General features: G+C 62.3%; 50 protein-coding genes and 1 tRNA gene. 18 read left to right on the top strand and 33 right to left on the bottom strand.

All coding sequences use genetic code 11. The features are described from left to right. Window positions 1-203, top strand: a 203-nt coding sequence (locus EH240_RS38575; RefSeq protein WP_206075348.1) for a hypothetical protein, incomplete at its 5' end; no start/stop codon positions are given. Window positions 204-396: 193 nt separating this feature from the next. Here the strand turns inward: EH240_RS38575 and EH240_RS30830 are convergent. The 5 genes from EH240_RS30830 to EH240_RS30810 all read right to left on the bottom strand — a co-directional run bounded on the left by EH240_RS30830 (window position 397) and on the right by EH240_RS30810 (window position 5,808). Beyond that, window positions 397-972, bottom strand: a complete 576-nt coding sequence (locus EH240_RS30830) for a hypothetical protein (protein ID WP_125005659.1) — start codon at window positions 970-972, stop codon at window positions 397-399. Between the two features lie 281 nt (window positions 973-1,253). Beyond that, on the bottom strand, window positions 1,254-2,675 hold the full coding sequence (locus tag EH240_RS30825) for an SAVED domain-containing protein (protein ID WP_245436530.1): 1,422 nt from the start codon (window positions 2,673-2,675) through the stop codon (window positions 1,254-1,256). Next, complete coding sequence (locus EH240_RS30820) at window positions 2,662-3,132, bottom strand: M67 family metallopeptidase (protein ID WP_125005655.1); 471 nt, start codon at window positions 3,130-3,132, stop codon at window positions 2,662-2,664. The genes EH240_RS30825 and EH240_RS30820 overlap by 14 nt, the downstream gene beginning before the upstream one ends. Then, a complete protein-coding gene (locus EH240_RS30815; RefSeq protein WP_125005653.1) occupies window positions 3,110-4,798 on the bottom strand; it encodes a ThiF family adenylyltransferase in 1,689 nt (562 codons plus the stop codon). Before EH240_RS30815 ends, EH240_RS30820 begins: the two co-directional genes overlap by 23 nt. Next, window positions 4,795-5,808, bottom strand: coding sequence for an SMODS domain-containing nucleotidyltransferase (locus tag EH240_RS30810; protein WP_125005651.1), 1,014 nt, complete (start codon window positions 5,806-5,808; stop codon window positions 4,795-4,797). Before EH240_RS30810 ends, EH240_RS30815 begins: the two co-directional genes overlap by 4 nt. Window positions 5,809-6,204: 396 nt before the next feature. On the opposite strand from EH240_RS30810, the gene EH240_RS30805 reads away from it, so the two are divergent. Both EH240_RS30805 and EH240_RS30800 read left to right on the top strand, forming a co-directional pair. After that, window positions 6,205-7,176 carry a DUF4238 domain-containing protein gene (locus tag EH240_RS30805; RefSeq protein WP_125005649.1) on the top strand — a complete coding sequence of 324 codons (972 nt, stop codon included), beginning with the start codon at window positions 6,205-6,207 and terminating at the stop codon, window positions 7,174-7,176. A gap of 1,525 nt (window positions 7,177-8,701) precedes the next feature. After that, window positions 8,702-10,516: a DUF3363 domain-containing protein gene (locus EH240_RS30800; RefSeq protein ID WP_245436528.1), complete on the top strand. Its 1,815-nt coding sequence runs from the start codon at window positions 8,702-8,704 to the stop codon at window positions 10,514-10,516. Between the two features lie 210 nt (window positions 10,517-10,726). Here EH240_RS30800 and EH240_RS30795 read toward each other — a convergent pair whose 3' ends face one another. The 4 genes from EH240_RS30795 to EH240_RS30775 all read right to left on the bottom strand — a co-directional run bounded on the left by EH240_RS30795 (window position 10,727) and on the right by EH240_RS30775 (window position 13,437). Then, window positions 10,727-11,404: a hypothetical protein gene (locus EH240_RS30795; RefSeq protein WP_125005645.1), complete on the bottom strand. Its 678-nt coding sequence runs from the start codon at window positions 11,402-11,404 to the stop codon at window positions 10,727-10,729. Continuing rightward, window positions 11,401-11,871, bottom strand: a complete 471-nt coding sequence (locus EH240_RS30790; RefSeq protein WP_125005643.1) for a hypothetical protein — start codon at window positions 11,869-11,871, stop codon at window positions 11,401-11,403. The genes EH240_RS30795 and EH240_RS30790 overlap by 4 nt, the downstream gene beginning before the upstream one ends. Next, a complete protein-coding gene (locus EH240_RS30785) occupies window positions 11,868-12,725 on the bottom strand; it encodes a ParA family protein (protein ID WP_125005641.1) in 858 nt (285 codons plus the stop codon). The genes EH240_RS30790 and EH240_RS30785 overlap by 4 nt, the downstream gene beginning before the upstream one ends. A 547-nt stretch (window positions 12,726-13,272) precedes the next feature. Beyond that, the gene (locus EH240_RS30775; protein ID WP_125005639.1) at window positions 13,273-13,437 is read right to left on the bottom strand and encodes a toxin-antitoxin system HicB family antitoxin; all 165 of its coding nucleotides are present in this window, start codon (window positions 13,435-13,437) and stop codon (window positions 13,273-13,275) included. Between the two features lie 146 nt (window positions 13,438-13,583). Between EH240_RS30775 and EH240_RS30770 the strand changes: the two genes are divergently transcribed. The 4 genes from EH240_RS30770 to EH240_RS30755 all read left to right on the top strand — a co-directional run bounded on the left by EH240_RS30770 (window position 13,584) and on the right by EH240_RS30755 (window position 16,890). Next, window positions 13,584-14,324: a hypothetical protein gene (locus EH240_RS30770; protein ID WP_206075347.1), complete on the top strand. Its 741-nt coding sequence runs from the start codon at window positions 13,584-13,586 to the stop codon at window positions 14,322-14,324. Beyond that, window positions 14,321-14,626 (top strand): hypothetical protein, encoded by a 306-nt coding sequence (locus tag EH240_RS30765; protein ID WP_125005637.1) that lies wholly within the window; start codon window positions 14,321-14,323, stop codon window positions 14,624-14,626. Before EH240_RS30770 ends, EH240_RS30765 begins: the two co-directional genes overlap by 4 nt. 360 nt (window positions 14,627-14,986) lie before the next feature. Further along, window positions 14,987-15,193, top strand: coding sequence for a hypothetical protein (locus EH240_RS30760; protein ID WP_125005635.1), 207 nt, complete (start codon window positions 14,987-14,989; stop codon window positions 15,191-15,193). A 14-nt stretch (window positions 15,194-15,207) separates the two neighbouring features. Then, window positions 15,208-16,890 carry a recombinase family protein gene (locus EH240_RS30755; protein WP_125005667.1) on the top strand — a complete coding sequence of 561 codons (1,683 nt, stop codon included), beginning with the start codon at window positions 15,208-15,210 and terminating at the stop codon, window positions 16,888-16,890. Here EH240_RS30755 and EH240_RS30750 read toward each other — a convergent pair. Continuing rightward, a tRNA-Met gene (locus EH240_RS30750) sits at window positions 16,847-16,923 on the bottom strand. The two genes, EH240_RS30755 and EH240_RS30750, sit on opposite strands and share 44 nt — an antisense overlap. Before the next feature lie 226 nt (window positions 16,924-17,149). On the opposite strand from EH240_RS30750, the gene EH240_RS30745 reads away from it, so the two are divergent. Next, window positions 17,150-18,115, top strand: a complete 966-nt coding sequence (locus EH240_RS30745; RefSeq protein ID WP_125005633.1) for a Gfo/Idh/MocA family protein — start codon at window positions 17,150-17,152, stop codon at window positions 18,113-18,115. Between the two features lie 47 nt (window positions 18,116-18,162). Here EH240_RS30745 and mnmA read toward each other — a convergent pair whose 3' ends face one another. Next, window positions 18,163-19,353 (bottom strand): tRNA 2-thiouridine(34) synthase MnmA, encoded by a 1,191-nt coding sequence (gene mnmA, locus EH240_RS30740; protein ID WP_125005631.1) that lies wholly within the window; start codon window positions 19,351-19,353, stop codon window positions 18,163-18,165. Between the two features lie 7 nt (window positions 19,354-19,360). Beyond that, window positions 19,361-19,513 (bottom strand): hypothetical protein, encoded by a 153-nt coding sequence (locus EH240_RS38240; protein WP_167484225.1) that lies wholly within the window; start codon window positions 19,511-19,513, stop codon window positions 19,361-19,363. A gap of 98 nt (window positions 19,514-19,611) precedes the next feature. On the opposite strand from EH240_RS38240, the gene sciP reads away from it, so the two are divergent. Then, window positions 19,612-19,887: a CtrA inhibitor SciP gene (gene sciP / locus EH240_RS30735; RefSeq protein ID WP_006203587.1), complete on the top strand. Its 276-nt coding sequence runs from the start codon at window positions 19,612-19,614 to the stop codon at window positions 19,885-19,887. Between the two features lie 66 nt (window positions 19,888-19,953). Here sciP and EH240_RS39940 read toward each other — a convergent pair whose 3' ends face one another. Further along, window positions 19,954-20,073 carry a hypothetical protein gene (locus EH240_RS39940; RefSeq protein ID WP_342634116.1) on the bottom strand — a complete coding sequence of 40 codons (120 nt, stop codon included), beginning with the start codon at window positions 20,071-20,073 and terminating at the stop codon, window positions 19,954-19,956. Between EH240_RS39940 and EH240_RS30725 the strand changes: the two genes are divergently transcribed. Continuing rightward, window positions 20,044-20,367, top strand: a complete 324-nt coding sequence (locus EH240_RS30725; protein ID WP_342634115.1) for a winged helix-turn-helix transcriptional regulator — start codon at window positions 20,044-20,046, stop codon at window positions 20,365-20,367. The genes EH240_RS39940 and EH240_RS30725 overlap by 30 nt on opposite strands. 82 nt (window positions 20,368-20,449) lie before the next feature. Here the strand turns inward: EH240_RS30725 and EH240_RS30720 are convergent, their stop codons facing one another. Further along, window positions 20,450-20,827 carry a flagellar export protein FliJ gene (locus EH240_RS30720; protein WP_125005665.1) on the bottom strand — a complete coding sequence of 126 codons (378 nt, stop codon included), beginning with the start codon at window positions 20,825-20,827 and terminating at the stop codon, window positions 20,450-20,452. Window positions 20,828-21,272: 445 nt separating this feature from the next. On the opposite strand from EH240_RS30720, the gene ctrA reads away from it, so the two are divergent. Beyond that, complete coding sequence (gene ctrA / locus EH240_RS30715; RefSeq protein ID WP_006203583.1) at window positions 21,273-21,968, top strand: response regulator transcription factor CtrA; 696 nt, start codon at window positions 21,273-21,275, stop codon at window positions 21,966-21,968. 70 nt (window positions 21,969-22,038) lie between these two features. Here the strand turns inward: ctrA and EH240_RS30710 are convergent, their stop codons facing one another. Continuing rightward, window positions 22,039-22,407: a response regulator gene (locus tag EH240_RS30710; protein ID WP_125005629.1), complete on the bottom strand. Its 369-nt coding sequence runs from the start codon at window positions 22,405-22,407 to the stop codon at window positions 22,039-22,041. 232 nt (window positions 22,408-22,639) lie between these two features. Next, entirely contained in the window at window positions 22,640-23,269 is a 630-nt protein-coding gene (gene chpT / locus EH240_RS30705; protein ID WP_125005627.1) for a histidine phosphotransferase ChpT, read from the bottom strand. Between the two features lie 408 nt (window positions 23,270-23,677). Between chpT and EH240_RS30700 the strand changes: the two genes are divergently transcribed. Then, window positions 23,678-24,199, top strand: coding sequence for a DUF1134 domain-containing protein (locus tag EH240_RS30700; RefSeq protein WP_245436531.1), 522 nt, complete (start codon window positions 23,678-23,680; stop codon window positions 24,197-24,199). A 139-nt stretch (window positions 24,200-24,338) separates the two neighbouring features. Continuing rightward, window positions 24,339-25,484 (top strand): coiled-coil domain-containing protein, encoded by a 1,146-nt coding sequence (locus EH240_RS30695; RefSeq protein WP_125005623.1) that lies wholly within the window; start codon window positions 24,339-24,341, stop codon window positions 25,482-25,484. Window positions 25,485-25,518: 34 nt separating this feature from the next. Here EH240_RS30695 and EH240_RS30690 read toward each other — a convergent pair whose 3' ends face one another. The 6 genes from EH240_RS30690 to EH240_RS30665 form a co-directional block, all read right to left on the bottom strand. Next, window positions 25,519-26,316: a TrmH family RNA methyltransferase gene (locus EH240_RS30690; RefSeq protein WP_125005621.1), complete on the bottom strand. Its 798-nt coding sequence runs from the start codon at window positions 26,314-26,316 to the stop codon at window positions 25,519-25,521. A 55-nt stretch (window positions 26,317-26,371) separates the two neighbouring features. Then, window positions 26,372-26,710, bottom strand: a complete 339-nt coding sequence (locus tag EH240_RS30685; RefSeq protein ID WP_125005619.1) for an ArsR/SmtB family transcription factor — start codon at window positions 26,708-26,710, stop codon at window positions 26,372-26,374. 165 nt (window positions 26,711-26,875) lie between these two features. Continuing rightward, window positions 26,876-27,646, bottom strand: coding sequence for a HugZ family pyridoxamine 5'-phosphate oxidase (locus tag EH240_RS30680; protein ID WP_125005617.1), 771 nt, complete (start codon window positions 27,644-27,646; stop codon window positions 26,876-26,878). A 36-nt stretch (window positions 27,647-27,682) separates the two neighbouring features. After that, window positions 27,683-28,858, bottom strand: coding sequence for a CaiB/BaiF CoA transferase family protein (locus tag EH240_RS30675; RefSeq protein ID WP_125005615.1), 1,176 nt, complete (start codon window positions 28,856-28,858; stop codon window positions 27,683-27,685). A 6-nt stretch (window positions 28,859-28,864) separates the two neighbouring features. Further along, window positions 28,865-29,626, bottom strand: a complete 762-nt coding sequence (locus EH240_RS30670; protein WP_125005614.1) for a 3-hydroxyacyl-CoA dehydrogenase — start codon at window positions 29,624-29,626, stop codon at window positions 28,865-28,867. 30 nt (window positions 29,627-29,656) lie between these two features. Beyond that, on the bottom strand, window positions 29,657-30,262 hold the full coding sequence (locus EH240_RS30665; RefSeq protein WP_125005612.1) for a GNAT family N-acetyltransferase: 606 nt from the start codon (window positions 30,260-30,262) through the stop codon (window positions 29,657-29,659). Window positions 30,263-30,564: 302 nt separating this feature from the next. Here EH240_RS30665 and EH240_RS30660 point away from each other — a divergent pair, with 302 nt between their 5' ends. Next, complete coding sequence (locus tag EH240_RS30660; protein WP_125005610.1) at window positions 30,565-31,551, top strand: glutathione S-transferase family protein; 987 nt, start codon at window positions 30,565-30,567, stop codon at window positions 31,549-31,551. A 1-nt stretch (window position 31,552) separates the two neighbouring features. Here the strand turns inward: EH240_RS30660 and EH240_RS30655 are convergent, their stop codons facing one another. Next, window positions 31,553-32,056 carry an NUDIX domain-containing protein gene (locus tag EH240_RS30655; protein ID WP_125005608.1) on the bottom strand — a complete coding sequence of 168 codons (504 nt, stop codon included), beginning with the start codon at window positions 32,054-32,056 and terminating at the stop codon, window positions 31,553-31,555. Window positions 32,057-32,124: 68 nt separating this feature from the next. Between EH240_RS30655 and EH240_RS30650 the strand changes: the two genes are divergently transcribed. Continuing rightward, window positions 32,125-33,060: a metallophosphoesterase family protein gene (locus EH240_RS30650; RefSeq protein ID WP_125005606.1), complete on the top strand. Its 936-nt coding sequence runs from the start codon at window positions 32,125-32,127 to the stop codon at window positions 33,058-33,060. Here the strand turns inward: EH240_RS30650 and EH240_RS30645 are convergent. From EH240_RS30645 to leuA, 4 genes are all read right to left on the bottom strand, one after another. Next, window positions 33,050-33,667, bottom strand: a complete 618-nt coding sequence (locus tag EH240_RS30645) for a hypothetical protein (protein ID WP_125005604.1) — start codon at window positions 33,665-33,667, stop codon at window positions 33,050-33,052. The two genes, EH240_RS30650 and EH240_RS30645, sit on opposite strands and share 11 nt — an antisense overlap. Window positions 33,668-33,757: 90 nt before the next feature. Further along, on the bottom strand, window positions 33,758-34,561 hold the full coding sequence (locus tag EH240_RS30640; protein WP_125005663.1) for an alpha/beta fold hydrolase: 804 nt from the start codon (window positions 34,559-34,561) through the stop codon (window positions 33,758-33,760). Between the two features lie 143 nt (window positions 34,562-34,704). Continuing rightward, window positions 34,705-36,489 carry a tetratricopeptide repeat protein gene (locus EH240_RS30635; RefSeq protein WP_125005602.1) on the bottom strand — a complete coding sequence of 595 codons (1,785 nt, stop codon included), beginning with the start codon at window positions 36,487-36,489 and terminating at the stop codon, window positions 34,705-34,707. Between the two features lie 190 nt (window positions 36,490-36,679). Beyond that, a complete protein-coding gene (gene leuA / locus EH240_RS30630) occupies window positions 36,680-38,419 on the bottom strand; it encodes a 2-isopropylmalate synthase (RefSeq protein ID WP_125005600.1) in 1,740 nt (579 codons plus the stop codon). A 411-nt stretch (window positions 38,420-38,830) separates the two neighbouring features. Between leuA and EH240_RS30620 the strand changes: the two genes are divergently transcribed. From EH240_RS30620 to EH240_RS30610, 3 genes are all read left to right on the top strand, one after another. After that, a complete protein-coding gene (locus EH240_RS30620; RefSeq protein WP_125005598.1) occupies window positions 38,831-39,997 on the top strand; it encodes an ATP-grasp domain-containing protein in 1,167 nt (388 codons plus the stop codon). A gap of 4 nt (window positions 39,998-40,001) precedes the next feature. Beyond that, entirely contained in the window at window positions 40,002-40,778 is a 777-nt protein-coding gene (locus tag EH240_RS30615) for an esterase family protein (RefSeq protein ID WP_125005595.1), read from the top strand. A 220-nt stretch (window positions 40,779-40,998) separates the two neighbouring features. After that, the gene (locus EH240_RS30610; protein ID WP_125005593.1) at window positions 40,999-42,072 is read left to right on the top strand and encodes a siderophore-interacting protein; all 1,074 of its coding nucleotides are present in this window, start codon (window positions 40,999-41,001) and stop codon (window positions 42,070-42,072) included. A gap of 54 nt (window positions 42,073-42,126) precedes the next feature. On the opposite strand, the gene EH240_RS30605 is transcribed toward EH240_RS30610, so the two are convergent. From EH240_RS30605 to EH240_RS30580, 6 genes are all read right to left on the bottom strand, one after another. Then, window positions 42,127-44,199 carry a TonB-dependent siderophore receptor gene (locus tag EH240_RS30605; protein WP_125005591.1) on the bottom strand — a complete coding sequence of 691 codons (2,073 nt, stop codon included), beginning with the start codon at window positions 44,197-44,199 and terminating at the stop codon, window positions 42,127-42,129. 214 nt (window positions 44,200-44,413) lie between these two features. Further along, on the bottom strand, window positions 44,414-45,166 hold the full coding sequence (locus EH240_RS30600) for an SDR family NAD(P)-dependent oxidoreductase (protein WP_125005661.1): 753 nt from the start codon (window positions 45,164-45,166) through the stop codon (window positions 44,414-44,416). A gap of 46 nt (window positions 45,167-45,212) precedes the next feature. Next, complete coding sequence (locus EH240_RS30595) at window positions 45,213-46,316, bottom strand: AbrB family transcriptional regulator (RefSeq protein ID WP_125005589.1); 1,104 nt, start codon at window positions 46,314-46,316, stop codon at window positions 45,213-45,215. 78 nt (window positions 46,317-46,394) lie between these two features. Beyond that, a complete protein-coding gene (locus tag EH240_RS30590) occupies window positions 46,395-46,706 on the bottom strand; it encodes a putative quinol monooxygenase (protein ID WP_125005587.1) in 312 nt (103 codons plus the stop codon). 88 nt (window positions 46,707-46,794) lie between these two features. After that, window positions 46,795-47,580 carry an SDR family NAD(P)-dependent oxidoreductase gene (locus EH240_RS30585; protein WP_125005585.1) on the bottom strand — a complete coding sequence of 262 codons (786 nt, stop codon included), beginning with the start codon at window positions 47,578-47,580 and terminating at the stop codon, window positions 46,795-46,797. A gap of 84 nt (window positions 47,581-47,664) precedes the next feature. Further along, complete coding sequence (locus EH240_RS30580; RefSeq protein WP_125005583.1) at window positions 47,665-48,099, bottom strand: DsrE family protein; 435 nt, start codon at window positions 48,097-48,099, stop codon at window positions 47,665-47,667. Window positions 48,100-48,232: the final 133 nt, after the last annotated feature.

Here is a 48,232-nt window from a genome sequence, read left to right as displayed (position 1 = left end):
ATCGGCTGCCATCGGGGAGCGAACAGATTGATGGGCTCGCGCGCAACATCAACAACGAGCTGCCTATCCACCTCAAGCAGCCGGGGTACTTGTTGGCCAAGGCACTCGGCGCATCGGCTCTCGTTGTAACCAGAACCTCCGTATCGCAGATGATGAGTCTGTCGGCTCCTCTTGTGAGCTGCACGAAGTCGTCGTCAAAATGACGCTTCTTAAGATAGTCGAGTTTCCCACCAGAGCAGCCGATCGTATCCTGAAACCTTATCGTCAAGGGTGAGGGCCCAGACCAAGAGAAGGCCCAAAGAAGTCCGGCCCCAGCGGTCACCGCGAGACTGATAATCGCCGCTGCTGCGTTTTGCGCGATGAACGCCAGCCCCTTCGCAAGTATCTCCCGCACCGTTACGGCACCGCTTTTCTGCCGGGCGATAATGCGTAGGCGAGCCATACATCACCGACGCGAAACTCGATCCGCAACCAGCCACTCGCTTCGCCCACTCCACATCGAAAATTTTCATTGCCGCTGAGATTCATTCCGCCTTTGCCAAAGGAAGCATCTCTAAATGCTAATACGCATTCGCCTATTTTGGCGCGATTATCAGCCAGTTGGGTTGGGACGGTCTCTTTAGCTTTCTGAATATCAAGCCGCCCGCCGCTCCTAGCTTCGGCCGAGGCTGCAAACCGAGTAAATTCTTCCTGAAACAATTTAACTAAAGTATCGACATCATCCATATTGTCAAAAATAGTCGCGACGGTCTGCGAAGTTGAAGAAGTTGGATCCTCAAGCGTCTGAACTGTAATGTCGCACCATTGGATCTCTGTGTCTATTGTCAGCCAGCAAGCCGTCGCGTTTGTAACGAAGGCCCCACTGCGGGAAGCTTGAGTACAGGTGCATTGCTCAAGAGAAGGATTTTCAGCGAACGCCGGCTGCCAGAAAACAACAAGCAAAACAGTCGCGATACGAATGCCCTTAATCATCTGTGCCCCCCAGCCGCCAGCCAGCAATCGCAATATGAGTTTTAGTCTGACCCGATTCAAGCTCTACCTTTTGTACTTTCGGCTTGGGAAGCTGCCTTTTTCGCTTTTATACAACTCGCAAATCGGCACCAAGCAAATCAATAGGTTACGGTGATGCTGCGATGCTGTAGCCCGATCGAAACGGATTGAGCGCCATAGCTCGGCGTGAGGGTGCCGCTTGCCAGCCAGACAGAGCCAACAAGTGCGCGCTGGCGTAGATCAAGCACCTGTGCAGATTCTGATCAAATCAGCGCGGTCGCGACATAGGAACGACTCGAGGTGACAAACTCATGCAATTGCGTCGGCGGCATCGCGTTCCAGCGGTGACCAAGTGCTACAGCAAAAGCAGCCGGCCCGGCGAAGTAGAGTTGGATCCCCTTGGGCCTTAGTCGCGCCATAGCAGCATCCACCGCTCGCTTGACGACCGCGACACCGGCTTGCGCTGCTTTCGCCGATACGATCGGCTCATCGAGGTGAAGCCCCAGCACTGCCTCCGTGGGGACGCCGGCAATCTGACCGAGATCGGCGGCAGGATCGCACAGAATGCCGACACAAACGACTAACTGATCACCAGTCAAGTTTGCCGGCTCAGCGATCCGCCAGTTTTGCGGGGGGTCGCTCGGGGCGGGCCGATCATCGGTCGCCCATGAACCATCACGGGTCGGGACCTCCAGTTCGAACCCGGTAGCCGAACGCAGTGACCAGCCGATGATCATCGCGGTCGTCAGTCGGTAGGAGCCCGTAAGCGCGACCCGGTTTATGGCATGGCTTCGCAGCCACCGTGCTGTCCTATCCAACGGCGCAACGAGGTCATCCGCCCACCGTGCCGGTGGCGGAAATACGCCGTCGCGACCGGAAAATGCACTTGCGTCGATCTCGAGACAGCGCTCGTCCGCCTCGTTTCGATCGGAACGGACATGGAGCGGGAAGCTTCGTGGCAGTGGGAGCGACTTGCCCAACGCATCTTCGATGGTCTTTACCAACACGTCTCCACCCAGCGGTGCGCCGATCGACCTGCGCGCAAGAGCGCTCAACGCTTCGAACGCCTCGCCCACCCGCTTCTGCGGTGCTTCCAGGGAAGGATAGGCCCGGTCGAGTTCTACTCCGAAGGTCGCCAAGGCTGCATCGCAATCCGGGAGGTTGCGCTCGCTGACATCGACCGACTGGGCGATGAAGGTCCCCAGTTGATCTCTGTAGGTCTCGACGAGCCTCGTCAGCAACTCGGCATCGCTTGCCGCCATAATATCGGCGAAAGGTGCATAGAACGGACGGGCCTTGCGGACTCGACTTGGATCCCGCGCCAGCCAGCCAACAGTTGCTGGCAAACGAGGTGTGACCAGGCTCTGGACGCGCGCGGCACGCGGATAGGCGCTTTCGAAGCGCGCAAACGTCTCAAAGACCTCCCGCACCGCGGCTGGCGCCAGTGAGCCGGCCTTCGCCTGGAAGCGCTCGAGCAATTGCCCCCTCGGCGCCTGAGGGGCGAAGAACCGTGCTTCCAGATCCTCCAGGCCTTCAAATATCATCTGCTCGAAGGCCGGGTTGGCCAGCCAAGCCGGCAGCCGCGCAAGACCATCCCAAAGTTGATAGTCGAAGCCATCCTGGGCAATCACGCCGCCTACGCCTCGGGCATCGGTCAGAGCCGGTGCCTTCTCATTGCCGCTCAAGTTCAACCTCCAGCAAAACCCGACGCTCGTTTCCTTGCGGGTCAAAGACCCAAGCGCCCGATGTGAGTGTCTCCGCATCCAGCCGTACGATCATCAGAACGGCGAAGGTCCCCGCAAACTGCGCGTCCTGGACGAGCTGCCGCATAGTCGCCGCGTCAGTACCGCTGGGGTGCACCGCGAAGCTCGGGTGGCTGTGCCACTCGCCAATATAGTTGTACCTCGTGTATCGATGCTCGGTTCGATCGAAAAAGCGAATGGAATCCTTTGCGGCCTGCAGCAGATCGACGATGAAGCGGGCGAATGTGCCGGGCCGGGACTGCACGGTCAGTTCCGTCACGCGAAAGTCCGACGGCGCAAGCTGTTCGCCAAACAACTGGCCACCGATTTCCTTGACGCCCGCTCGCTCAAGAGCCGCGAGGAGCCTTTCGGTCTGATCAGCCGCCAGTGCCACCTTCACCAAGCAACTCCTGTATCAGCGCCAACGCGAACGACTGGGCCTCCGGATCGTCGGCGACCGGAGGCCGCGGTCCGCGCTCGCCGACATTGAGTCGGATCGTATGACCGTGTCCGTCGAACAGCCAGGCCTTCCGGTATCCGAACAACAGCCAGGCGGAATCGATCGGAGCGGGATTGCTGTCGAGGATATCGAGGATCACTCGCGCCGCGTGGCCGGCAGTCATCGTGACGGCGGCGTCATCGGCAGCGACCGGGGTGCCATCCTCGGAAAGCATTTCGTAGCGCCTCGGACCGGCCTCCGGCGGTTTGACGCCCTGCTCATCGCACCAGGCCAGAAACGTCGCTCGGCCTTCCACGAAGGGAGGATCGCGGTTTGGTATAGCGGTTGCGATCAGAGCACCGAGCCCGCCTTCAAAGACCTCGACCGAGACGAACGCGCGACCATTCGCGTCCGCGATTGCGGCCAGGAACAGCGCGGTCGCCGGATCGCCGGTCGCATCCACAATGACGTCTCCCTCGGCCACAGCCTCAACCTGCCAGGCATGTGTCTTCGCCGACCGCTGCCAATTCAAGTTGACGTCGATGACCTTCACGTCGGCGCCAGGTACGATCCCGAGGAGCCGGCGCTTTAGCCCATGTACCTTGCGAAACCCGATGTCGCGCCAATCAAGCGCATGGCGCTCCAGATTCCCTGGCAGCATCACGTCGCCATCGACCAACGTCTGGCGATGAGCACCTGAACGCAGTAGCGACTCGGCGATTTTCGACCCGACCGAGCCGGCGCCGACGATCGTAACGCGCTTGACCTCGACATCCGCTGACCGCGACGAGCGCAGACCATCCTCATCTGGAAGAACAAAGACCCCGCGGCTGCTGGTTCTGCCTTCGGCGGTGAGATGAAAGACCCTAAGCTCTGCGCCCTTGAAGATGAGGACGCCGGCGGATGAGGCTTCAACCGCCGCTCCCGTCTCAGGATCGAAGCCGGCAGCCTGAACCAGTGTCGTCCGATCGAGTTCCCCCGCCGGCGGAGCCTCGTCGGAAACATAAATCGGCACTGTGAAGCGCCAACTGTCGATGTCAGGCCCAGGCACCCGGCGGGCACCGCGCCCATCCCCGTCGTCGTGGATCATGATGGGCCATACATCAGTGCTGGCCATCCACCGCAGAGCCTGAACACCGATCGCAGTGCCGGCTCGGATTCGCGTCGCACAGCCCGAGCCGATCAGCACCGGGTTGGCGCCCCAGCCATATGACTGCACCTCGCCAACGGCATGCACCGACGGCGCGCGCACCATGCCCTTCCCAAGAGGGTCCTCGATTTCAAGCAAGTTGTAGGCGCTGCGCAGGACATCGACACCGGTCGCGCCGGCAATCCAGTTGTCCGGCCGCAGTTCCAGACAGAGTGTGCCGCTGCCGTACTGATGCGTCGTCCAGCGGACCTCGTCCTGCGGTTCAACCCATGCCGGAACTTCCGGGTACTGGTCCGGATAGACCAGGCGTACCGGATAGCGCTGGCCATGCGCGATCAGGACACCTTCAGCGCTCAGGCTGCCTTCATGAAACCGCCAGCGCTCGAACTCGAACCAACTCTCGCCGCGAGCAAGTGTCTCGACCGCCGCCTTTTCGGCCGACAGCCTCGCCGAATCAGCCAGCCACCAGAACTTCAAGCGAAGCCACGCGGCTTGCTGGCCGGCGCGGCCATCGCATCGGGGAATGTGTAGCCGGCGGCCACAGGTGTTGCCGCGGCAAAGCCGCCGTAGGAAGCGGCCTTCGCCGGGTTCACGGTCGCCTTGAACCGATCGCCGAACACTCGCCGCCATTGGCGCGTCGCCTCGTCCATGTCATCGGTTTCCTGCGCGCGACGTGCAATGTCGGCGTAGACGCGAACCTTGTCGATAAAGTCCTTCCACTGCGCCAGCGTCACCTTGCCCAGAATGTCGTTCGACTGATCCGCCGGGTCGGCGATGAACGGCTTCTGGTCGAGCGAGGCGAGGAAGCCGTATGCGTTATAGATATTCGTCAGCAACTGGACGAAGGCTGCGCCATAATGCGTTTCCGCTGTCGGCGCATGAAGCGAGACGAGCACTTCAAGCACGAAACCTTTCGGACGCTTGCCGCTAGGGTTAATTCGACGCCACCACTTGAACAGCTTGACGAGCGGCTTGAAGCGGTCGCCGAACCTTTTGTTCTGTTCGGCGCTCCAGGAGGTATGAACCGGCGGGTTGGTGAACTTCCAAATGCCGTTGTCCCGATCCGGAATCATGTAGCCGTTTGACGTCTGCACGACCGGAACGATGTCCATGTCGGCCTGCCATGTCTCGACTCGCACCGAGCGCTTGTTGATGCGTTCGACCTCGTAGCCGTCACCGCCATCCTCGAGTGCCCGGCACACTTCGTTCAGAACATCGTCGGGATGGTCGCTGGTTTCGAAGCTCGTGACAATGATGATGTCGACGTCTGGACGCTCGTGCCCATCAGCTGACGTGCGCGGTCGAATCGACGTGTCGCGCGCATAGCTGCCGGATAGAAAGCTTGAGATATACCTGTCCTTGAACTCTTCCTGCGTTCGAAGGTGATCCCGAATGCCATTGTGTCCGCTAGATGCGTGGGACTTCGTGGTTGGACTTGGCTCGATGTCTGCGAGAAGTTCGGTAAAACGTGCCTGCGGAACCGGCATATGCCCCTCGATGTTCGCTATTCGTTCATATATGTGGACATTGGCTCAAGCGTTCAAGTATCCGGCTCTTGCTCTGGACCGAAATGCACCGGATTTTTGCGAAGATAGAACTCCGGTCACTCCGATGGTCCTTAGTGCGGCGGCCTTGAGGGTTTGAAAGCCGGTTGGCCTCCACGCACCCTTTAAAGCTGTGTGCGATGTCGGCTATCAAAGGGTCTGCCGCCATCGCTCAACAATGGAAATTGCTTGAGTGCTGCGTCAACGACCATCGAGTTGAGCTGGCGTGCGAGACCACGATCGGTGTTCAGGGCAGATTGTGGTCTAAAGCGCCGTATCGAGCTATCCTTGTTGCCGGTATACAGGTCGTCGGATTTGCAAGTCTTGCATCGATAGCCCGTGACAAAAGAATTCAAGCAAAACGAACCCAACAAGCACCATTTCCTTCCGGTTTTCTACCTCAAGGAATGGGCTGGGGCTGACGGGAAGATCGTCCAGTTTAGCAGGCCGAATCTACGTGACGGCTTAGTAAAACCCTTGCGCCGCCACCCGAGTGCTGTCGGCTACATCGATCGCCTATATGCAGCCGAGGGACTGCCGGAAAAAGTCTCAAATCTCTTTGAAACTGAGTTCACCAGGCCCGTGGACACAGAAGCAGCGGCTGCTATGCGGCGGTTGATGAGGGGCCAGTTCGATGTCGACGCAACTCCAAAGGAAGTTGTCGCTTGGATCAAATTCATGCTGTCGCTTATGATGCGAATGCCCGCCGATATAAAGCGGCTCAAACACTATGTTAAGCACGACTGGTTTTCAGACCGCCCGAGTTTGGAGGCCATTTTCAAGCGGTCGGGAATGCAGGGTAATCCCCAAACGGTAGAAGATTACCAGAGGCTTCTAGGCCCAACATTCTATGAACGTGCTGCCATGGTGGCACTCAGCGGCATGATTCAAGCCGAGGTGGCTATCAGGGCAGTAGGGGACTTGCAGTGGACGGTGACCAACGTCTATGGCGACCGCGAGTTTCTTACCTCAGATCGTCCATTGGTCGCCTCGGTCGCGATGAATGGCCCCAAGGCACACATGATACTGCCAATCGGTCCGCATCGCGTCTTCCTTGCGACCAAGACGGAGGAGTTCAGGCGTCAACTGGTCGACCGACCGGCCTGGGACTTCGTGACGAGCGTCAACAAGCATGTCGTAAACAACGCTACCGACTACATCTATGGCAGCAACGGCGCGGCCCTGCGGTTCGTGCAAAAACACATGGGCAAGCTTCGCGAGCAGACCTTCTTGGAAAGGATCAACGACCGCCGAATGGCAGAAATCGCGAAACCTCTGTCGGAACGCGACGATTTTAGAGCCAACTTCTAAGCAATGGAACCTTCGTCCCGTTTCATATCGGTGCAGTCTGTATTGCGCGATCGACGCGGTAGACTCAATGTTGTCGCTGCTTGATGCCGTTGTGAAGATTGTTGCACGCCGGCGCTGTACGGCGCTCCCAGACGTCGGCCGTGACAGACCTCCTTCCTGCCAGCCATCGACGATCCGTCGCGCTTCCGCCGCTTGCGATAAGTAGCGACTCGCTTTTGGGGTTGACCTCGGGGCGGCGGCAGTCAGGCTGCTCGATCGACATTTCAGAAACGGATATCGACAGGCCCGGCCGCCCATTTTTGCGGTGCGCGCTGCACGAGGCGGTGCCGGCCTGATGGTTCCCTTTATGGGCAGAGACAATTCAATACCGGCGATGAACGCCAGACACCCTCTCGCGGCAAGGACTGGTCGCGGCAGCGCACAGGCTGCCAGGGATCGTGCATCTGAACCGACCGCGCGTTCTATATTGGCGATCCAGCCGCGGTCAGGTCGTTCGCCGTGCAGCAGGCGCACAGCAAGACCGGAGGCTTTTGCGTGCGCATCGATGAGCAGTGCGAGCGCAGTTCAAATGCATGACGCCAACACGCTGATGGACGCCCGCTGAGACAAAGGAGGTCTGTTCCGGCGGATGAGAACCGATGCAGACCAGGAACGACGGAACGCACGTTATCCAGCCTGCGGCCGCGCCGATCGCGAGACGGCCGGACCGCGCCGGATTGCCTGTGATGCTGCTCCGTCACTCCGATGGAAAAGTGCGCCACGACGGTTCCCGTGCTGCAAATAAGCAGCGCTGCTACCCCGTCGCAGAGCGCGGAAGACTGCACGGCGCATCGGAACTCAACGCAAGAGTACGGGATCGTGGTGCAGAGCATAGAATAGTGTATTATCGTAGATTGGAGGAGGAACGACGATGGCAATCAAATTTCTCAAAATACGACCGATTAAGATGGCAAGATAAAGCGAGCTCGCGCTCGCGCCTCGCTTTGCTCGGCAAGGTGTTGTCTGCACATTGTTTTCGCCTGCGAAAACGGACCCGCCCTGGCATTTCGGGATGTGCGAGAAGCGCCCGGCGTGGCGCTATCGCACTTATAGTGCTCTCAAATCCGTAACGCCGTCGCAATGTGCAATTCGCCATCTCTACGCTGCAGCCTGTCTTTGCACGCTGGAGCCCGATCAGGGCTTGAAACGTGTTGCGGAGCCTGTATCCGCCGCCGATCCTGTCGAAATGGTTGATGGTGATGAGAGAGATTTCCGTGTCAGGCCGGGTCGGGTGCGAAGCGGCGGGAGGCGCGTCACTCAACGTTCGCTGCCGTTCGTCGCCCAGGTGAAGATCGCCGTCCGCAAGGCCGGCGGCAGCCATGGTCGGAGCGGTGACTCGGCGGGGAGCAAGGGCGGAGGCCGATTCAACACAAGGGGGCGCGGCGCCGGCGTCGCCGCGGGCCTGTCGCGGGATGGTGGTGGCTGGATCCGGGAAGGGGGCTCAGGCCGCTTCCGTGCGCGACGGGTGATGGTCAAGGCGAGGGTGGTGAAGTTCGCGTCCCAGCGCGGCGCGCGCGGTCCGAAATTGCGCGGCGTCTCAATCCGGGCGGTGGATGCGCACCTGCGCTATCTCCAGCGCGATGGGGTTACGCGCGACGGCGAGAAGGGAAAAGTCTATTGCGCCATCGAGGACGGTCGCGACCGCGACGAGGCGAGCGCCTTCATCGAGCGCTGCCGCGGCGACCGGCATCAGTTCCGCTTCATTGTCGCGCCCGAGGATGCGGCCGAGATGGAGGACCTGCGCTCCCTCACTCGCGACCTGATGCGGCAGATGGAAAGCGATCTCGGGACGCGGCTCGACTGGATAGCCGTCGACCATCACAACACCGGCCACCCTCACACCCATATCCTGGTGCGCGGCGTCACCGATCAGGGCAGGGTGCTCAATATCGCTGGTGACTACATCGCGCACGGCATCCGCCATCGCGCCGGCGACCTGGTGACGCTGGAGCTCGGACCACAGACCGAGATCGACATTGCCCAGAAGCTCAGGGCCGAGGTGGAGGCCGAGCGGCTGACCCGTCTCGACCGGATGCTGCTGGCCGAGCAGGAGGAGCGTGGCGTCGTCGACCTGCGCCCCGGTGCGAGCGAGAGCTACACGCTGCGCGCCAATCGCCATTTTCTGATCGACAGGGCCAAGCACCTGGAGCAATACGGCCTCGCCACCGAGACCGAGCCCGGCCGCTTCGTGCTTGCCGATGATGCGGAGCATGTCCTGCGCGACCTCGGCACGCGCAACGACATCATCAAGACCATTCATCGGGCTCTCGCCGACCACGGCATCGCCGAGGAGCGCGGCCCCAGCCAGTACGTCACCCATGGCCAAGAGATCAGCGAGCCGATCTTGGGACGGGTGCTCGACAAGGGGCTTGCCGGCGACGGGCTGGATGGCGGGCTCTATGTCGTCATCGACGGCGTTGATGGACGCACCCACTATGTCGAGACAAGCGACGACGCAAAGCTCGACGACGTTCGGCGCGGCCACATCGTCGCCCTCGAGCCTCTCCCGACAAAGGCAGAGCCTCGCAAAGCCGATCTCAACATCCGCGACATGGCGGCCGAGCACGGCGGCATCTACCGGCCGAGCGAGCATTTGGAAGCGGCTCGGTCCCAGATCGAGCGCATCGAGGGCGATCCTGACGCCTTCATCCGTTCGCATGTACGCCGGCTCGAAGCACTACGGCGGGCCGGGATCATTGAGCGCATCGATGCTGACCACTGGAAGATCCCCGACGACATCGTCGAGCAAGCGGCTGCCTATGACGCCCGCAACCGCGGCCGGCATTTTGCTGTCCGCACGCTTTCCTTCCTCGACCTGGACAGCCAGGTGACGGGCGATGGCGCGACCTGGCTCGACCGGGAACTGGCCTCGGCAAACCGGACACCGTTGGCACAGGTCGGGTTCGGCCGCGAGGTCTCAGAATCCCTGGAGCGGCGGCGACAGAGCCTCGTCGACATGGGCTACGCCAGGCGACTGCCTGATGGCGCGGTTCGTGCTCAGCGCGACCTCCTCCAGCGTCTTGAGCAGGCCGAGGTCGCCCGCGTCGGCCGTGTGATGGCGGCCGAGCGCGGGCTCAGCTTCATTCAGGCCAAGCCTGGCGAATATGTCAGCGGCGGGCTGGTCGGAGCGGCTAATCTCGCCTCAGGTCGCTTTGCCATGATCGATGATGGAACCGGCTTCCAGCTCGTGCCCTGGCAACCGATTCTTGCAAAACGCGTCGGCCAATACATCACCGGGATCGCCCGCGACAGCGGCGGCATCGAATGGAGTTTCGGCAGAAAGCGCGGGCTGGGGTTGTGATGGCTTTGCGGTCAGCTGAGGGTGACTAGTTTCTCGGCACCCTCGTCCACGTGGGTTCACTTCTGAACGCGCAAGAAGCGCCATATGGGGTCAGTTGCACGTTGGTGTCGAGCGACAGCAACGGGCCGGGAGCGGAATGGCAGCTTTGCGCGGTGATTGGCAGGATACAGGACGCACCACTTCATAGAGGAAGCGCCATAAATCCAACGACTAAGGAATCTCGACAAACTTTGCCAAGCCGGTGCCGAGCCGAGTAGTGACGCTCGCTTGAACCGCATTAGGGAAGTCGCCCCAAGAGGCTCGATATGCTGCTAAGTAATTGTCAGCTATAAATTCGCCCGTAGCCGCGCAGATAGCCAAGAAACTTGCGTCTCTCGGACTACTGACTACCGTGTTTTCAATCGTTGCGTTTAACGCAAAATTCGGATGAGCGTGAACGTATTGTGAGAGATCTGTATAGAAATACTCGTTCGGCCGAGATTTAGTTTTTTTGAGCATTTCATAGCTGGCTTCGTAGCCACCATCGACAGCTTTGAGATAGCTCTGAACCCCTTTCGGTAGGAGCATGTCGGCACGTCGCTCCTTCACGGCTTTCAGCTCCACGGGATGATCTTTGTAATACAGCCAAGCGAAAGCGTTCTCGACCGCTGCACGAAGGGATGCGGCCGCACCTCTGTTGGAACCGATCGCCCAAGCGGTGGCCGATTCAAGGAAGGACACCTTCACCCCAGTCAGAAGGAGATGCGCGGGATTGGCCTGATAGAGTTGCCAGTCGCGCTGAATCCAGTGCGTCGCTTGATCTATCGCGGCCATGAACTCTTGAAGAGCGATAGGAATTCCTGAAAGGTTCCCCTCGATGCGGTTCGCAATAATGGTGCCGTCGATCATGAGTCAGAGAGCCGCCAGCCGTCAGTGTGCGATGGACGATGCTCAGAGAACTCCGCGATCGCGGCGTTCAAAACCGCGTTGGGAGAGGCGATACGGATAACCTTCTCCAGCCAGCGGTTAAAGCCCACCTTGCTGGAGAAAGGAGGGAGTTGCAGGGTATCATCGATAAATGCGAGTCGCTTTCCGAGACGCTCGGCAGCTTCGCCGGGACTGGCTGCCCCGTCTCGCGCGAACGAAAGTACATCGTCTCGCACGCGCTTGCTCAAGTTTGCGGACGCTGGTGACGCATCGTCAGTACTCGCAGTTTCCGAAATCCGACGGACCTTCGCTCGCACCCGTGCGTAGCGTTGCTCGATGATACTCGGATCTGTACCCTGAAGATCCATTACGATTGTCCGAAACTCGGATGGGCTTACCTGCGCCGCCGCCAGGAGCGTGAGGATTCGTTCCAACTTCTCCGTCATCATGCGCCCATCCTGGTCCAAAGCTCGTAGGCCACCGCTTTCAGATCCTCCGAGATCTGCGTTTTGCCGGAGACTTTTCGGTGCTTGGCGAAGCCAGTGTGGTCGTCCCGCGCGGTTAGCACCGCAGACATATACACCCGATTGACCAATATCCGATCTTTGAAAAACGCAGCCTGCCGAATGTCCTTTTCCGTGGAGGTCAGGGCAGCGGTGCGTTTGATGCCGTTCATGACGATGTGCAGGTTCGGTTTAGGTTGCACCAACGGATGGTCGATAAGCCGTTTCACGAGGTCCAGCCCCTGTACTGAAAATTTATCCGGACGCACAGGGGCGAGTACATCGGTGGCCACCGTCAAGCCGCAGAAGGTCAGAAACGAAGAGCTGGGATTCATGTCGAGAACGACCAGATCGTACTCGTTTCGGGCGAGGCTGATAGCATGCTTGAAGTATGCCTTGGCATGATTGAGCTTATCATTGTCATTAATGAAGCTGTACTTCGTAAGCTCGAACGTGCCCGGTACTACCGATATCGCCTTGTCAGATTGATTGATGAGATAATAAAGCATCGTCGATGACGCAGATGGCGGGAGCGGAATGTTCGACGAGGTGTTCACGTCGAAGAAATCGGACACAGGCGCAGGCTCAAAAAGACGGAGTATATTTTTGTTGGCATTCTGCATCCCGTCATACTGAGATTTTGTCAGGAGTTGCTGACTCAAATTGTATTGCGGGTCCATGTCGAGAAGGAGAACCCTCTTGGCCTTGTTCTGAAAAATCTCGTATGACACGTTCGAGGCGATAGTAGTTTTACCCACGCCGCCTTTTAAATTTAAAATTGCCAAGACCGGCGCTGCCATGCTCTCCCCCCGGTTTAATCTGAGCTATAGTCCCGGATTTTCTTCTCGTGTCTAGTGGCCGCGGTTCGGCAGTGCGGCACGTCCGTTAGGCTGAGCCCCAATGAGAGGGTCGACGAGCACTCGAAAGCCCATCAGTGGCCATAACCCGCCCGTGATCGGGACACTATTTCTGCACGGCGTTCTCGTAAGCTCGGCTAGCGCCACCCGAAGGGGTGAATCGCTCTTGTTCGTGAGTTGCCGTCGGCCTCGACCTGAACCAATGTCCGGTTTCAGAGAAGCGAACGACCTTCCGCAATGGCTGATTTTGGGGCGCATTGCTGCCATTCGGTCGTGAACTCTCCGATGACCAAAGCGGGTCAAATTTGCCTGTTTGCTACTAGGTCATTTGCTTTCCAGACGCACGCCAGGCCCGCCGCCATTCTCTGGGATGAACTCGATACCGGCAGGATCTGATGCATGGGGGCGCTGCGTATTGTTCTGATGTTGGACCGGGCGCCTGCGGTAGGCCATGATACCTTCGCTGCGTCCGCCAACTCGTCTGTCTATTCTATTCCCCTTCCTTCGCGCTTACTTTGATTCCGCGCCGTTCGGCGTACTCGATCAATGCGAGTTCTATGACCGAGGTGATCGAGCGCCGTTCTGTTTCAGCAAGCTGTTGAGCCAACGCCAACACCGGCGGATCAAGGCGGGTGGTGAACGGCTTTTTTGTCATTTTCGCTCTACGGCTTGATATTTGGTTTCAAAGGGCGCATTGATATGCACGTGCGTTGCACTTGCATTGCACGCGCAAGGGCTGACTAGAGTGCGTCAACACTCAAGCCAGCCTGACCACAACCAAGCTGTTCAGGAGCTCGGATCATGGGTGATTCCGACAATACCACGACTCTGCCTCTCGTCACCCGCAGGAGGGTACTTGCGGGAACGGCAATTGCAATGGCGGGATGGCCGCCGAAGGCGTTTGCCCGCAGCGGTTTGGAAAAGAACCAGACCGCCGATCCTGCGGTGGCGGTGTGGCGCAAATGGAAGGCGGCGCACGATGAGACTGATCGGCTGTGCCGTCAGCAGCAGCGCCTGGAGCGGAAACTGGCAGAATCCGTTGGGTTTCCTTGTGCGACCGTCCTGCTGCGCGACGGCGAGGGCGTGACGCTGCATTCACTTGAGGCGCTTCACGAAGTGCTCGATCTTGGTCCGGAAGACGCGGCAACGCGCGCGCAGGCTGAAGCCGACTTCGCGGCCCATCAGGCGCGCTGGGATGCCGCCGACAGGGAAATCGGCTACTCGGCGGCGTTGCAGGCCGAACGCGAGGCTGGCGACCGGGCGGAAGACCTGGTCGAGGTATTGTCCGAAACCCCCGCCGCTTCCCTTGCCGGTGTGGCAGCCAAGCTTGATGCTGTGCTCAGGGAAGGAGAGTCTTCTGAAAACGATGTCGAGTTTCCTTGGCCGCAGATACGATCGGCACTCAATGACGTTATCCGCATCGGCCAGCGGCTTGTGCCGGAGCAGATGTTTCCAAACGACATGCTCCAGCTGACACCTCTTCGGAAACGAGGAGGGGACAGTTTGCGAGTCTTGACCGAGGCGGATGGAGGCGCAGCGTGAAAAAGCTGACCGATCGATTGCGGATAATAATTGAAGATGGTCCTTTTCGTGGCGAGATAGCGGAGCTCGACGCGATGGTGCTTCGTGATTGGTCTGTTATTAAAGTCGCCGACGCGGCAAAAGCGTTGTGGGGCGATTTGGCGGTAACGGCGATCGCTTGGGGCGCTCTGGCGGCTAATTGCGATGGCGACATGCCGGAATACCGCTTCTGGTTTCAGGTTTTTGATTGTCTTCGAGCGGAGTCGGTGCAAACCGAGGTGGAAAGGATGATGGCCCCGGTCAACCGACGTTCCGTAAATTGAGCGCCGTCATGTGCAGGTTGCCCGTGGCCAGCTTCTAGGTCGGAGCGGAATCGGTCGCCAGCCAGTCAAGGCCAAAACCGCTCTGCACTGACGCTTGTCGCGTTAACCTTGACCGGCCGATTCCGACCCGGTGCAGGTTTAGGAAGCAGACAAAGGAGCGGCGTGAGCGGGGTCAGACCATTCCAGTAGCCAGCCCCGGTCATTTGTCTCCGGTGTGCCGGCATGAGTTCTGCATTTGCGCAACTCGATTGCGGCGACCTTCGCCCGCCAATCCTGTCAGGCCGGCATCTATCCGATTTCTACGCTGCGGTGTCCCGTTTGCACGATCGATGGAGCGCGCCTCTTTCCCCGCTGCTTGTGATGGCGATGCTCGGTTTCGTGAAGCCGGCACAAGACAAACTCAATGGTTCGTCGCTCCGCGAAAGCGTCCCTGCGGAGGCGCCGGAGGAGCTACGCAGAGCCATGCTTGAGTTCGTCGAAGCCCTTGCCGTCGCCGATGCCAGGCGCGATCATCGCATCGCAATCGGTGTTTCGATCGATTCCGCGTTTGATGCAGATCACGCCTAGAAGGCTCCCGAGACATGACACGGGCCGCTATTTACGCTCGCTTTTCGACCGAGCTACAAAACGAGAAGTCCACCGAAGACCAAATTGCGCTGTGCCGTGCATACGCAGTTCGCAATGGTCTCAATGTCGTTGCCGTCTATGAGGACAAGGCTCGCTCCGGAGCGTCGGTATTCGGCCGCGACGGCCTAATGACTCTAATGGAGGCGGCACGCCAAAATGCGTTCGATGCGGTTGTCGTCGAGGCGCTTGATCGCCTGTCACGCGACATGGAGGATCTCGCAGGCCTTCACAAACGGCTCTCTTTCCTCGGCATTGAAATTCAGGCTGTTCATGACGGCATCGCCGATGCGATCCTCGTCGGTATTCGTGGACTTGTCGGTCAGATGCAGCGGGAAGACGGTGCCAAGAAGGTGCGTAGGGGCATGGCTGGAGTAGTTCGGGACGGGCGTCACGCCGGAGGACGCGCCTATGGCTATCAAGTAGTCCCAGGTCGCCCTGGCGAACTGGAGATTGTCAAAGAGGAGGTAGAGGTCGTCCGGCGCATCTTTGCCGCCTATACAGCCGGGCGCACCCCACGCGAGCTTGCTGGTGATCTCAACCGGGAAGGCATTGCACCACCGCGGGGAACGCGATGGAACGCTTCCACTATCAACGGAAATGCGCAACGCGGGGCAGGGCTGCTCTTCAACGAGCTCTATGTCGGACGCATCATCTGGAACAAGGTCCGGATGATGAAGAACCCCGATACTGGCAAGCGCGTCTCCAGGCCAAACCCGAAGGACCAGTGGCAGACAAAAGAAGTGCCGCATTTACGGATCATCGATGACGAAACGTGGCTGAAGGCACAGTCCCTCAAGGCCGAGAGGGTGAGGGTATCTTCTCAGATCAAGCGCCGGCCCGCTCACCTATTATCCGGTCTCCTTCGCTGCGGCGTCTGCGGATCGGGCCTGTCGGTTCATGATCGTGACAAGACCGGCAAGACGCGTATCCGGTGCTCGGCGGTTCGCGAAAGCGGGAGCTGCTCCAACCGGCGCATCCTTTACCTGCCCGAGATCGAGAAGGCGGTCCTCGACGGCATGCGCGAACAGCTGAGGGTTCCAGAGCTGATCGAAGCCTACATCCGCAAATACAATGAAGAGCGTCGGCAACTGGCCACACAGGCCACTGCAATGCGCACAGGACTGGAAACCAAGCGCGATCGCATTGAAGGCGAGCGGCAGCGCACCATCGACCTCGTCATCAGGAATGTCATTGCCGAAGAGGATGCCAAACAGCGCATTGCTGAACTCAAGACACAGCGGCTTCAGGTCGAAGCGCAACTTGCCAGCCTTGATGAGCCGCCGTCGACCGTTGCTCTTCACCCCACGACCGTGGGGCGCTACATCGAAACCGTCGATGCTCTTTCAAAGGCATTGGCTGACCACGCCAGTGCCGCAGACGACCGTGGGCCGCTCACTCAAAACTTTCGGGCGCTTGTTCACAGCGTCACGGTGCACCCCAAGCCTGCACGCGAAGGCTTCGAGATCGAGGTGAAAGGCAAGCTTGCCGCCCTCATCGGCAGGGGCGCATTCCCCAGCGCGCGCTATGCCGAAAACCGCGCAGCAACGGGCGGCCGCTATCGCGCACCTATTACGCACGATAGTGGGTTTGAGGTGGTAGCGGAGGAGGGACTTGAACCCCCGACCCCAGGATTATGATTCCCGTGCTCTAACCAACTGAGCTACTCCGCCAGGAGTGACGAGGCTCGAAGAAGCGCACGGATCGTGGGCAATTCGAAGCGTTCGCCAAGGTCGCGCGGATATAAGGTTGGCGGGGCAAAGCTGTCAAGCCGGACGCGCCAGCATAATCTCATCCCGGAAAAGCTTTGCCGGGCAGACGCTGAAGCGCATGCGGCGGGGTTGAGTTCGACGGGGCACGTCGCTATGTCTCGGCCATGAAATTCTAGAGTTTGAACGAATGAAGCCGCGCATCGCAGTCCTCGGTTGCGGATACTGGGGCAGCAACCACATCCGCACCCTCAAGGCGCTTGGCGCGCTCCATGCCGTTTCCGACGTCAATCGCGCCCGCGCCGAAGGGTTCGCCAGCGAGCAGGAATGCCTGGCGATAGAGCCGGACAAGCTGTTCGAGCGCGCCGATGTCGATGCCGTCGTCATGGCGCTGCCGCCGCAATATCATGCCGACACGACTGTTCGCGCCGTCGAGGGCGGCAAGGACGTGCTGGTGGAGAAGCCGATCGCGCTGACGGTCGCCGACGCCGAGCGCTCGGTGCAGGCGGCGAGGAAAAACGGCCGCGTCTTCATGGTCGGCCACGTGCTGCGCTTCCATCCCGCCTTCGAGACGCTGAAAGCGCTGATCGACAATGGCGAGCTCGGCGAGGTGCGCTACATCCACTCGCACCGGCTCGGCCTCGGCAAGTTCCACACCGAGAACGACGCGCTCTGGGACCTTGCGCCGCATGATCTGTCGATGATTCTCGCCATCACCGGCACCGAGCCGATCGAGGTCAGGGGCGAAGGGGCGGCACTGCTCGACAATCTCAGCGACTTCGCGCATCTGCACATGCGCTTTCCCAACGGCGTGCGCAGCCATCTCTTCGCCTCGCGGCTCAACCCCTATCGCGAGCGGCGGCTCACCGTGGTCGGCACCAAGGCGATGGCGGTGTTCGACGATGTCGAGCCCTGGGAGCGCAAGCTTGCCGTCTACCGGCACGCGGTCTGGCAGGACAGCGGCCAATGGGCCTTCACCGCCAACGAGCCGTCCTATGTGGCGGTCGGCGAAGGCATGCCGCTGACGCGCGAGCTGGCGCATTTCATGCAATGCATCGAGACGCGCGCCGAACCGCGCACCGATGGCGAGGAAGCGATCCGCGTGCTGCGCATCCTCACGGCGGGCACGGTGACGCATAGCGGCTCGTCCGCTTGAGTCACGCAAAGACAATCCTGAAGTGAAGCGCCGACTGAAAGGGCGGGTTACTCGGCGGGGATGTGCGCGGGCCGCTGCGCGAGCCTCGAAAGCATAGCCTCGGCCTCGGCACCGCGCTCTGAGCGCTCGATGAAGCCGCCGCCGAAGACACGCGCCTCGTTGCAGTCGTCGGAATAGAGAACGCAGGCCTGTCCGGGCGCGATGCCTGATTCGCCGTCGACCAGCTCGACCGAGGTCACGCCGTCGCGGTGATGCAGCACGGCCGGGCGCGGCGGCCTGGTCGAACGGACCTTGGCGAACAGCTCGATCCCGCCTTCCGGAACGTCGGAGAGCGGGCCGTCGCCGAGCCAGTTCATGGCGCGCAGGTAAATCTTGTGCGTCTCCAGCGCCTCGCGCGGGCCGACAATGACACGGGCGCCCTCGGCGTCGAGATGAACGACATAGAGCGGCTCGCCGGAAGCGACGCCGATGCCGCGGCGCTGGCCGATCGTGTAGCGCAGGATACCTTCATGGCGGCCGAGCACGCGGCCATCGATATGGACGATATCGCCAGGATTTGCCGCGCTTGGCTTCAGCTTGGCGATGATGTCGGAATACTTGCCCTGCGGCACGAAGCAGATGTCCTGGCTGTCCTGCTTGGCGGCGACCGTCAGCCCCATCTCCTCGGCGATCATTCGCACCTGCGGCTTGGAGAGACCGCCCAGCGGGAAGCGCAGATAGTCGATCTGCGCCTGCGTGGTGGCGAACAGGAAATAGCTCTGGTCGCGGTCCGCATCGACCGGCCGGTAGAGCGCGCGATGCGCGCCGTTGGCGCGCGAGCGGATGTAATGGCCGGTGGCCAAAGCGTCGGCGCCGAGATCCTGGGCGGTGGCCAAAAGGTCCGCGAACTTGACCGTCTGGTTGCAGGAGACGCAGGGGATAGGCGTCTCGCCGGCGACATAGCTCTCGGCGAAAGGATCGATGACCGCTTTGCGGAAGCGCTCCTCGTAGTCGAGCACGTAATGCGGGATGCCGAGCGTCTCGGAGACTCGGCGGGCATCGTCGATATCCTGGCCGGCGCAGCAGGAACCCGCCCGGTGCGTTGCCGCGCCGTGGTCGTAAAGCTGCAGGGTGACGCCGACGACGTCATAGCCTTCGCGCTTCAGGATGCCGGCAACGACCGACGAATCGACGCCGCCCGACATGGCGACGACGACGCGGGTGTTTTCTGGGCGTCCGGGAAGGTCGAGGCTGTTCATGGTTCTTTCAATCTGCGTGGCGCTGACTGCCAATGACAGGAATATAGGTCAAGCGCTCCGGGTGCGCCAGCTTGCCCGCCAAACCGATTTCTCCCGGCAAAATCAGGGCCGGGGCCGCGATTGTCTCAAATGCCGAACGAAAACCTAACGTGACGTTCACGATCCTTACCTAGTCATTAGGGTTCGCTTAGGCAATTTTTAAAGCTGTGGCGGTACCGTGGCGGGGATTGGGTCTTTGAGTTTTTAGTAGAGAGTACGATGACCGATCTGGTTAGACCTAGAGTCAAGTATGTTATCGGGCCTGACGGCAGCCCTCTCACGATAGCCGATCTGCCGCCGACGAATACACGGCGCTGGGTTATCCGGCGCAAGGCGGAGGTGGTCGCTGCCGTGCGCGGCGGACTGCTCAGCCTGGAAGAAGCCTGCCAGCGCTACAAACTCACTACCGAGGAATTTCTCTCCTGGCAGGCATCAATCGACGAATACGGTCTTGCCGGACTTCGCACGACGCGGATCCAGCAATACCGGCACTAGGCTTCTGCTGCCGGAGACAGAAGGGCGCGGATTCCGCGCCCTTTCATCTTTCCGGAGAGCCTTCCATTAGACCGTGAGCACGACCTTGCCGATCGGCCGGGTCGCAAGGAAGGCATCGGCAGCGCCCGCCTGATCGAGCGGGAAGGCCTTCGCCACGTGGGGCGACAGCTTCTTGGCGTCGACCAGCTTGGCGAGCTCGACAAGGCCTCCGCGGCCGCATGCGCAATGGCGAGCTGGCGCGCAAGCTGGAAGGTGCTCACCCAGACGCTGTGTGTGCTGGAGCGCGACGGCCTTGTCCGGCGCGAGATCTATCCGGTCTTCCCGCCGCGGGTTGAATACGAGCTGACGGAGCTTGGCCAGAACCTGACGGGATTGCTCAGCCAGATCCGGTCCTGGGCGGAAGAGCATGCGCCCGACATCAAGGATGCCCGTGCCAGAGCATCGGCGAACCATCAGGTCGATATGGCGATGCTGCCTTGAAGCGGGAGCACGGGCAGGAGCTGTCCGGACGCGGTTTCAAGGGCTGCCGGAAAATCCCGGCTATAGCGGCAAAGCGCGCAGCTCAGCCGATCATGGCGCTGCGGCCGCCCACTTCCGTATCGCGAATCTTGCTGTCGCGTGATTCCAGCATCTCGGCCTTGGAAAGCTCCGCTTCAGCTTCGCCGAGTAATGATTCGGCCATGGTTCGCTGCTGGGCGAGGTCGCTCTGCGAGTTCCTAAGGTTGTCGCGGCGCAGGCGCGCCGCCTTGGCGAAGGTCGGATAGGCAAAATGATTGATGTCGGTGATGCCGGCTTTTTTCTCTTCGGCGACGATCTGCGCCTCCAACTCGGCGGCCATGCGTTCGAACTCGGCGATCATCATGTCCAACTGCAACAGCTGGCGCCGCTTCTCATTCACCTGAAACTGCTTCAGCCGAACGAGGTTTTCACGTGACTTCATGACTCGGTACTCCCGGAAACGCACACCTGCATATCGTCTCTTCGGCCTGGAAAGGCCCACGCGTCACCCGTTTCCCCCGGCTTTCCCCATTCTATGGGAAACAAAGCCCTAAAGTTTTTTGCCGGCGGTAACCATTCGTTTACGGGCATTGTTAATCATACGGGCGAGGACTTAAGGCCGGGTAAAAATTCCGGCTGCGACGAGAAGCCGGCCTGCGAGTCTCTGGAGTCACTTAGGCTGACGAATTAATGTGGTACATGAGCGATTTGGGTCTGTGATTCGTTATTAGATTCAAGTGGGTGTAGAAAGGGGTTAAAAAATCTGATATCGTGGCTGACACGAAATTAGGATTTGTTAACCAATCGGTGGCACCTTCTGTTCAGGCAATCACTGCTCCGGTCCCGGACGGTCGTGACGCGGTCCGGCAGCAGAAAAGGGGAATGAAATGCGTGTTCTGCTGATTGAAGACGACAGTGCAACCGCACAAAGCATCGAGCTGATGCTGAAATCGGAAAGCTTCAACGTCTATACGACCGATCTCGGCGAAGAAGGGGTCGATCTCGGCAAGCTCTACGACTACGACATCATCCTTCTCGATCTCAATCTTCCCGACATGTCCGGCTACGAGGTGCTGCGCACGCTTCGCCTCTCCAAGGTCAAAACGCCGATCCTGATCCTCTCCGGCATGGCAGGCATCGAGGACAAGGTGCGCGGCCTCGGTTTCGGCGCCGACGACTACATGACCAAGCCTTTCCACAAGGACGAGCTGGTGGCGCGCATCCATGCCATCGTGCGCCGTTCCAAAGGTCATGCCCAATCGGTCATCACAACCGGCGACCTGGTGGTCAATCTCGACGCCAAGACGGTCGAGGTCGGTGGCCAGCGCGTGCACCTGACCGGCAAGGAATACCAGATGCTGGAGCTGCTCTCGCTGCGCAAGGGCACGACGCTGACCAAGGAAATGTTCCTCAATCACCTCTATGGCGGCATGGACGAGCCGGAACTGAAGATCATCGACGTCTTCATCTGCAAGCTGCGCAAGAAGCTCGACGCTGCGTCCGGCGGCCAGAACTACATCGAAACCGTATGGGGCCGCGGCTATGTGCTGCGCGAGCCGGAAGACATCCGCGTCAGCGCCTGACCCCTAAGGCCAAGCAATTCAAACGAAAAACCCGGCTCCGGCCGGGTTTTTCGTTTCGGTGTCGGAAAGCTCAAGCCGCGATTTTCAGGAAGCGGAAGCTATCGAGCAACTGCGCCCGGTTGAAGGGCTTCAGCAGATAGCCCTGGGCGCCGGCGCGTTTCGCCCGCATGATCGAGCCGACGTCGACCTCGACGAGCGAGATCAGGATCTGTGGCTTGATCGTGCTTTCGATGGCGCGGATGCGGCGAATGAGGTCGACCGCCTGCATGTCCGGCAGGCCGCCGTCGACTACGACGACGTCTGGCATGTTGCTGGAGCAGAGCTCGACGGCGTCAAGCCCGGTGGCCGCTTCGATGACCATGATGTCCGAGCCGCCAAGGATACGCTTCGCGACCTTCCTGATAACGCTCGAATCGTCCACGAACAGGCAGCGCTTCATTTCCGGGCCCTCTTTGCCATCTGCCGAACCGGCACCTCCGGTAACCAAGGGCACCATAGGGCAATCTGGTAAAGAAGCCGAAAAGCCGTTAGGTAAAGTTTTTCCAAAGAGGCGCATCGCGCGGTTTTCGCCACCGATCCAATGCAGCGGCGAGCGGCAGACAATGCTTCGCCCGCACTGCGGGCTGTAATATCAGGGGAAACAAATACTTGGTCTGCTCTTGGCCGTTGCCTCAGACCGCCGACAACACGATCTCGTCGGCCGTCGCATGGATCGAGATCGTCATGTTGGCCTCACGCGCAAGAAGCAGCGTGTAGTAGGGCTGGACCGAATGGGCGTCGATGGGCTCTTCGGGCTTGTGGCCGGAATGCAGCTCGAGGAATTTCGGCGGCACGCGCAGCATCGGGCCGGCGGCCGACAGCGAAAAACGCGGTTCGGTCTCGGGGTTCTCCAGCGTGACCACCAGCTTGCCGCCGCGCGGTATGGCGGCATTGGCGACGAGAATGAGATTGAGCAGGAGCTTGACCTTGTTCTTGGGCAGCAGCGCGCGGGCACCGTTCCAGACCAGCTCCGGCTTCTCGTTCTTCAAAAAGGCGATGGCCACGGCCTCGGCGTCGCCGGTGTCGATCATCATGCCGGCCGAGCCGGCGGCGCCGAAGGCGATGCGGGCAAACTGCAGCCGCGCCGAGGCGTTCCTGGCGCTCTGGCGAATCAGTTTCATGGCGTCTTCGTCGGCACCGCCTTCGTCGAGCAGCTCGAGACCGTTGTTTATGGCGCCGACCGGCGAAATGATGTCGTGGCATACGCGGCTGCACAGAAGCGCAGCCAGATCGGGCGCGGAGAGGGTGAAGAGCTCGGCCATCGAAGAAATCCCTGCTGGTTCACATAATCATTGCCGAGCGACCGGTTTTCGCGCCCGTCACGCGAATCACGCTCTTTTCCAAGGCCTTCTGAATACACAGCGCCCGCCCGTGCATCAACAAATCCGCTGTCTCTGACGGTGAAAATGGTGCGTTGACGTCGGGAAAACGAGGCGAGGGAAGACCGTGTCGGGCCGCCAGCCTTCGAACTGCCATCTTCCTGCGCCAGCTTAATGGTTGAAAAAGGATTGCGGCATAATTTGCCCGTGATTAGTCATCTCGAAACGGCCGCCAAGAGCCGTAGGGGTACGAGGCGTCGGCGAAAGTGCTCCCTGACGGAGATTGGAAGCATGTTTTCCCGATTCTTTGACCGGACTCTCGTCCGCGTCCTCACCGTGACGATCGCCCTCATGGGTGCTCTCATTTTCTCAACCTCCGCGTCGCGGGCCCAGGAATACACCGCGCAGGAGATCGTCGATTCCGGCCACAAATTCTTCGGCGCGACGTCGGGCGGCCTCGCCACCGTGGTCGAAAAGATCTTTGCGTCTTACGGCCTGCCAAACGGCTATCTGCTCGGCGAGGAAGGATCCGGCGCGCTGATCGGCGGCCTGACCTATGGCGAGGGCACGCTCTATACCAAGAACGCCGGCGACCATAAGGTGTTCTGGCAAGGTCCATCTCTCGGCTGGGATTTCGGCGGTGAGGGGTCGCGCGTGATGATGCTGGTCTACAATCTGGACGACATCAGCAGCCTCTACAACCGCTTCGGCGGCGTCGCCGGATCCGCCTATGTCGTGGCGGGCGTCGGCTTCAACGTTCTGCAGAGCAACAGGGTGCTGATCGTTCCGATCCGCACCGGTGTCGGCGCCCGGCTCGGCGTCAATCTCGGCTATCTGAAGCTTACGGAACGGGCGACCTGGAATCCGTTCTGACCGGACAGGATTGCCACACCGCTCGGATAAGACCGATCGCGCCGCGGCATGCTCTTGCCGCGGTGCTGGATTTGCGCCATGCCAAGGTGGCACAGTCGGGCATTGGCGGATTGCCGCCTCGCATACGGAATAGTCCACCTTGGTCCAGTCGATCCTGTTCTTCGCACTCGGCTTCCTCTGCGCCGTTTTTCTGGTGTCGCTGATTGCGCCGGCCGTCTGGCGGCGGGCCGTCGTCTTGACGCGCAGGCGCCTCGAGGCCTCGATGCCGCTGACGCCTGCCGAAATCCTGGCCGAGAAGGACCGGGTCCGCGCCGAGTTCGCCATGAACACGCGCCGGCTCGAGATGAACATCAAAAGCCTCAAGGAGAAGGTGGCCGAGCAACTGGTCGAGATCGGCCGCGGCCGTGAGGCCCTGAAGGAGCTGGCGGTCGAAACGAAGGACAAGAATCAAGTGCTTTCCGATCTGCAGGCCAAGAACGCGGAGCTCAGGCAGCGCGAGGACGAACTGCGCAAGCTGTCGGAAAAGCTGGCGCAGACGGAGCGCTCCCTGGAGAAATGCGCGCTGGAGCTGCAAAAGCTGGAGCAGATGTACGACGATGCCAGCTTCTCATCCTCGAACCGCCAGATCGAGCTCGTGGCCCGTGAATCGGAACTGGACAAGCTCGCCAACGATATTGCCGTGCTGCGCAGCCAGCGCAAGGAAGCGGACCGGCGCAATCAGGAACTCGCGGCGGAAAGCAAGGCCGCCAGAGACGCGCTCAAGGCGGAGAAGAAGCGGGCAGCCGAGCTGGACAAGAAGGTCGAACGGCTGCTTGCGACCCTTGCCGACCGCGAGGAAAAACTCGACAGGCGCGAGAAGGAGCTTGCCCGGATGCGTGAACGCCCAAGGCAGGGTCACGCGGCAAATGATGGAACGCACCAGGCCGATGCAGTCGAAGGCGTCGACAAGGCCATCGCCAGGCTCGAAGGCGATCGCGAGCGGCTGGAGGCGAGGCTGACGGCGCTTGCGAGGGAGAACAAGCGGCTCAAGACCGATCTTGCTGCGCTCGAAACGGCACAGCCCGAACAGGCAGGCGATGCGCGGCGCGCCGGAGCAGCGCTGCGCGAGCAAATCAACGAACTGGCGGCCGAGGTCGTCAACCTGACGATGAAGCTGGACGGGCCGGATTCGCCGATTGCCAAGGCCCTGGCTGCCCCCCGCGACGGGCGACAAGATGTCGGCGAGCGCGGCATCAGCCTCGCGGACCGTGTAAGGGCCCTGCAGAAGGCCGACCCAACCAATTGATTAAAGTGCGGGCAGTCAGCCAGGCGGCGCACGGCTATCGTTTCGAGAAGTGATGCAGGGCGATGGCCGAAGCGGCGGCAACGTTCAGGCTGTCGAAACCCTCTGCCATGCCGATCCGTATTGTCCGCAGACGGTTGAGCAGGGCTTCGGGCAGGCCTTCGCCTTCAGTGCCGAGATAGAGCGCCAGCCGAGAAGTTCTTTCCGCGGCGCGAATATCGGTTTCGCCGCGCGGCGAGAGCGCGAATTGGCTGAAGCCCAGGCGGTCAAGCGTTGCGGTCAGGCTCGAGGTATCGCCGAAGGAGCCGAAGGGAACCTTCAGCGCCGCGCCGACCGAAACGCGGATCGCCTTGCGGTAGAACGGATCGCAGCAGGTGGAATCGAGAAGCACGGCGTCCGCGCCAAAGGCCGCGGCGTTGCGGAAGATCGAGCCCATATTGTCGTGATTGGATATGCCGACGAGAACCACGACCAGCGCGTTTGCGGGCAAGGTTTCGAGCAAGACCTCCGCCGGTCTAGGCGCGCCCCGAACGCCGATCGCCAATATGCCGCGATGCATGTGGAAGCCGGCGATCCGGTCCATGACCTCGCCGCTGGCGACATAGACCGGGAAGTCGGCCGGCGTCTTGCGCAAGACGCCTTCGAGGCCCGCCAGCCTGTTTTCCAGAATGAGGGCCGATTCCGCGGCGAAGCGTCCGGCCGACAAGAGAAGGTCCAGCACCACCTTGCCTTCCGCAACAAAGCGCCCGTGGCGGCCGACGAGATCGCGCTCGCGGATGTCGAGATAGGCGGCGACACGCGGATCCTGCGGGTCGCCGATGGGGATGAGGTTCATGCAGGTCTCGCCGGCAAAATTGTCAGCGAGGTAAAGAGGCTTTGGAGAGCGCGGGTCAAGCCCCGGCGCGGCGCATCCTGTAGGCCATCTGGGACAGGTCGCCGTCGCCGAAAATGCCTTCCAGCATGCGAAGCAGCTCGCGTACCGCGTCGGACTTGCAGGAATAATAGATCATCTGGCGATCGCGGCGCGTCTCGACCAGATCGAGCGCTCTCAGCTTGGCCAGATGCTGCGACAGCGCGGACTGGCTCAACTGGACTTTCTCGGCGATGGCACCGACCGACATTTCGCCGTCGATCAGATAGCTGACAATCAGCAGCCGCTTTTCATTGCCCATGAGTGTCAGAAACGCGGCAGCCGATTCGGCATTGGCGACTAGCTTGCTCGAGATCATAGATGCCCCATGTTTTCTGGTTCATCCAGCCGCCATGGGGGCAATGGTGGCTGATTTCCACGATGTTCAGGTCAGGATGCGCCGCTGAATCAGCGCTGCAACAAAGGGTAGATCATTTTACCTAAATCTCAAGAGTTGCTTTCGGTCCGGGACGATTAACTTTCGCTACTGTGCCTGGCCGGCGGCGCGTCCGGTCTTTGCCATCTCGACCAGCACGGACCGCAACTCGCGGGCAGCGCCCAGAGGCTGCGGGAAGAAGACCCGGCAGGTGGTATCCGGAGAAGCCAGGTCCATGCCGTCGGCATCGAAACCCGTAGCAATCCAGTCATCGCCTTCGGCCCGGCCGAATTGGCGCGCATAGAGGCAAAGCGCATCGCGATGGTCGGCATTCATGTGATCCAGCGTCGACTGTTCGCTGGCCGCCAGTTCCTCGACGACCGGGCCGACGGTGATCAGGTCGGCGCAATCCAGAAGATAGGCCTTGCCGAAACCGCCATTGAGACTGGCGCGTTCAGGCTCGAGGCGGAATATCGAGAAGTCGCCAAGCCCGGCATAGAGCTTCGCCTTCGGATTACGGTTGAGATAGCGCCGTTCGGCGCGGGCGTGATCGGCCGACCCACGCTCCAGCCGCAGCGCTCGGCTGACAAGCGTGGTGCGCGGATGCGCGAGCGGATCGCCCTTGCCGGGTTCGCCAACGAGCAGCGAGCAGCGCGGATCGGCGAGAAGTGCGCCGGTATGCGCGGCGAGCATCGAGACCAGGATCAGCGGCGCGCCGTCGATATCGGTCGCAACGCCGACCCGGCTTGCCAGCGGCGCGCCTGTGCCGGGCTCGATCACTGCCAGCGCGCCGAAGCGGGCCGAGCGGATCAGCGTCTTCGCCAGCCTGACGGCCTCGGCGTCGGTCTCGCGGATGACATCCTTCCTGGTCTCGGTCATAGCGCTCACCGCGATAAGCTGATTTCTGCTCTCCGGTTATTTGCCAAACAGGCCGGGCCTGACAAGGGCTTCGATTTCACTTTCGTCGATGCCGAAGCGGGCCAGCGCATCGGCAGGCCGGCGGTCGGCGACGGTCGGGGCCGCGGCAAGCGTCGGCAAGGCGTTCGAGAAGCGCGGCGCCGGCGCCGGACGCTGAAGCTCGCCCGATCGCACAAAGCTTTGCCGGGCACGGCCCTGCGGGTGGTCCCTGGCTTCGGTCAGCGACAGGACCGGCGCGACGCAGGCGTCCGTCGAGGCAAAGACGTCGGCCCACTCGTCGCGCGTCTTCTGGCCGATCCTCTCGGCAATGGCCGCGCGCATCTCGGGCCACGATGTCCTGTCATATTGGCTGCGGGCAAAACGCTGGTCGAGCGGCAGCAGCCTGGCGAACTCGGCAAAGAACTGCGGCTCGAGGCAGCCGACGGCGACATGCCGTCCGTCGACGGTCTCGTAAGTGTCGTAGAAGGGCGCCCCGGAATCGAGCAGGTTCTCGCCGCGTCGCTCGCTCCAGAGGCCTGCCGCCATGAAGGCGTGGACCGGAGCGGCGAGTATCGATGCGCCTTCGACCATCGCGGCGTCGATCACCTGGCCCTTGCCGGTGCGCGAGCGCTGGAAGAGGGCCGCCAGCACGCCGGCCACCAGCATCATGGCACCGCCGCCCTGGTCGGCGATTAGGTTGAGCGGCGGCACGGGCGGCGCCCCTTGCCGGCCGATGGCGTGCAACAGGCCGGCATAGGCGAGGTAGGTGATGTCATGGCCGGCGCGGCGCGACAGCGGCCCGTCCTGGCCGAAGCCCGTCAGGCGGCCATAGATCAGCGCCGGATTGCGTTCGAGCGCAACGTCGGGTCCGAGGCCCAGCCGCTCCATGACGCCCGGGCGAAAGCCTTCGATGAGCACGTCGGCCTTTTCCGCAAGGCGCAGCAAAAGCTCCGGGGCATCCGGGCGTTTCAGGTCGAGCTCGAGGATAGAGCGGCCATGGCGGTCGAGGTCGTAGGCTTCCGGCAAGGACAGAAGCGCCCCTTTGGCGTCCGCCCGCTCGATGCGCAGGACGTCCGCGCCCATTTCCGACAGCATGAGGGCTGTTAGCGGCACCGGGCCGAGGCCCGCCATCTCGATAACCTTGAGGCCAGCCAGCGGGCCGGTCTTCCCGGTAGCGGGAACGCCGGTGCTCATTGGGCGCTATTTCGGAGCCATGCGGATCGCGCCGTCGAGGCGGATGGTCTCGCCGTTCAGCATCTGGTTCTCGATGATGTGGAGCGCGAGCGCGGCATATTCCGAGGGCTCGCCGAGGCGGGGCGGGAAGGGCACCGAAGCGCCGAGCGAATCCTGCACCTCCTGCGGCATGCCGGCCATCATCGGCGTCTTGAAGATACCTGGAGCGATGGTGCAGACGCGGATGCCGGAGCGGGCGAGGTCGCGCGCCACCGGCAATGTCATGCCGACGACGCCGCCCTTGGACGCCGAATAGGCCGCCTGGCCGATCTGGCCGTCATAGGCAGCGACCGATGCCGTATTGACGATGACGCCGCGCTCGCCGCCTGCGAGCGGGTCGAGTTTCGCCGCCCTGTCGGCGACCAGGCGGATCATGTTGAAGGTGCCGATCAGGTTGATCTCGACCACCTTGCGGTACTGGTCGAGCGGGTGCGGACCATCCTTGCCGACCGTCTTCACGCCGATGGCAATGCCGGCGCAGTTGACCAGGATGCGCGGCTCGCCGAGCTTTGCCGCGACCTCGGCAATTGCGGCGGTGCCGCTGTCGCCGCTGCTGACGTCGCATTGAACCGCGATGCCGCCGATATCGGCAGCAACCTTCGCCGCGCGCTCGACACCGACATCGAGTATCGCAACCTTGGCGCCCCTGGCCGCAAGGGCGCGTGCAGTCGCTTCGCCAAGGCCGGAGCCGCCACCCGTGACGATCGCGATCTGGCCATTCGGGTTCATGCCGGCATCCTCCCAGGATTTCGGATCATGCTACGAAGCGCGCTGCTGCGGCGCAACCTGAATGACCGAATCGATCGAGGACGGCGGATTGGCCGAGGCACGGACCGCGGCCGGAGCCAGGTCAGCAACCCGCGCCGTATCCGCATGGCAGACCTCGCCCACAAGACGGGCCACCGCGCCGGGCTTGATTTCGTGGTGGAGCAGCCGATCGAGATCGACCGGACGCGGCATGGTGATCTGCCCGCGCTGAAAGCGCTTGAAGCCGAGCGGCCCGTAATAGGGTTCGTCGCCGACCAGCATGACGGCCGGCGCGCCGGCCTTGGCCGCGGCTTCGAGCGCGATCGTGACCAGCCGGCGGCCAATGCCGAGGTTCTTGAAAGCCGGCCGTACGGCGAGTGGACCTAACATCATGGCGCGGCCGGCGCCTGCCGCGACGCGCGTCATGCGCACGGAAGCGATCACCGCATCGTCCTTGACCGCGACAAAGGACATCGAGCGATCATGTCCGCCGGATTCGCGGATCTTGTAGGCGGCAAGCACGAAACGACCTGGCCCGAAGGCCTCGTCGTTGATGGCTTCGATTTCAGGATCGTGCGCCGGGGTTTCCGGCAGATATTTCACGTCGGCAAGGCTCATGGTCTTTGCGTTCCGGTATGCGAGGAAAGGTTTGCTGCAAGCGGCAGCGTTCGCCAGTCAGCGCTTCAAGCGCGGGCGCCCTTTCGTCGTCGGTCGAACCGGATCACGGCAAAGTCGAACATGGGCGCCTCCGCTAGCACCAATTTTGTGCCGCTGCAATCGGCGCTCTTCACCTTTCTCTCCGCCGCTCGGCTCCGCCACTTGACGATCTGGTTCGTCGTTGACGAACTGTTCAGCGCCTGAGGGGCTTCGACATTCCAGCCAAACGCCTAAATGTGTTTTGGACCGCAGGGAGATTTCGCATGGGATTGCTGATTGAAGGCAGATGGCAGGACCGGCCGGTTGCCGCCGACAGCGGCGGCAGGTTCGTGCGCGCCGAAGCGCAATGGCGCGACCGGGTGACGTGCGACGGCGCGCCGACAGAGCGCGGAGGGCGCGGCTTCAAGGCCGAGCCCGGCCGCTATCACCTTTACGTCTCGCTTGCCTGCCCATGGGCGCACCGGACCTTGATCTTCCGCGCCTTGAAGAAGCTGGAAGACACCATCTCCGTCTCCGTTGTGCACCATTTCATGGGTGAGAATGGCTGGACCTTCAAAGCCGAGGACGACGCCACTGGCGACACGCTCCACGGCCTCGAATACCTCCATCAGATCTATGCCAAGGCCAATCCCGGCTATTCGGGCCGGGTGTCAGTGCCGGTGCTCTGGGACAAAAGGCAGGAGACCATCGTCAACAACGAGTCGTCCGAAATCATCCGGATGCTCAATTCCGCCTTCGACGAATGGGGCGATGCGAGCCTCGACTTCTATCCGCCGGCGCTGCGTTCAGAGATCGACAAGATCAACGCGCTGGTCTACCCGGCAATCAACAACGGCGTCTATCGCACCGGCTTCGCCACCACGCAGGAAGCCTATGAGGAGGCGTTCGGCGAACTGTTCGCGGCGCTCGACACGCTGGAAGAGCGGCTGTCGAAGCAGCGCTATCTTGTCGGCGAGCGCATCACCGAGGCCGACTGGCGATTGTTCACCACGCTGGTGCGTTTCGATCCGGTCTATGTTGGCCACTTCAAATGCAACCTGCGCCGCATCGCCGACTATCCGAACCTGTCGAACTATCTGCGCGATCTCTACCAGGTGCCCGGTGTCTCAGGCACGGTGAACCTGCACCACATCAAGGCGCATTATTACGGCAGTCACAGATCGATCAATCCGACAGGGATCGTGCCGGTGGGGCCGGAGCTCGACTACGCCGCGCCGCACGATCGCGGCCGGTTCCGGAAAGCGGCTTGACTTACCAGTAGACCGAGGCCTGCTCGCCGCCAAAAATTTCGGCAATCCGACGTCGTGTCGCCGGCGTCGTATCTTCCGGCAATCGGTCGAGCGAGAAGAAAGCCGCCTCGGCGATCTCGTGATCCGGGAGTTTCGGCGCCGTCTGGTTGAAGGCTTCGATCAGATAAAGGCCGACATGGTCGCGGCGACTGGAGCGGCGGTTGAAATGCATCGATTTCAGTGCCGGCGGAGCCGTCAACGCGATGTTGCCTTCCTCGGCCAACTCGCGCGCCAGCGCTTCGAGGAGTGTCTCGCCCACCTCGACGCCGCCGCCCGGCAATTGCCAGCCCGGCATATAGGTGTGGCGGATGAGGAAGACGGAATCGGACGCCCGGTCATAGACCAAGCCACGCACGCCAAGCGTCATCGGACGCCGCAGCAGGAAATAGAGATGGAACAGCCTTGCCCTCAGGCCCGGCCAGCCGGTCTGGCGCAACGCTTGTTCCGGGTCCGGCGCTCCAGTCATCCAGCAATCCGCAAGCGAACAGCAATCGGTGAGTGGAAAGCCCGGACGGCGTCGCTTAAGAAGGGGTTATGCTCAGGCTCGCACATATTTCCGATGTCCATCTGGGGCCGCTGCCCGATGTAACCTATCGCGATCTCGCGTCCAAGCGCGTGCTGGGCTACGTCAACTGGCAGCGCAACCGCCGCCGGCATATGCATGATGCGGTCATCGACACGATCGTGGCCGATATCAAGGCCAACGCGCCAGACCACCTCGCCGTCACCGGCGATCTCGTCAACCTGGCGCTCGACGGCGAGATCGAGATGGCGAAGCACTGGCTGGAGACGCTTGGCTCTCCGAACGACGTGTCCGTCGTGCCGGGCAATCACGATGCCTATGTGCCGGGCGCCTTCGATAAGGTCTGCCGGTCGTGGGCGCCGTGGATGACGGGGGACGGCGTCAACAGCCTAGTCGACCGCAATTCCTTTCCCTATCTGCGCGTGCGGGGCGATGTCGCGCTGATCGGCGTCACGACGGCGCGGGCCACGGCGCCCTTCATGGCCAACGGCTTCTTCATGGAAGGCCAGGCGGAGCGGCTCGGCAAGATCCTCGACGCCACGGCAAAACAAGGGCTGTTTCGCGCCATCATGATACATCATCCGCCGGTGCGCGGCGCCGTCTCGCAGCATAAGCGGCTGTTCGGCATTTCCCGCTTCCACAAGGTTATTCGCCGGCATGGCGCCGAGCTTGTCCTGCATGGTCACTCGCACCTGCCGTCGCTGTTCACCATCGGCCCGCGTGGCGCCAAGGTGCCGGTGGTCGGCGTGGCTGCCGCCGGCCAGGCGCCGGGCGGCAAGCAACCGGCGGCTCAATACAATCTCTTCGAGATAAGCGGCGAGACGGGCGACTGGCACATCCGCCTGACAAGGCGCGGCCTGACGGGACCGGCACTGCCGCCGTCGGATCTTCAAGTGATCGAGCTCGGCGCCGATACGCCGGCAGCCCGCGAGCTCGTCAGAAGCTGATCTTGATCTGGGCGATGCGGTCCCAGAACAGCACGAGCGACACCGCCAGGCCCACCAACGCGCCGGCGGTGATCAGGCCGAGGCCAGCGAAAAAGGTCGTCCAGCCGTTACGCCGCGTCTCGGATTGCAGCGGCGGCTCCGCTTCCTGGACGGTGGGGCGATGCAGGCCGTGAGCGGCGCTCTCCGCACCGCCTTCCATCATCCGCTGGCGCTCGACGACGCGCTCGGCGACATAGCGGGTCACCGCATCGGCAACCGGCTTCATCTCGGTCGATTCGGCCAACACGACGCGGCCGATGCGCGTGTCCCTGAGGAAACGATAGGTGCGGCGGTCGCGTCCCATGGCGACGTGGCTCACGGCATCGATCCACAGACGTGGCTGCAGGCCGGACGAGACGGCGAAGTCGAAATAATCCATGTCCGCCGGCACACCGTCGAAGACTGGCGCGAGATCGGCCGCCAGAAGTTCGAGCCGCATGCGGTGCGCCTCGCGCATGTCGACCACCACGTCGTCGCGGTCGGCGAAGGCGTTCTTCACGTCGCGGATGGCATCCGCCAGCTTCCGCGACGGCTCGATCGGGGTGATTTTGTCGCCTGCATCCTTCATGGCGGCTGTCTCGCTGTTGGTAAACAGGGAGTTAACACAGTCGCCGGCAAAATGCACTGCGGATGGTCCTGTGCCAGGCCGCCCGGCGGATCAGCTTGCCGCCGTCCCAAACACCGGCTGCCGGCGCATGCGGCGGCGCCGTGTGTTGCGGCGCACGATCTCGGCGATCAAATCGGGCGCCTCCTCGACCAGCATGTGGCCGGCATCCAGCACATGATGCCGATGGAAATGTGCCGGCAGGCCTTCGGCCTGGTCGACCGGCAGCACCGGATCCTGCGCTCCCCAAACCACCATCACTGGCATGTCGAGGGCTCTTAGCTGCTCCCGCGGGATGATGCCTTGCCGGTCGTCCCTAGTCATCGCGGCTGCAATATCGATAAGGCTTTGCACTTGCCCCGGCCGTCCGCGCATCTCGAAAAGCACGTCCACTACATGGTCGGGCGTCAGGCCTTGCGGCCCCGACATGGCGGCGAGGCAAGCGCGTATCTCTATCTTCTCGGCTGCGGCGGCATAACGGCGCAGCAACGGCCCGTTGATCTCCGGACCGAAGCCGCCCGGCGCCAGAAGCGTCAGCGAGGCTATTCTTCCGGGATCGGCGAGCGCCATCAATGTCGCGACCGCGCCGCCCATGGAATGACCAACGAGGTGAACCTTGTCCAGCCGGCGGGCGGCGAGGTCCGCCAGAATGGTCCGGGCCGCCGGCTTGGCGCCGCCCGTTCCCTGGGATCGCAATGAATGCCCATGGCCCGGCAGGTCATAGGCCAACGCCCTGACGCCCGGCATGAGCGCGGAGATGACGGCATGCCAGATCTCATGGCAGCTGCCGAAACCGTGCAGAAAGACGACCCTTTTCGGGCCGGCGCCTTGTTCGGCGGCATAAGGGAACGCAAGCATGAAATGGCTTTGGGCAAAGAGGGCAGGCGATTTGAAATTGTGGCTGAATTGCTCCCGGACCGGATCGATAGCCAGTAACATTTTCGCGACCGGAGAAATGCGGCCTTCTCAGCGCCGATGTGCTTGCAGCTGCCTGTGACTATTCAGCTCGGGTTGCCGATCCCCGCGGCCCGCAACGACTGCACCAGCCGATCGGTGAGATCGGCGGGGTATTTCCTGTCGACGAATGTCGCCCGCGGATCGGCGGCGAATTTCGGGAACTCGACGGTGAGTTCGTTAGCAAGCTGGCCCGCGAGCTTGTCGCGGCCGGAAATCTTGGCGCCGATCAGGCGCGCGGCCAGGTAGTGCGACTTCGACGCCGTGGTTCTCAGCGACTCGCTGGCGATCGCTGCCCTCTTGGTGTCGCCTTGCATGAAGGCTCCGACAAACAGGCCATAGTCCCACCAGGTCGGGTGGCCGCTGAACGCGTCGACTGCATGGCCCAGAATCGGCGTTCCTTCCTGGTATCTGCCGGCGAAGATCAGGCCGTAGCCATAGGCGGCGGCCATGCCGAGATCGTAGGGGTTGAGTTCATAGGCCTTGCGCATCCAGCGGATCGCTTCGTCCGTATTGCCGAGACGTGAGTTGAGGTAGCCATAGGCGCGATGCGCGTGTGGGCTCATCGGCCCCATCTGAATGGCGCGGTGGGCAAACGACATGGCCTGTTCGATCGTGGCGCCGGGCGGATAAGCGTAGTGGTTGTTGACGGCTTCCAGATGCAGGGAAGCCAGTTCCGAGTAGACGAGCGACGATTTCGTGCCTGTGCCGACAAGCTTCTCCAGGCAGCGATACGCAGCCTCATGCGTCTTGGCGCTCTGGTCGAGATAGTAGCGGTCGTTGAACACCAAACATCCGATCTGGCTGGTGCGGATGTCGCTCTGATCGATATAGTTGTAGATCGCGCCGGAAGCGGGGATGGTCGAGGTCAGGAGATTGGCGACGTTGCTTTCGACCACACCTGGCGCGCTTTCGGCGGATGTCAGGTTGCGCGACAGCAGAACCCGTCCCGTCGCGACGCTCTGCAGCTCGACCGTGACGTCGCCGGGGGCAGGTCCGGGAATAAGATCGAAAACAAAGCTGATCGGATCGGCGGAACTGTCGCGCGTAGCGTCGGGTTCGCGTCCGATGAAGTCTATGGTGTCGAAGCCGGCCAGACCGCCGCGCAGCGAGGAGGCGACACGGGTCGCCTCCGGTCCGTCGGCCCTGATGGCCATGTAGATCAAGGGCAGGCTTTCGAAAGTCTGCGAGGCAACGCTGCCGGTCGTACCTGCCGTTTCGACCGGCCCGGCCGCATCACTGTGGAAAAAGGCATTGCCCTGGCGAACGACAAGCACGCCCAGCATGGCGATGACCAGAACCATGGCGGCCCAGAAGAACCGCAATTGGCTCGTCAGCGATGCGGCGGATGCGGGCGATGCCGGGGTCGTCGTCGTCGGCGCGGCCTCGGCGGGCGCGGCCTCGGCGGGCGTGGGATTCTCGAAAGGTTTAGCCGAGGGCGGAGCGACCTGGCCGGTAGCTGCAGGCCTGGCTTCGTCGGGGAGCCGGATGGCATTCAGCTCGTAGGAAGGCACATAGCCGCCACGCGGGATTGCGATGCGCACCGGCTCGGCAATGCCCTCATTGGCAAAATATTGATCCAGAAGCTCGCGCAGCCGCCCGGCCTGGACCCTGACGACGGCGTCGGTCGACGCATCGAAATCGCCGTCCTTGCCGAAGACGTCCATGGCGATGGATACACCCTTCAGCCTGTCGCCTTCGCCGGCCTGCTCACGCTCCACCAGATAGCGCAACAGCCTGCGGGCACGCTCGGACCGTCCGAACGTTTCGCTGGCAAGCAGTCGCTCCAATGTCGCGCGCACTGCGGGGGCGGCAGGCGTGGCAGGCTCCAAGTGTCGATCCTTCCGAAGTCGGCACAGGTTAGGACATGATCATATAGCGCTCGCGCCGGCGCACAAGAACGCTTCTGTTATGCGATCGCGTAAGCCACCGCAAATTTCCCTGCCGGTTAATGGATGGCAGGGAAATTGTGTTTTTAAGGCGCGGCGCGTCCCGGCGAACGCGCCGCGCGAAGATCGAGGGTCAGCCGGCCTTGCGGCCGAGGATGCGGTTGGCGGCCGAAACCACGGCCTCCAGCGAGGCCGCGACGATGTTGGTGTTTATGCCTGCGCCGAACAGCTTGCCGCCCGGATATTCCATCTCGACATAGGAGATGGCCGAAGCATTCGAGCCGCGCTGCAAGGAGTGTTCGGAATAGTCGAGCACCGACATCTCCACGCCGACATGGCGCGAAAGCGCATCGACGAAGCCGTCGATCGGGCCGGTGCCGGTGCCGGTGATGGTCATCTCCTTGCCGTTGTCGAGGATGACCGCTTCCACCACGCGCCGTCCCTTCACCTCGGTGTCGGGGTAGGTGTGGTGGTCGAGGAATTTCAACCTGGCGCCGGGCTGGTCGACATAGGCTTCGAGAAAGCGCTCGTGGATGCGCTTGACCGGCACTTCCTTGCCTTCGGCATCGGTGATCGCCTGGATGTCCTGGCTGAACTCGATCTGCAGGTTGCGCGGCAGGTTGAGGCCGTAGTCGGCCTGCAGCACATAGGCGATGCCGCCCTTGCCGGACTGCGAGTTGATGCGGATGATCGCCTCATAGGTGCGGCCGACATCGGCCGGGTCGATCGGCAGGTAAGGCACTTCCCACAGCGGCGTGTTGGCCTTGCGCAACGCCTTCATGCCCTTGTTGATGGCATCCTGGTGCGAGCCGGAGAACGCGGTGTAGACGAGCTCGCCGACGTAAGGATGTCGCTCCGGGATCTTCAGCTGGTTCGAGTATTCGTAGACGTCCTTCATCCTGTTGATGTCGGAGCAGTCCAGCCCCGGATCGACGCCTTGCGTGTACATGTTCAGCGCCAGCGTGACGATGTCGACATTGCCGGTGCGCTCGCCATTGCCGAACAACGTGCCCTCGACGCGGTCGGCACCGGCCATCAGGCCGAGCTCGGTGGTGGCGATGCCGGTGCCGCGGTCGTTGTGCGGATGCAGCGAGACGATCAGCTTGTCGCGGTTGTCGAGATTGCGGCACATCCACTCGATGCGGTCTGCGTAGATGTTGGGCGTCGACATCTCGACCGTGGACGGCAGATTGATGATGAGCTTGTTGTCCGCCGTCGGCTTCACGATCTCGGTGACGGCGTTGCAGATCTCCAGCGCGACCTCCAGTTCGGTGCCGGTGAAGCTCTCCGGCGAATATTCGAAACGGAAGCCGCCGCCGGCCTTGGCGGCCATGTCGGTGATCATCTTGGCGGCGTCGGTGGCGATGCGCTTGATGCCGGCAACGTCCTTCTCGAAGACGACGCGGCGCTGCAGCTCGCTGGTCGAGTTGTAGAAATGCACGATAGGCCGGTGCGCGCCCTTGAGCGCCTCGAAGGTCCGCGTGATCAGCTCGGGCCGGCACTGCACCAGCACCTGCAGCGACACGTCCTTGGGCACGCCGCTTTCCTCGACGCACCAGCGGGCGAAGTCGAAGTCGGTCTGCGAGGCCGACGGGAAGCCGATCTCGATCTCCTTGAAGCCCATGTCGAGCAGCAGCGCGAACATGCGCGCCTTGCGCTCGTGGCCCATCGGATCGATCAGCGCCTGATTGCCGTCGCGCAGATCGACCGAGCACCAGATCGGCGCCTTGTCGATCACCTTCGACGGCCATGTGCGATCGGCGAGGTTGACGGTCGGGTAAGGCTGATATTTGCGGGCGGCATCCGGCATGTGCCCGCTCGCTTGCGCGGCCGTCTCGGCCTCGCCGGCGCTGATTGCTTCTCTTCTATTCATCGTCGTTTCTCCCGGCGGCTCGTATGACCGCCTTCAGGCGGGTTGGTGCCGAGCGGCGCCTTTACCAAAGTTTCGTTCGCTTGATGTGACTTGCCAATCTGGCCAAGGAGCATGCGCCTCGAGCGGCGGTTTTTCGACCGCCGGGCGCTCCTTCAGCGAACCCGGCGATCGCCGATAAGGCCGAGAAGAAGCAGGGTCGAAGCAAGCGCGCGCACGGTCTCGCCGGCAAAGCCGGGGCGAGGAGAAGCGACTGAGCGGGTGCGCGTGGTCATGCCGGCTCTCTTACAGGAGCCGCCATCAGGAGGCAAGTGCGGCGCGGAGCGTGCAGCGCGGAGCGCCGGCTCTTCCCCGCATCGGGCAAATGCGCCACACTCGCTCCCGAAGGATATGATCTCAGGGGGAGGTCGTTGCATGAATTTCGTGTTCTTCTCGCCGCATTTTCCGGCCAACGGCGCCGATTTCTGCGACCGGCTGAAGAAGGCCGGCGCCACGGTGCTCGGCATCGGCGATGCGCCCTATCAGACGCTCAGCGGCAAACTCAAGGCCGGACTGTCGGAATATTACCGCGTCGCGGACATGGAGGATTACGACGCCGTGTTCCGGGCGATGGGCCATTTCATCCACAAATGGGGCCGCATCGATCGCTTCGAATCGCTCAACGAGTACTGGCTGGAGCTCGAAGCCAACATCCGCACTGACTTCAACATCTTCGGAACCAAACTCGATTTCGTGAAGAATTTGAAGCGCAAGAGCCGCATGCGCGCCTTCTTCCGCAAGAGCGGCGTCGAGACCATTCCGCAGCGCAAATGCTCGGACCGAACTGGGGCCATGACCTTCATCCGCCGCGTCGGCTATCCGGTAGTGGTGAAGCCGGATTCGGGATCCGGCGCCTCGAACACGTTCAAGATCTCCAACGCGAAGGAACTCGACCAGTTCTTCCGGGACAAGCCCGAGGGCGTCAGCTTCGTCATGGAGCAGTTCATCGAGGGGTTGGTGGTGACATTCGACGGACTGGTCAACCGCGACGGCGAGGTGGTGCTGGCGGCGAGCCACCGCTACGACCAGAGCGTCATGGAAGTGGTCAACCGCGACCGCCACATGAGTTACACCTGCTTCCCCGAGATCACGCCGGCGGTCGAGGAGGCGGGCCGCAAGATTCTCAAAGCGTTCGACGTGCGCGAGCGCTTCTTTCACATCGAACTTTTCGAGACGAAGGACAAGCGCGTCATCGCGCTCGAGGTCAACATGCGGCCGCCCGGCGCCTGGATGACGGATGCGATCAACTACACCTTCGACATCGACGTCTATGGCGAATGGGCCAACATGGTGGTGAAGGACGCGGCCGGCGGCCCTTACAAAGGCAAGTACTTCACCGCCTATGCCAGCCGCAAACGGCACGTCGACTATTTGCACAGCCATGAGGACGTGCTAGCCGCGCACGGCGACAAGATCGTCCACCACCAAGCCATCGAAGAAGTTTTCAGCCGCGCCATGGGCAATTACGCCTACCAGATGCGTTCGAAGGACCCGACGGCGTTGCGCCAGGCGGTCGACTATATCCACGCGGAAAAGGCGTGAGGCGATGGACGTTTCCTATCACAAGGGGCATGCCCGCAACCTCGGCCGCGACATGGAATACAAGCGCTACGGCCATGCCGGGCGGCCGGTGGTGGTGTTCCCGACCTCGCAGGGGCGTTTCTATCAGTTCGAGGATTCGGGCGGTGTCGCAGCACTTGCCGAATTCATCGACACCGGCCGTATCCAGCTGTTCACGCTCGACGGCATCGATTCGGAATCCTTCTTCGACAAGCTTGGCGACCCCGCTCATCGCATCGCCCGCCACGAGGCCTATTTCCGCTATGTGCGCGAGGAGGCGCTGCCGGAGCTGCAGTCGGTTGCCGCCAAGGCCAATGGCGGACGCACTCTCAAGCCGCTGTTCTGCGGCTGCTCCATGGGCGGCTACCACTCATCGAATTTCGTGTTCCGCTTTCCGGAGCTGGCCAGCGGCGCGATCTCGCTGTCGGGCGTCTATTCGACCCGCGACTTCTTCGGCCGGGCGCTGGAGGGCAGCATCTTTTTCAACTCGCCGCTCGACTATCTGCCGGGCATCGTCGACCAGAAGCTGCTCGGGCGGCTGAAAGGGCTCAGGCTGATCTTCTGCTGCGGGCAGGGCGCCTGGGAAGAGCGCATGCTTGTCGAAACGCGCGAGCTGGAGCAAGTGCTGCGCGAGAAATCCATCCCGGCCTGGGTCGACTATTGGGGCGGCGACGTCAGCCATGACTGGCCATGGTGGCACAAGCAACTCGTCTATTTCTTCGGCCGCTGGCTGGACGACGACCTGATGCGCAGGATCGATTGATGGCCACGCCCCACCCGATCCGCCGCTTTGTCGAAGCCACCGGATCGCGAGCCTGATCATCGCCTGAGATCCGTTCATCCGCAGGCGGCCATTCTCCCAAAAATATGACTCCATTTGTCATCTTTTTATGGAAACGTCGCCGGCGCTGTGGCATGTCCGCCTGACGATGGAGTAGGCCCGCGATGGCCGTATCGCTCAATCTTTGTCGAAAGGCCTAGCGATGGTTCAGCTCAGCGCGCAAACCTTAATCCGCAACGACGCCACACGGGCGGTCATGGACAGGTTGCGCGCCGAACACAGCGACTGCGAGATCGATAGCGGCACCACGGATCAGTGGGAGCTCCGCATGCATTACGGCTCCCTGCGCGCCGCTTTCGGAGACGGCGGCATGCTGATCCGGGTCGCGGCGCAAGACGAGACCTGCCTGTCTTACATGAAGATGATCGTCGCAGGTCATATCGCAGGGCAGTTGGGGACCACCAACGGCCTGCGCTGGCAAGGCGACGGCAGGGATACCGGCACGCCCGTTTTCTTCCGCGAGATCACCCTGCAATCCTCAACGCGACTGTCGCCGCATATGCAGCGCGTGCGCTTCTCAGGACCCGACCTCGGCCGCTTCGCCCATGGCGGGCTGCATGTGCGGCTCCTATTGCCGCCGGCCGGGCGGCAGCCGGTCTGGCCCTCCATGGGCGCCGACGGCATGATCGTGTGGCCGTCGGGAGAGGATGCGCTCACCGTCCGCGTCTACACGATCCGTGCGCTGGATGTCGCCGGCGGCTGGCTCGACGCCGACTTCGTGCTGCATCCCGGCACCGAAACCCCGGCAGCGGCTTTCGCGCAAAACGCGCGGGCGGGCGACGTTATCGGCATGATCGGCCCCGGCGGCGGTGGCGTGCCGGAGGCGCAAAACCTGCTTCTGGTCGGCGACGATACGGCGCTTCCCGCCATCGGCCGGATCCTGGAAGAGGTTCCGCGGTCGGCTCGTGCAGAGGCGCTGATCGAAGTCGATGGTCCCGAGGACCGTATCGTGTTGACCGAGGGCGAGAATATCGAGATCACCTGGCTGTATCGGCATGGCCGCGAAGCCGGTTGTGCCGGTCTGTTGCCGGCGGCGCTGCGCGAGCGCGATCAACAGGCCCGTCCCGACGATCTCTTTGTCTGGGCCGGGTGCGAGTTCGCCGATTTTCGCGAGATCCGCAGGATCGTGCGCAAGGAGTGGGGCCTACCGCGCGACCGGCACCTGGTCACCGCCTATTGGCGACGGGGCGCGCAAGGCGGGGGCGGCGAGGAATAGGCCAATCCACGAAAGTGGATTTGTCCTCGCCGCCCGTCTTTCGGCAGTCGCGCCTCAGAAGCGGTAGCGCAGGCTGCCGAACAGTGAACGGCCTTCATCGCGGTAGCAATAGCCGGCCGAGCAGATTGCCTGCCGGTTGTCGAACAGGTTCTTGGCGTTGACCTGCAGCTTGACGCCTTCGAGCTTGGGATTGCGGTAGCCGAAATCATAGGACACAGACGCGTCGACGAAGGCGCGCGCATCGTTCTTGAAGGTGTTGGTGTCGTCGCCGTAGCTGGCGCCGGCGAAGCGCACGCCGGCGCCGAGCCCGAGCCCCGCCAGCGTGTCGTTCTCGAACTGGTAATGGCCCCAGAGCGACAGGATGTGGTTCGGCGTCGCCGACAGCTGCTTGCCGACGGTGCCTTCCGCGCCGCGTTCGATCTTCATGCGCAGATAGGTATAGGAAGCGATGACGCTGAAGCCGTTGTCGAGGGAGGCGTTGGCTTCCAATTCGACGCCGCGCGAGTTGAGGTCGAGCTGGCGCTGCTTGTTGATGCCGGTCGAGGCGTCGAAGACGACGCCGTCCTTCTGGTCTATGTCGAACAAGGCCGCGCTGACGGTCGCGTTGTGATCCGGGACCTCATATTTGACGCCGATCTCCTTCTGCGTCGCGATGGTCGGGCGAGCGACGCGGCCGACAGTGCTTGTGATGTCGTCATAGACGAAGCCGATGTTGGGCGAGAACGAGGTCGAATAGTTGATGTAGGGGATGATGCCCCATTCGGTCCAATAGGAAAGGCCGAGCCGGCCGGAGAAGGCGCTGTCCTTCTGTTTCGACTGGCTGAAATCGGCCGCCGTCGAGGTGGTGTCGACCCAGTCGTAGCGGCCGCTGGTGAACAGCGTGAAGTCGTTCCACTCCATCTGGTCGTGCAGGTAGACGCCGAGCTCGTTCATCTGCTGGCCGCCGGAATGGGGAACGGGCGCTGACTTGATGTCTTCGACCGAGACATAGGAAAGCCCGCTGCCCGCGTCGTAGCCCGACCAGGCATAGTCGATGCCGCCGACCGCGGTGTGCCGCACCGTACCCGTGTCGAACTCGAGCAGCGCCATGTTGTCGACGACGAAGTTCTTCATCTTCTCGGTATAGTGGCCCCAATAGCGCTGCAGCGGCTGCTCGGCGCCGAGCGAATAGTGGCCGCTGTATTCAATGTCGCTGTCGACGGCGTTGTACCGGAGGTTTTGCCGCACCGTCAGCCAGTCGTTGAAGCGGTGCTCGAATTCGTAGCCGATGCGGCCCTGATCCTGGCTGAAGTCATTCCAGGCAGGATCGCCTTCATAGACGTTCGACAGCGCGCCATAGGCAGAGTTGTAGAAGGCGGCGGTGCCGTCGGTGACCGACTTCGAATATTCGCCGAGGATGGTGAGCCTGGTGTCCTCGTCCGGCTTGAAGGTGACGGCCGGCGCCAGATAAAGCTTGTCGTCGGGATAGGCGGGCAGGTCGGTCTCGGTCAGAAGGCCGAGGCTGGTGAAGCGGTAAAGGATGCTGCCGTCGTCGTTGACCGGCCCGGTGGCATCGAGGGCCGCCTGGAAGCGGTTGTGCTCGCCGGCCAGCAATTCGATCTCGTGGAACGGCTCATCCTTGGGCCGCTTGGTGACGACGTTGACGATGCCGCCCGGGCCGCTGACGCCGTAAAGCGACGACGCCGGCCCCTTCAGGATGGTGACGCCCTCGATGCCGTAGGGCTCGGTCTTGAACCAGGCCGAGGGGCCGTTGTACTGGCGCAGCCCGTCGCGGAACATGCCGTTGTAGAAGGCCTGGAAGCCGCGCAGGAAGAAGGCGTCGTAACGCGTGTCGAAGCCGAAGCTGTTGGGATTGGCGCTCGCCGTGTAGCCCAGCGCATCGTTCAGCGTGCGCGGCTTCTGGTCCTCGATCTGCTTCTGTGTCACGACCGAGACGGCCTGCGGGATCTTGACGATCGGCGTGTCCACCTTGGTGCCGATGCGGTCCTTCTTGGCGACATAGCCGTCCTGCACCAGGATCTCATTGCTTTCGGCGGTCACCTCGATCTTGCCGAGAACGGTGGCGTCTCCGCTCTCCTGCGCAATCGCCGGCCAGGCCTGGCCGAGGAGCGCGGTGCCCGCCAGCAATGATATCGCTCGGCACCGTGTCCTTGGGCGCCATGTCCCTAGGCGCCATGTTTTCGGCCGCTCGCGCATAAACTCTTCTCCAATACTCATGTTTGATTGCGCTCCCGCGCTCTCAAATATGAGTAACTGAGTCAAGTATTTTTTGGAGCTCATGCAGAAGCCGAGCCTCCACCGGCCTCTGCAGCGGGGAGCGAATTGAAGCCGGCACGAAGGATCAGTAGGTGGCGCGCCCGCCGGAAAGATCGAAGGTGGCGCCGGTGGTAAAGGAATTCTCGTCCGAGAGCATGAAGGCGACCATCGCCGCTGCCTCTTCCACCTCCACGAACCTGCCCCGCGGCACCTTGCCCAGCATGTAGGTCACCTGGGCCTCGGTGAGCTGTTCGAGGATGCGGGTGCGGGCGGGCGAGGGGGTCAGCGCGTTGACGGCGATGTCATGGCCGGCGAGCTCCTTGCCGAGCGACTTGGTCAGCGCCAGCACGCCGGCCTTGGCGGCCGAATAGGCGGCGGCGTTGGGATTGCCCTCCTTGCCGGCCACAGACGCGACGTTGACGATGCGGCCGTAGTTGCGCGCGATCATGCCGGGCACCAGTCGCCTGCAGCAATAGAAGACGCCGTTCAGGTCGATGTCGACGATCTGCCGCCAGGCGGCGGGCTCGTAGTCCACCACGCTCGCGGCAGGCCCGGCGATGCCGGCATTGTTGACGAGGAGATCGACGGGCCCAAGCACCCGATCGGTCTCGGTCGCGGCGCGGTCGACCGCCTCGATCTGCGACTGGTCGCAAAGGAAGGCTTCCACGCGGCCAAGCGGCGCAAGCTCGGTCACGGCGCTCGTCATCGCGGCCTGGTCGATGTCCCAGATGGCGACGCTTGCGCCTGACGACAGCAGGCGGCGAGCAACCGCAAGGCCGATGCCTTGCGCGCCGCCCGTCACCACGGCGACACGGCCAGAGAGGTCGATGGCGTTCAAGCGGCGGCTCATTGGTATTCTCCTCCCCTTGCATTGATACTGCGGATCAGTCCCTAACGTTTCGCGCCACCAGCTTGGCTACGCTTGGCCCAATGAGCAGCACGACGAGGAAACGGGCCGATTGCAGCGCCATGACGAAGGAGATGTCGACGTTCCGCGCGGCGGCGGCGACGATGGCAACGCTGTCCATGCCGCCGGGGCTGGTCGCGAGATAGGCGGTCAGCGGGTCGATGCCGAGCACGCGGCTGATGACGAACGCCATGCCGCCGCAGAAGGCGATCAGCGCCACGATCGAGGCGATGATCTGTGGCAGCGCGCGCGCCGCGTGGCTCAGGATCGGCCGGGTGAAGTTCAGCCCGATCGACCAGCCGACCATGGCGTAGCTGACCGCCAGCAGCCAGGGCGGCAACTGCATCGGCACGCCGAAGCCCAGATGCACCACGGCACCGAAGATGAAGGTGCCGAGGAAGAAGGGCGAGGGCAGCCTGAGCAACTTTCCGAGCAGGCCACCGACGATTGCAATGCCGATGGTGGCGGCGAAGGCGAGCGGATCAATCGGCGGAAACCAGACGATGGGCGGCACCTCTACGCCCGATGTGTCGACCCACATCTTGGCGACCAGCGCCGCCGTCATCGAGACGAAGATGACGCGCAGATATTGCATGAAGGCGACGAGACGCTGATCGGCGCCGAAGGCGCCGGCCATCAGCACCATGGCGGTCGCCGCGCCCGGCGAGGAACCCCAGACGGCGGTGCTGCCGGGCAGGATGCGCCAGCGGCTGATCAGCCAGCCGAGCAGACTGGAGGCCGTGACGGTCGCCACCACGGCACCGAGAAACAGCGGCCATTCGTTGTAGAAGACAGGAAATATGTCGGCGGAGATCGAGGCGGCGACGAGGCAGCCGACAACGGCCTGCGCCGAACCGAACAGCGGGCGGGGCACGCGCACCGTGGCGCCATTAGTGCCGGCCAGGATCGCCCCCAGCATCGGGCCGATCAGCAGCGCCGCAGGCAGGGCGGCCAATTCCAGCGCGCCGGCGAAGAGCAGCGAGAACACCACCAGCACCAGCCACTGCTGCGGCTGGCGCAGCCGCGCCATGCGTTCAATGGGCGGTTGTTCCGGGGACGATCGTTCCGGCGAAGAGTCCATATCCGGCTCTTAGACCGGGCAAGGACAAATGCGAACCCATTTCCCCGCGGAAAGGTTCTATTCGTGCCGGTCTCGCCCTCAGCCGCTGTTCTCGGGGACGGAGAGGCCGAAGCCGCCGACCGGATGGGTCTCGACCTGGAATTCGAAGCCGCCGATGAACGGGCGCGCCCTGGCAATCGCCGCCTGGACTTCCGGCAATTGCAGCGATGCCTTGTGGCTTGCCTGGTCGGTCCACACCTCGGTGACCCAGATCGCGTCGGCATCGGCCGGGTCGGTGGCGATGATGTAGTTCAGGCAGCCGGGGAGCGCAGCGGTGCTTTCGCGCAGCACGTCGATCACCGCGTCGCGCTGGCCGCGTGCTGCCCGCATCTTGCCGATCAGTCCGAACATTCCCGGTCTCCCTTTCGCCGCCTGGCGTTTGACCAAACGCCAAGCGCATCAAATCTCATTTATGCGCGAAGAGTATGCCGGTCCCGGCTCACGGCATCAACTGGCCGCCATTTACCTCGATCACCTGGCCGATGATGTAGCCGCTCAAGAGGTCGGAGGACAGAAACAGATAGGCGCCGACGCAATCCTGCGCCGTTCCGGCGCGGCCCTGCGGTATGGTCGCAACCATGGCCTTCATCTGCTCCGCGCTCGAATAGCGTTCGTGGAACGGCGTCAGGATGGTGCCGGGCGCCACGGCGTTGACGCGGATGCCGAAGCCGATCAGCTCCTTTGCCATGCCGCGCGTCACGTTGGAGACGAAGGCCTTGGACGAGCCGTAGAGGCCGGCCCCGCCGCCGGCGCCATTGCGGGCGGCGATCGAGGAGGTGTTGATGATGAAACCGCCCTGGCGCTTCAGCCAAGGGATCGCCTTGCGCGAGGCGGTCAGCACCGATCGCGCGTTGAGGTCCATCACCGCATCGTAATGCGCCTCGGTCTGGTCGGCATAGGCGACGCGGCCGAGCATGCCACCGGCATTGTTGACCAGCCCGTCGAGCCGGCCGAAATGTTGCGCGCTCTCCTCGACCACACGCTCGACGTCGGCGGGAACCGAAAAATCTCCCTGGGTCAGGAATACCTCGCCGCCGCCGTCGCGGATCGACCGGGCGAGCTTGTCGGCGGCTTCCCAGCTCGAATTGTAATGCAGGGCGACGCGGCAATTCTGCCGGGCATAGGCCTGGGCGAGCGCGGCGCCGATCCCTGTCGACGCGCCGGTGACCAGCACCGCCTTGCCGGCAAGGTCGGAAATGACAAGTGTGGTCGGGTCAGCTGGCACGTCGATACCTCCGGGACTTGCGCCGGCAATTGGAAGACGCTTGCCGGCCGGGCGTTCAAGTCAAGACAAGATCAGGGCGCGAAATCAGGGCCGGAGATAGACATAGCCCTGGCGCTGCAACTCCGCGAGCTTTACGACGCCGCCCTTGTCGGCGACCTGGAAGCCGGCGAGCAGGTCGGCAAGCGTGATGTCCATGCCGTGCATGGTATTGCCGCAGGCCTGTGGAACGAGCCCCTGCTGGACGAGGCCGGCAAACCGGCTGGACGTCGCGCCGGAAGCGCTCTTCGCCTTGAAGGCCGCAAGGGCCGGACCGTGCACGACCAGCACGATTTCGACATTGCCGCCGGTGCCCTCATAATGGTTCTTGATGTTGCCGAGGACGAAATTCACCTTGTCGGCGTCGCTGAGGTGATAGGCGACCTTCAGCCTTTCCTCGCCAGTGGCGGCGCTCGCCCGGCGCAGGCTGAAAAGACCCACTGCTCCGGCAAGGCTGGCTCGGAAAATGTCACGGCGCAGCATAAGACTCCTCCATTCGGCGGCTCGCGATTTTGCGTGGCTCGGGCTTCACTAATTATTTGTTTTTACGCTATTCCGGACGGAAACCCGATGCACACTTTTCCTGGAATTGCGCCTAGCTTAGTGCCCATCCATA

The organism is Mesorhizobium tamadayense, assembly GCF_003863365.1.
GTDB classification, from domain to species: Bacteria; Pseudomonadota; Alphaproteobacteria; order Rhizobiales; family Rhizobiaceae; genus Mesorhizobium; species Mesorhizobium tamadayense.
The sequence above is the reverse complement of the archived record's forward strand: the minus strand, read 5'-3'. Positions and strand labels throughout refer to the sequence as shown.

Excerpts from the sequence above, each read along its gene's own strand:
- EH240_RS30830 (WP_125005659.1), bottom strand. The coding sequence starts at position 972 with ATGATTAAGGGCATTCGTATCGCGACTGTTTTGCTTGTTGTTTTCTGG.
- EH240_RS30595 (WP_125005589.1), bottom strand. The coding sequence starts at position 46,316 with ATGGACTCTTCGCCGGAACGATCGTCCCCGGAACAACCGCCCATTGAA.
- EH240_RS30590 (WP_125005587.1), bottom strand. The coding sequence starts at position 46,706 with ATGTTCGGACTGATCGGCAAGATGCGGGCAGCACGCGGCCAGCGCGAC.
- EH240_RS30620 (WP_125005598.1), top strand. The coding sequence starts at position 38,831 with ATGAATTTCGTGTTCTTCTCGCCGCATTTTCCGGCCAACGGCGCCGAT.
- EH240_RS30615 (WP_125005595.1), top strand. The coding sequence starts at position 40,002 with ATGGACGTTTCCTATCACAAGGGGCATGCCCGCAACCTCGGCCGCGAC.
- EH240_RS30645 (WP_125005604.1), bottom strand. The coding sequence starts at position 33,667 with ATGAAGGATGCAGGCGACAAAATCACCCCGATCGAGCCGTCGCGGAAG.
- EH240_RS30655 (WP_125005608.1), bottom strand. The coding sequence starts at position 32,056 with ATGACTGGAGCGCCGGACCCGGAACAAGCGTTGCGCCAGACCGGCTGG.
- EH240_RS30700 (WP_245436531.1), top strand. The coding sequence starts at position 23,678 with ATGGGTGCTCTCATTTTCTCAACCTCCGCGTCGCGGGCCCAGGAATAC.
- sciP (WP_006203587.1), top strand. The coding sequence starts at position 19,612 with ATGACCGATCTGGTTAGACCTAGAGTCAAGTATGTTATCGGGCCTGAC.
- EH240_RS30760 (WP_125005635.1), top strand. The coding sequence starts at position 14,987 with ATGGCGATGCTCGGTTTCGTGAAGCCGGCACAAGACAAACTCAATGGT.
- EH240_RS30665 (WP_125005612.1), bottom strand. The coding sequence starts at position 30,262 with ATGAGCCTTGCCGACGTGAAATATCTGCCGGAAACCCCGGCGCACGAT.
- EH240_RS30775 (WP_125005639.1), bottom strand. The coding sequence starts at position 13,437 with ATGACAAAAAAGCCGTTCACCACCCGCCTTGATCCGCCGGTGTTGGCG.
- ctrA (WP_006203583.1), top strand. The coding sequence starts at position 21,273 with ATGCGTGTTCTGCTGATTGAAGACGACAGTGCAACCGCACAAAGCATC.
- EH240_RS30675 (WP_125005615.1), bottom strand. The coding sequence starts at position 28,858 with ATGAGCACCGGCGTTCCCGCTACCGGGAAGACCGGCCCGCTGGCTGGC.
- EH240_RS30810 (WP_125005651.1), bottom strand. The coding sequence starts at position 5,808 with ATGCCGGTTCCGCAGGCACGTTTTACCGAACTTCTCGCAGACATCGAG.
- EH240_RS30680 (WP_125005617.1), bottom strand. The coding sequence starts at position 27,646 with ATGACCGAGACCAGGAAGGATGTCATCCGCGAGACCGACGCCGAGGCC.
- mnmA (WP_125005631.1), bottom strand. The coding sequence starts at position 19,353 with ATGAACAGCCTCGACCTTCCCGGACGCCCAGAAAACACCCGCGTCGTC.
- EH240_RS30795 (WP_125005645.1), bottom strand. The coding sequence starts at position 11,404 with ATGATCGACGGCACCATTATTGCGAACCGCATCGAGGGGAACCTTTCA.
- EH240_RS30650 (WP_125005606.1), top strand. The coding sequence starts at position 32,125 with ATGCTCAGGCTCGCACATATTTCCGATGTCCATCTGGGGCCGCTGCCC.
- EH240_RS30660 (WP_125005610.1), top strand. The coding sequence starts at position 30,565 with ATGGGATTGCTGATTGAAGGCAGATGGCAGGACCGGCCGGTTGCCGCC.
- EH240_RS30710 (WP_125005629.1), bottom strand. The coding sequence starts at position 22,407 with ATGAAGCGCTGCCTGTTCGTGGACGATTCGAGCGTTATCAGGAAGGTC.
- EH240_RS30610 (WP_125005593.1), top strand. The coding sequence starts at position 40,999 with ATGGTTCAGCTCAGCGCGCAAACCTTAATCCGCAACGACGCCACACGG.
- EH240_RS30755 (WP_125005667.1), top strand. The coding sequence starts at position 15,208 with ATGACACGGGCCGCTATTTACGCTCGCTTTTCGACCGAGCTACAAAAC.
- EH240_RS30785 (WP_125005641.1), bottom strand. The coding sequence starts at position 12,725 with ATGGCAGCGCCGGTCTTGGCAATTTTAAATTTAAAAGGCGGCGTGGGT.
- EH240_RS30640 (WP_125005663.1), bottom strand. The coding sequence starts at position 34,561 with ATGCTTGCGTTCCCTTATGCCGCCGAACAAGGCGCCGGCCCGAAAAGG.
- leuA (WP_125005600.1), bottom strand. The coding sequence starts at position 38,419 with ATGAATAGAAGAGAAGCAATCAGCGCCGGCGAGGCCGAGACGGCCGCG.
- EH240_RS30720 (WP_125005665.1), bottom strand. The coding sequence starts at position 20,827 with ATGAAGTCACGTGAAAACCTCGTTCGGCTGAAGCAGTTTCAGGTGAAT.
- EH240_RS30745 (WP_125005633.1), top strand. The coding sequence starts at position 17,150 with ATGAAGCCGCGCATCGCAGTCCTCGGTTGCGGATACTGGGGCAGCAAC.
- EH240_RS30685 (WP_125005619.1), bottom strand. The coding sequence starts at position 26,710 with ATGATCTCGAGCAAGCTAGTCGCCAATGCCGAATCGGCTGCCGCGTTT.
- EH240_RS30770 (WP_206075347.1), top strand. The coding sequence starts at position 13,584 with ATGGGTGATTCCGACAATACCACGACTCTGCCTCTCGTCACCCGCAGG.
- chpT (WP_125005627.1), bottom strand. The coding sequence starts at position 23,269 with ATGGCCGAGCTCTTCACCCTCTCCGCGCCCGATCTGGCTGCGCTTCTG.
- EH240_RS30790 (WP_125005643.1), bottom strand. The coding sequence starts at position 11,871 with ATGATGACGGAGAAGTTGGAACGAATCCTCACGCTCCTGGCGGCGGCG.
- EH240_RS30670 (WP_125005614.1), bottom strand. The coding sequence starts at position 29,626 with ATGAACCCGAATGGCCAGATCGCGATCGTCACGGGTGGCGGCTCCGGC.
- EH240_RS30580 (WP_125005583.1), bottom strand. The coding sequence starts at position 48,099 with ATGCTGCGCCGTGACATTTTCCGAGCCAGCCTTGCCGGAGCAGTGGGT.
- EH240_RS30690 (WP_125005621.1), bottom strand. The coding sequence starts at position 26,316 with ATGAACCTCATCCCCATCGGCGACCCGCAGGATCCGCGTGTCGCCGCC.